Source organism: Nocardioides sp. JCM 18998 (assembly GCF_055391535.1).
Window position 1 is genome coordinate 2,602,930 of the sequence record NZ_AP043886.1, and the last position, 57,671, is coordinate 2,660,600.

Annotated in this window: 40 protein-coding genes and 3 rRNA genes (1 of these 43 running past the window's edge); 29 read left to right on the forward strand and 14 right to left on the reverse strand. The window is 69.5% G+C overall.

Translation table 11 applies throughout. The features are described 5' to 3' along the window. Positions 1 to 2,286, forward strand: the 3' portion of a protein-coding gene (locus ACZ5L9_RS12195; RefSeq protein ID WP_464528017.1) for an FG-GAP-like repeat-containing protein. Its footprint begins 429 nt before the window's first position; the window shows 2,286 of its 2,715 coding nt (coding positions 430-2,715); its start codon lies off the left edge, out of view; it ends in the stop codon at positions 2,284 to 2,286. A gap of 13 nt (positions 2,287 to 2,299) precedes the next feature. Here the strand turns inward: ACZ5L9_RS12195 and ACZ5L9_RS12200 are convergent, their stop codons facing one another. Continuing rightward, a complete protein-coding gene (locus ACZ5L9_RS12200; RefSeq protein WP_464528019.1) occupies positions 2,300 to 3,046 on the reverse strand; it encodes a TIGR03089 family protein in 747 nt (248 codons plus the stop codon). 35 nt (positions 3,047 to 3,081) lie between these two features. Here ACZ5L9_RS12200 and ACZ5L9_RS12205 point away from each other — a divergent pair, with 35 nt between their 5' ends. Both ACZ5L9_RS12205 and dinB read left to right on the forward strand, forming a co-directional pair. Next, the gene (locus tag ACZ5L9_RS12205; protein WP_464528021.1) at positions 3,082 to 4,194 is read left to right on the forward strand and encodes a mannose-1-phosphate guanylyltransferase; all 1,113 of its coding nucleotides are present in this window, start codon (positions 3,082 to 3,084) and stop codon (positions 4,192 to 4,194) included. 164 nt (positions 4,195 to 4,358) lie between these two features. Then, positions 4,359 to 5,645, forward strand: a complete 1,287-nt coding sequence (gene dinB / locus ACZ5L9_RS12210; protein WP_464528023.1) for a DNA polymerase IV — start codon at positions 4,359 to 4,361, stop codon at positions 5,643 to 5,645. Here the strand turns inward: dinB and ACZ5L9_RS12215 are convergent. Genes ACZ5L9_RS12215 through cofD form a run of 3 tightly spaced genes read right to left on the reverse strand, consistent with a single transcriptional unit; the run spans position 5,612 to position 8,417 of the window. Next, positions 5,612 to 6,370 carry a DUF3105 domain-containing protein gene (locus ACZ5L9_RS12215; RefSeq protein WP_464528026.1) on the reverse strand — a complete coding sequence of 253 codons (759 nt, stop codon included), beginning with the start codon at positions 6,368 to 6,370 and terminating at the stop codon, positions 5,612 to 5,614. The two genes, dinB and ACZ5L9_RS12215, sit on opposite strands and share 34 nt — an antisense overlap. 44 nt (positions 6,371 to 6,414) lie before the next feature. Continuing rightward, complete coding sequence (locus tag ACZ5L9_RS12220; RefSeq protein ID WP_464528030.1) at positions 6,415 to 7,410, reverse strand: coenzyme F420-0:L-glutamate ligase; 996 nt, start codon at positions 7,408 to 7,410, stop codon at positions 6,415 to 6,417. Then, complete coding sequence (gene cofD / locus ACZ5L9_RS12225; RefSeq protein ID WP_464528032.1) at positions 7,407 to 8,417, reverse strand: 2-phospho-L-lactate transferase; 1,011 nt, start codon at positions 8,415 to 8,417, stop codon at positions 7,407 to 7,409. Before cofD ends, ACZ5L9_RS12220 begins: the two co-directional genes overlap by 4 nt. A 260-nt stretch (positions 8,418 to 8,677) precedes the next feature. Between cofD and ACZ5L9_RS12230 the strand changes: the two genes are divergently transcribed. The 3 genes from ACZ5L9_RS12230 (at position 8,678) to ACZ5L9_RS12240 (ending at position 13,303) form a co-directional block, all read left to right on the forward strand. Next, entirely contained in the window at positions 8,678 to 8,932 is a 255-nt protein-coding gene (locus ACZ5L9_RS12230; RefSeq protein WP_464528034.1) for a WhiB family transcriptional regulator, read from the forward strand. Positions 8,933 to 9,050: 118 nt separating this feature from the next. Next, positions 9,051 to 11,921: a glycosyltransferase family 2 protein gene (locus tag ACZ5L9_RS12235; protein WP_464528036.1), complete on the forward strand. Its 2,871-nt coding sequence runs from the start codon at positions 9,051 to 9,053 to the stop codon at positions 11,919 to 11,921. Beyond that, on the forward strand, positions 11,918 to 13,303 hold the full coding sequence (locus tag ACZ5L9_RS12240) for a DUF5719 family protein (protein ID WP_464528039.1): 1,386 nt from the start codon (positions 11,918 to 11,920) through the stop codon (positions 13,301 to 13,303). The genes ACZ5L9_RS12235 and ACZ5L9_RS12240 overlap by 4 nt, the downstream gene beginning before the upstream one ends. A gap of 9 nt (positions 13,304 to 13,312) precedes the next feature. Here the strand turns inward: ACZ5L9_RS12240 and ACZ5L9_RS12245 are convergent, their stop codons facing one another. Next, positions 13,313 to 13,729 (reverse strand): metallopeptidase family protein, encoded by a 417-nt coding sequence (locus tag ACZ5L9_RS12245; RefSeq protein ID WP_464528041.1) that lies wholly within the window; start codon positions 13,727 to 13,729, stop codon positions 13,313 to 13,315. Positions 13,730 to 13,795: 66 nt separating this feature from the next. Here ACZ5L9_RS12245 and ACZ5L9_RS12250 point away from each other — a divergent pair, with 66 nt between their 5' ends. The 16 genes from ACZ5L9_RS12250 to ACZ5L9_RS12325 all read left to right on the forward strand — a co-directional run bounded on the left by ACZ5L9_RS12250 (position 13,796) and on the right by ACZ5L9_RS12325 (position 33,142). Further along, positions 13,796 to 14,209, forward strand: coding sequence for a DUF3499 domain-containing protein (locus ACZ5L9_RS12250; protein WP_464528043.1), 414 nt, complete (start codon positions 13,796 to 13,798; stop codon positions 14,207 to 14,209). Between the two features lie 69 nt (positions 14,210 to 14,278). Further along, complete coding sequence (locus ACZ5L9_RS12255; protein WP_464528045.1) at positions 14,279 to 15,661, forward strand: phosphomannomutase/phosphoglucomutase; 1,383 nt, start codon at positions 14,279 to 14,281, stop codon at positions 15,659 to 15,661. Continuing rightward, complete coding sequence (locus tag ACZ5L9_RS12260; protein WP_464528047.1) at positions 15,661 to 15,870, forward strand: Trm112 family protein; 210 nt, start codon at positions 15,661 to 15,663, stop codon at positions 15,868 to 15,870. Before ACZ5L9_RS12255 ends, ACZ5L9_RS12260 begins: the two co-directional genes overlap by 1 nt. A 32-nt stretch (positions 15,871 to 15,902) precedes the next feature. Beyond that, entirely contained in the window at positions 15,903 to 16,943 is a 1,041-nt protein-coding gene (locus ACZ5L9_RS12265) for an SIS domain-containing protein (RefSeq protein WP_464528049.1), read from the forward strand. A gap of 445 nt (positions 16,944 to 17,388) precedes the next feature. Further along, positions 17,389 to 18,904 (forward strand): 16S ribosomal RNA (locus ACZ5L9_RS12270). A 503-nt stretch (positions 18,905 to 19,407) separates the two neighbouring features. Then, positions 19,408 to 22,482: ribosomal RNA gene (locus ACZ5L9_RS12275) — 23S ribosomal RNA — on the forward strand. Positions 22,483 to 22,597: 115 nt separating this feature from the next. After that, positions 22,598 to 22,714: ribosomal RNA gene (gene rrf / locus ACZ5L9_RS12280) — 5S ribosomal RNA — on the forward strand. Together the 16S, 23S and 5S rRNA genes form the textbook arrangement of a ribosomal RNA operon. Positions 22,715 to 22,812: 98 nt before the next feature. Beyond that, positions 22,813 to 23,883, forward strand: a complete 1,071-nt coding sequence (locus tag ACZ5L9_RS12285; RefSeq protein ID WP_464528051.1) for an acyltransferase family protein — start codon at positions 22,813 to 22,815, stop codon at positions 23,881 to 23,883. Continuing rightward, complete coding sequence (locus ACZ5L9_RS12290; RefSeq protein ID WP_464528053.1) at positions 23,880 to 24,818, forward strand: DUF808 domain-containing protein; 939 nt, start codon at positions 23,880 to 23,882, stop codon at positions 24,816 to 24,818. Before ACZ5L9_RS12285 ends, ACZ5L9_RS12290 begins: the two co-directional genes overlap by 4 nt. A 102-nt stretch (positions 24,819 to 24,920) precedes the next feature. After that, positions 24,921 to 26,372 carry an adenosylhomocysteinase gene (ahcY, locus tag ACZ5L9_RS12295; protein WP_464536857.1) on the forward strand — a complete coding sequence of 484 codons (1,452 nt, stop codon included), beginning with the start codon at positions 24,921 to 24,923 and terminating at the stop codon, positions 26,370 to 26,372. Positions 26,373 to 26,481: 109 nt separating this feature from the next. Next, on the forward strand, positions 26,482 to 27,189 hold the full coding sequence (mtrA, locus tag ACZ5L9_RS12300) for an MtrAB system response regulator MtrA (protein ID WP_464528056.1): 708 nt from the start codon (positions 26,482 to 26,484) through the stop codon (positions 27,187 to 27,189). 4 nt (positions 27,190 to 27,193) lie between these two features. Beyond that, positions 27,194 to 28,843 (forward strand): MtrAB system histidine kinase MtrB, encoded by a 1,650-nt coding sequence (mtrB, locus tag ACZ5L9_RS12305; RefSeq protein ID WP_464528057.1) that lies wholly within the window; start codon positions 27,194 to 27,196, stop codon positions 28,841 to 28,843. Then, a complete protein-coding gene (locus ACZ5L9_RS12310) occupies positions 28,840 to 30,567 on the forward strand; it encodes an LpqB family beta-propeller domain-containing protein (RefSeq protein ID WP_464528059.1) in 1,728 nt (575 codons plus the stop codon). Before mtrB ends, ACZ5L9_RS12310 begins: the two co-directional genes overlap by 4 nt. Before the next feature lie 63 nt (positions 30,568 to 30,630). After that, positions 30,631 to 31,344, forward strand: coding sequence for a ComF family protein (locus ACZ5L9_RS12315; RefSeq protein ID WP_464528062.1), 714 nt, complete (start codon positions 30,631 to 30,633; stop codon positions 31,342 to 31,344). A gap of 385 nt (positions 31,345 to 31,729) precedes the next feature. After that, the gene (gene hpf, locus ACZ5L9_RS12320) at positions 31,730 to 32,347 is read left to right on the forward strand and encodes a ribosome hibernation-promoting factor, HPF/YfiA family (RefSeq protein ID WP_464528064.1); all 618 of its coding nucleotides are present in this window, start codon (positions 31,730 to 31,732) and stop codon (positions 32,345 to 32,347) included. Between the two features lie 114 nt (positions 32,348 to 32,461). Then, positions 32,462 to 33,142, forward strand: a complete 681-nt coding sequence (locus ACZ5L9_RS12325) for a response regulator (protein WP_464528066.1) — start codon at positions 32,462 to 32,464, stop codon at positions 33,140 to 33,142. Between the two features lie 61 nt (positions 33,143 to 33,203). Here the strand turns inward: ACZ5L9_RS12325 and ACZ5L9_RS12330 are convergent, their stop codons facing one another. Next, positions 33,204 to 37,538 (reverse strand): sulfatase-like hydrolase/transferase, encoded by a 4,335-nt coding sequence (locus tag ACZ5L9_RS12330; protein WP_464528068.1) that lies wholly within the window; start codon positions 37,536 to 37,538, stop codon positions 33,204 to 33,206. Between the two features lie 141 nt (positions 37,539 to 37,679). Continuing rightward, entirely contained in the window at positions 37,680 to 41,948 is a 4,269-nt protein-coding gene (locus ACZ5L9_RS12335) for a hypothetical protein (RefSeq protein ID WP_464528070.1), read from the reverse strand. 184 nt (positions 41,949 to 42,132) lie between these two features. Here ACZ5L9_RS12335 and ACZ5L9_RS12340 point away from each other — a divergent pair, with 184 nt between their 5' ends. Together ACZ5L9_RS12340 and secA are read left to right on the forward strand one after the other, a co-directional pair. After that, positions 42,133 to 43,353, forward strand: a complete 1,221-nt coding sequence (locus ACZ5L9_RS12340; protein ID WP_464528072.1) for a winged helix-turn-helix domain-containing protein — start codon at positions 42,133 to 42,135, stop codon at positions 43,351 to 43,353. A 63-nt stretch (positions 43,354 to 43,416) separates the two neighbouring features. Beyond that, positions 43,417 to 46,278: a preprotein translocase subunit SecA gene (gene secA / locus ACZ5L9_RS12345; protein WP_464528074.1), complete on the forward strand. Its 2,862-nt coding sequence runs from the start codon at positions 43,417 to 43,419 to the stop codon at positions 46,276 to 46,278. Between the two features lie 62 nt (positions 46,279 to 46,340). Here secA and ACZ5L9_RS12350 read toward each other — a convergent pair whose 3' ends face one another. The 3 genes from ACZ5L9_RS12350 to ACZ5L9_RS12360 form a co-directional block, all read right to left on the reverse strand. After that, complete coding sequence (locus ACZ5L9_RS12350) at positions 46,341 to 46,853, reverse strand: Rv3235 family protein (RefSeq protein ID WP_464528076.1); 513 nt, start codon at positions 46,851 to 46,853, stop codon at positions 46,341 to 46,343. A gap of 5 nt (positions 46,854 to 46,858) precedes the next feature. Next, positions 46,859 to 47,509: a LysM peptidoglycan-binding domain-containing protein gene (locus ACZ5L9_RS12355; RefSeq protein ID WP_464528077.1), complete on the reverse strand. Its 651-nt coding sequence runs from the start codon at positions 47,507 to 47,509 to the stop codon at positions 46,859 to 46,861. Between the two features lie 138 nt (positions 47,510 to 47,647). Continuing rightward, positions 47,648 to 48,187 (reverse strand): phosphatase PAP2 family protein, encoded by a 540-nt coding sequence (locus ACZ5L9_RS12360; protein ID WP_464528079.1) that lies wholly within the window; start codon positions 48,185 to 48,187, stop codon positions 47,648 to 47,650. A gap of 19 nt (positions 48,188 to 48,206) precedes the next feature. On the opposite strand from ACZ5L9_RS12360, the gene ACZ5L9_RS12365 reads away from it, so the two are divergent. Further along, positions 48,207 to 48,740 (forward strand): hypothetical protein, encoded by a 534-nt coding sequence (locus ACZ5L9_RS12365; RefSeq protein ID WP_464528081.1) that lies wholly within the window; start codon positions 48,207 to 48,209, stop codon positions 48,738 to 48,740. A 46-nt stretch (positions 48,741 to 48,786) separates the two neighbouring features. Here ACZ5L9_RS12365 and ACZ5L9_RS12370 read toward each other — a convergent pair whose 3' ends face one another. The 4 genes from ACZ5L9_RS12370 to ACZ5L9_RS12385 are packed head-to-tail and all read right to left on the reverse strand — an operon-like array spanning position 48,787 to position 52,102. After that, a complete protein-coding gene (locus ACZ5L9_RS12370; protein ID WP_464528083.1) occupies positions 48,787 to 49,116 on the reverse strand; it encodes a sec-independent translocase in 330 nt (109 codons plus the stop codon). A 7-nt stretch (positions 49,117 to 49,123) separates the two neighbouring features. Continuing rightward, positions 49,124 to 50,284: an Mrp/NBP35 family ATP-binding protein gene (locus ACZ5L9_RS12375; RefSeq protein WP_464528085.1), complete on the reverse strand. Its 1,161-nt coding sequence runs from the start codon at positions 50,282 to 50,284 to the stop codon at positions 49,124 to 49,126. A 35-nt stretch (positions 50,285 to 50,319) separates the two neighbouring features. Continuing rightward, positions 50,320 to 50,832: a DUF1003 domain-containing protein gene (locus tag ACZ5L9_RS12380; RefSeq protein ID WP_464528087.1), complete on the reverse strand. Its 513-nt coding sequence runs from the start codon at positions 50,830 to 50,832 to the stop codon at positions 50,320 to 50,322. Next, positions 50,825 to 52,102, reverse strand: coding sequence for a magnesium transporter MgtE N-terminal domain-containing protein (locus ACZ5L9_RS12385; protein ID WP_464528088.1), 1,278 nt, complete (start codon positions 52,100 to 52,102; stop codon positions 50,825 to 50,827). The genes ACZ5L9_RS12380 and ACZ5L9_RS12385 overlap by 8 nt, the downstream gene beginning before the upstream one ends. Before the next feature lie 145 nt (positions 52,103 to 52,247). On the opposite strand from ACZ5L9_RS12385, the gene ACZ5L9_RS12390 reads away from it, so the two are divergent. From ACZ5L9_RS12390 to ACZ5L9_RS12405, 4 genes are all read left to right on the forward strand, one after another. Further along, positions 52,248 to 54,338, forward strand: a complete 2,091-nt coding sequence (locus ACZ5L9_RS12390; RefSeq protein WP_464528090.1) for an RCC1 domain-containing protein — start codon at positions 52,248 to 52,250, stop codon at positions 54,336 to 54,338. A 33-nt stretch (positions 54,339 to 54,371) separates the two neighbouring features. Then, positions 54,372 to 55,400: a hypothetical protein gene (locus ACZ5L9_RS12395; protein ID WP_464528092.1), complete on the forward strand. Its 1,029-nt coding sequence runs from the start codon at positions 54,372 to 54,374 to the stop codon at positions 55,398 to 55,400. After that, positions 55,400 to 56,335: a glycosyltransferase family 2 protein gene (locus ACZ5L9_RS12400; RefSeq protein WP_464528095.1), complete on the forward strand. Its 936-nt coding sequence runs from the start codon at positions 55,400 to 55,402 to the stop codon at positions 56,333 to 56,335. Before ACZ5L9_RS12395 ends, ACZ5L9_RS12400 begins: the two co-directional genes overlap by 1 nt. 96 nt (positions 56,336 to 56,431) lie before the next feature. Continuing rightward, the gene (locus ACZ5L9_RS12405) at positions 56,432 to 57,625 is read left to right on the forward strand and encodes an acyl-CoA dehydrogenase family protein (RefSeq protein ID WP_464528097.1); all 1,194 of its coding nucleotides are present in this window, start codon (positions 56,432 to 56,434) and stop codon (positions 57,623 to 57,625) included. Positions 57,626 to 57,671 lie beyond the last annotated feature (46 nt).

Consider the following 57,671-nt stretch of genomic DNA (forward strand, 5'->3'; position numbering starts at 1 on the left):
CAGCCGAGCCAGATCCGGGTCGACCTGCGCACTCGCAAGAGCGGCGTCTGGAGCGGCTGGAAGAAGCTCGACTACGACGTCGACGGCCCGGACGCCAGCAGCCTCGAGGGCAAGCGGGCCCGGCCCGGCACGATGGAGGCGCTCGTGGGCCACGTCGCGAAGGTGCAGGTCCGGATGACCATCACCGGTGCAGCGGTCCCGGCCGACATGAAGCTCGCCGTCATCGCCCCCGGCCAGGCGCCGACCACGATGGCCCGCGCGGCGATCGACACGGCCTCACTCGACACCGCCGCCGATGACGCGGGCGCGGTCGACGCCATGGACGCCACCGCCCCGGCAAGCGAGCCGGCGAGCGACACGGCCACCATGACGGACACGACCGACGGCACCGACACCACCACCGCCGCGTCCGGCGACGACCAGATCGCGCTCAGCGCCGCTTCCATCGTCACGCCCAAGCCGCAGATCTACAGCCGTGCCCAGTGGGGGGCCGACGAGAAGGTCCGCGAGCAGACCAGCCCGAGCTACGCCGAGGTCCACGGCGGCTTCGTGCACCACACCGTCAACGCCAACGACTACACCGCCGCCGAGGTCCCCGGGATCCTGCGCAGCATCTACGCGTACCACGTGAAGAGCCGCGGCTGGCGCGACATCGGCTACAACTTCCTGATCGACAAGTTCGGTCGCATCTGGGAGGGCCGCTACGGCGGCGTCGACCGCCCCGTCGTCGGCGCGCACACCGAGAACTACAACGACTACGGCTTCGGCGTCTCGGCGATCGGCAACTTCGAGACCGCCAAGCCGACCGAGGCGATGATCCAGGCCGAGGGCGCGCTGTTCGCCTGGAAGCTGTCCCTGCACGGCGTCTCCGCCGCGGCCACCAACGTGAAGATCGGCGCGAAGACCTTCGCCTCCTCGATCATGGGCCACCGCGACACCAAGGCCACCGCCTGCCCCGGCAAGTACCTCTACGCCCGCATCCCCGACATCCGCTCGATCGCCGCCTCGCTGCAGAAGGGCTGGTCGGGTCGGACCCTGCAGTCCAGCTTCGTCGGCTCGAGCGAGCCGGACCTGGTGGTGCGCAACGCCGCCACCAAGGAGGTGTACGTCGTCCCGAGCATCTCGGCCGGTGGCACCCCGACGGCTCCGGCCGCGCCGGCCACGAACGCGGTGGTGGGTGCAGCCCAGCGCCTGGTCGCGGCCGACCTCAACGGCGACGGCCGGGCCGACCTGGTCAAGGTCACCCGCGCCGGTCAGATGACGGTGAAGGCCGGCGACGGTCTGGGCCACTACAAGAAGGTCCTGGTCCGCGACAGCACGAGCTTCGTCGGACGCAGCCTGATCACCAGCGTCGGGGACCTCAACGGCGACCACCACAACGACCTCGTCGCCCGGATCGACAGCGGCAAGAGCGCGGGCAAGCTCGCCCTCTACCTGGGCAAGGGCAACGGCACCTTCAGGCGCCTGGCCCGACCGGTGAGGCTCACCGGTGCCGTCCAGATCCTCGGGCCGGGCGACGTCAGCGGCGACGGGAAGCCGGACCTGGTGGTCCGCACGGCGTCGACCTCGACGCTCTACCGGGGCACGGGCACCGGCCGGTTCGCCGCCGGCACGCCGTACACCGCCACCACCGGCCGCGTCGGCACCCCGATCGACACCGGACTCAACCTGCCGAACGCCACCCAGCTGATGAACGCCGGTGACTGGAACCGGGACGGCAACGCCGACCTGATCAGCCGCAACACCGACGGGAACCTCTACCTCTACCTGGGCAACGGGCAGGGCCGCTTCGCGGCCGGCACCCTCCTCGCCAGTGGCTTCGGCGCGGTCACCCTGCTCAGCGCCGGAGGCGACATCACCGGCGATGGCTACCCGGACCTCCAGGGCCAGGTCAACGGCGCGATGCGGATCTACCCCGGACGCGGCGCGGCCGGTCTCGCCGCCTCGTACGTCTCGCACAGCGCGATCGCGGGCAAGACCCAGGTCGCGGTCGGGCTGTGGACCGCTGACGGCGCCCCGGACGCGATCTTCCTGAACGCCAAGAGCACCGTGCTCTACCCCGGCAACGGCCCCGGCGGCCTGACCAACCCGGTCACGATCGGCGCCGGCATGACGGGATACCGCTGGGTGGTCGGCGTCAGCAATGTCCGCGGCACCGGCAAGTCCGCCCTCATCGCCAGCGACGCGGCGGGCTCGCTCTACGAGATCGACCCGACCAGCACCGGGATGCTCGGCTCGCGCCAGCTGCTCGGCACCGGCTACAGCGGGTTCGACCTGGCCGGCTGAGGCACGGGAAGGACTAGTCCTGGGCATCCCCGCGTGGGAAGCGCTCCGTGGCCCGCTCGGCGATCGCGATCGCCTCGAGCCGGTCGGGGGCGGCGTGGGCGACCAGGACGAGTGAGCCGCCGCAGCTGAGCGGCTCGCAGAAGGAGGCGGTTCCCGGTGGGGAAGCCGGGTCCTCCTCCGAGATGAGGCGGTCGCCGTGGGAGAGGGAAGCTCCTGCGGCGGCCGCCCACATCTGTCCCTGGCTGGTCTCCCGGCGTCCGTCGCCGGCATCCCACGAGGTGGCCGGGTCGTCGGCGACCGGCGGGTCGTACGGACCCCAGCCGTCGGGCTGGCCCCACACCTCGAGGCCGACGTCGTGGACACCGGGCGGCAGCGGGTCGGCGAAGCGCACGCCGAGCGGCAGCAGCGAGCAGGCCAGCGTCGGCCGCTCGCCGGCCTCGGGGGCCCAGCGGCCGAGTGAGCCGGGTCCGCAGACCACCGCGTCGGGGGTGTCGGCGTCGGTGACCACCAGGCCGGCGTTCCAGGCCGCGCCGAGGAAGACCAGTGACAGCCAGTGCGGCGGCAGGTCGATGCGCAGCGTGTCGCCCCGCTCGAGGTCGTGCTCGTCGATCAGCAGCGAGGAGGCCTTGGCCACCCAGTTGGCGTACGTCGTCACGGAGAGCTCGACCCGCTCACCGCTCGCCTCGTCGTAGTACGTCACGAGGGGGCGGCCGGGGTTGGTACGCAGCTGGCCGGCGAGGACGGCGGAGAAGGTGGTCACGGTGGACCATCCTGCCGTGCCCTAGGCTGCCGCTCATGGTCGGACGTCTCGCCATCGACAACTTCTGGGCCGTGATCCCCGCCGGGGGCGCCGGCACCCGGCTGTGGCCACTCTCGCGGCAGGACGCGCCGAAGTTCCTGCGCGACCTGACCGGAAGCGGTCGCTCGCTGCTCCAGGAGACGTACGACCGCCTGCAGGTGCTCGCCGAGGAGCGCTTCCTCGTCGTCACCGGCTCGGTCCACCAGGACGCCGTGCTCGAGCAGCTGCCGCAGCTCGACGGCTGCGTGCTCGCCGAGCCCACGCCGCGCGACTCGATGGCCGCGATCGGCCTGGCCGCCGCGGTGCTCGAGCTGCGCGACCCGGACGCGATCATGGGCTCCTTCGCCGCCGACCACGTGATCACCCGCGCGAAGAAGTTCACCGAGGCGGTCCGGACCGCCGTCGAGGTGGCCCGTGAGGGCTGGCTCGTCACGCTGGGCATCACGCCGACCTTCCCCAGCTCCGCGTACGGCTACATCCACGAGGCCGGCGCGCTCGAGGGCCACGACGGCGTCTGCCTGGTCGACCAGTTCGTCGAGAAGCCGTCGGAGCGGGTCGCCCAGGGCTACCTCGACGAGGGCGGCTACCGCTGGAACGCGGGCATGTTCGTCGCGCGACCGTCGGTGCTCCTCGATCTGCTCGGCACCTGGGATCCGGAGTTCGCCGCGGGCCTGCGCCAGATCGCGGCCGAGTATGTGGACGCCGGGCCGGAGGGCATCGCCGAGCACTGGTCGCGGCTGCCGAAGATCGCCCTCGACCACGCGGTCGCCGAGCCGGCCGCGGCGGCCGGCAAGGTGGCCCTGGTGCCCGCCCACTTCGGCTGGGACGACGTGGGCGACTTCGACTCCCTGGCGCAGCTCCTCGACGCCGCCATGACGGTCGACTCCGAGGGGCCGACCGTGCTGGGCGACAACGCGCTGGTGCGCTCCATCGACGCCTCGGGCCTGGTCGTGCCGGCCAGCGGTCGCACGATCGCGGTGATCGGCCTGGAGGACGTGGTCGTCGTGGACACCCCGGACGCCGTCCTCGTCACCAGTCGCGCGCGGGCTCAGCAGGTCAAGCAGATGGTCGCCGGGCTCAAGGCGTCGCAGCGCGGCGACCTCACCTGATCGGCGCCGCTGACCGTCGTCTCGCAGCAAGGACGACAGCCCTTGATCGGGACATCGGTCACCGGATCGGGTTCGCTGGACAGCGCCGATCGCGCCCTCGCGGTGCGGCTCGCCGGCTCGTCGACCGACTGGATTTATTCGAACAAACGTTCGATCATGGTCGGGTGATCCTGCACGCCGACCTCGACTCGTTCTACGCATCGGTGGAGCAGCGCGACGACCCGTCCCTGCGCGGCCGCCCGGTCGCTGTGGGTGGCGGGATCGTGCTGGCGGCGAGCTATGAGGCCAAGGCGTACGGCGTCCGTACGCCGATGGCCGGCTCCGAGGCGCGCCGGCTCTGCCCGGGGCTGATCAACGTGCGGCCGCGCTTCGAGGCCTACGTCGAGGCGAGCCGGCGGGTCTTCGAGATCTTCCGCGACACCACGCCGCTGGTCGAGGGCGTCTCGATCGACGAGGCGTTCCTCGATGTCGGCGGGCTGCGGCGCCTGGTCGGCGAGCCCGAGGCGATCGCCGCGATCCTGCGCCGGCGGGTGCGCGAGGAGGTCGGGCTGCCGATCTCGGTCGGCGTGGCCCGCACCAAGTACCTCGCCAAGGTCGCGAGCGCCGTCAGCAAGCCCGACGGCCTGCTGCTCGTCGAGCCGGAGCGCGAGGAGGAGTTCCTCCATCCGCTGCCCGTCGAGCGGCTCTGGGGCGTCGGGGCGATCACCGCGGCCAAGCTGCGCGCCGACGGCATCCGTACGGTCGGCGACCTGGCCCGCCGGGAGCAGGAGGTCCTCGCCGGCCTGGTCGGCAAGGCCTCGGGAAGGCACCTGTGGGCGCTGGCCAACCTGCGCGACCCGCGGCCGGTCGTCGTCGGCAGGCGCCGAGGCTCGGTCGGCGCCCAACGCGCGCTGGGCCGCCGCCGCTCCACGCCCGCGGACCTCGACGCCCATCTGGTCGCGCTGATCGATCGCGTCGCGCGGCGACTGCGGGCGGGGGAGCGGATCGGGCGCACGGTCACGCTGCGGCTCCGCTTCGACGACTTCACCCGGGTGACCCGCTCGGCCACGCTGGGCCGCGTCGCTGGCACCTCGCTGGCCGGTGGTGGCCAGGCCACCGGCACCACCGAGGTGTGGGTCGCCACCGCCCGTACCCTGCTGCGGGGCGCGCTGCCGCTGATCGAGGAGAAGGGCTGCACCCTGATCGGCGTCTCGATCTCCGGGCTCGCCGACGCCGGCACCGAGCAGCTCGAGCTGCCGTTGGAGTGGCCGGGCCCCGAGGGTGTCCTGCGCCGTACGGCCATCCTCGACGGCGCCCTCGACGCCGTGAAGGACAAGTACGGCACGGGTGCGATCACCCGTGCCGTACTGGTTGGTCGTGACTCAGGCTTCGAGGCGCCGCAGCTGCCCGATGCCCGTCCTGGATCGGTGGAGCTCGATCACATGACGCCCGGCTCCGGGCTGTCGGTGTAGGGGTACTTCTCCATGAAGGTCTTGAGCGCGGCGCCCGAGACGTCCGAGCAGTACTCGAACGCGCCGACCTGCTTGGTGGTGTCGGTGATGCCCGTGCCGCCCTGCGACCAGTGCGTGAAGGCGATGTGCTCGCCCTTCGGGAACTCCTTGCCGATCGACTTGGCGTCGGCCGGCAGCCACGGCACCGCGATGAACTTGTAGCGGAAGTTCGTGTCGCCCGGGAACTTCGCACCCAGCGCGCGGATCTCGTTGATCTGCGAGTCGGAGACGGTGTCGTCGTACCAGAGGATGGTGTAGCCGTGCTCGAGGTTGTGCACCAGCGCCTCGAGGGCCGGGCGGTCGTCGCGGCTGTAGAACTTGCGGCTCATCGCGACCGGAGCCACGCCCGCCTCGTTCCAGTGCGGGCCGAACGCCGGCGGAGCGGTGGTGTAGGTGACCGTCTGCCCGGTCGGCACGTGCTGCTGGTTGCCGTCGGCCTTGACCGTGGTCGGCGACTGGCAGACCGAGGCCGGCTTGCCGATGTCGGAGAGGGCGACCGCGTCGTACTGGCGGTCGTCCCACCAGCCCTTGATCGGCTGGTAGGCGGCGGCGCCGACGATGATCAGAGCGATCAGCGCACAGACGCCGACGATCGCGAAGCCCCGCAGGCGCTCGGCGCCACGCTGCTGCTTGCGGATCGAGTCGACGACCGCACGACGGTCGGACTTGGACGGCTGCTTGGCCACGTGATGAACCCTCGGGAGCTCGTACGGTTAAGGTCGCGCAGAGTCTACGGAGTCACCGGTCGGAGCCGTGCTTCGGCGTCGTCGCCCGGGTCACATCGGTCGATCTCGGCGATCCAGCCGAACGCGAAGGCGAGGGCGACCAGCCTCGTCCGAGCGCCCGCGTCGGCTCCGGCGACGCGCAACGACCCGCCGTCCCGTACGGCCGCCAGACCCGTGGCGGTGGCGATCGCCTCGGCCATCTCCTCGGCTGCGGCCGGTGCGCCGAAGGGCGTCCGGTCGGCGTCTGCGCCGGCCAGGGCACGCAACACCGCCTCGCGGGCGCCGAGGCCGAAGAAGTCGCCGCCCTCGGCGCGGATCAGCGCCGAGGCGCCGGTGCCGTCCTCCCCGGCGGGGAGGACGAGGTCGGCGCGGCCGCGCACGATCGCGAACGGCCGGGCGCCGAGCTTGCCGGTGGCCAGCTCGGCCAGGCCGGCCAGCTCGTCGGCGACCGCGGGCGCGGTCACGACCAGGGGGTTGCCGTACTCGTCGAACCGGCCGGTGAAGTCCTCCGCGACGAGGACGCCGGCGGCCCCGATCGCGATGTCGGTCTGGCCCTCGCGCCAGGCCCGGCCGGCGGTGTCGGTGACGAGCACGCCGATCAGCGCACCGGTGCGTGCGATCAGGGCGGCGCGCAGCGCGCGCGCCGACGCATCGGGGTCGAGCGGGAGCAGCACGACCTTGCCGGCCTCGACGTTGGAGGCGTCGATCCCTGCCGCAGCCATGGTCAGGCCGAGCCGGTTGCGGACGATCGCGGTGGCGCCACGACGCGCGACCACCCGCACCGTCTCGCCGGCCAGCTCGGCCTCGCGGGTGGAGGTGCGCACGCGCCCCTCGGCCTTGGCGACCACCTTGCTGGTCACCACGACGATGTCGCCGTCGGCGAGGGTGGGTCCGTCGAGCACGCCGAGCAGGTGGGTCGCGAGGTCGTCGCCGTCACGGACCTCGCCGACGCCGTCGGGCGCCCAGACGCTGAGGGTCGGACGCGGAGCCGGGTGGCTCATCCGATCAGGCTGATCGCGGCCGCGGCCATCGCCGCGGTCTCGGCGGGGGAGTGCATCCACAGCGGCGCGGCGGCCGCCCTCAGCCCGGCCTGCTCGAGGCGCGACACGGCGTCGGCATCGGCGGAGTCCACCAGCCAGCCGTCTAGCACGCCACCGGCCGAGCGCGCGCCGTAGTGCAGGCCGACGCCGGCCGCGCTCACCTCGACGCCGACCGACGTCAGCATCTGCTCGGCCATGCCGCGCACGTGTGCGCCGCCGATGATGGGGGAGAGACCGACCACGGGAGCCTTGGTCGCTCGCAGTACCTCGCGCAGCCCGGTGATGCCCAGGATGGTGCCGACCGAGACGATCGGGTTGGACGGCGGCACGATCACCAGGTCGGCGCCGGTGATGGCCTCGAGCACGCCCGGGCCGGGCGTCGCCTCGGGCAGGCCGACGAAGACGAGCTGCTCGGCGGGCACGGAGGCGTGCAGCCGCACCCAGTACTCCTGGAAGTGGATCACCTGGCGGCCGGAGGCCGCCGAGTCATCGGCGATGGCGACGTGGGTCTCGACCCGGTCGTCGGTCATCGGCAGGAGACGCACCCGCTCCCCGTACGTCGGGGTCAGCCAGCGCTCGCACAGCGCGGCCGTGACCTGGGAGAGCGGGTAGCCGGCCTCGAGCATCTGGGTGCGGACCAGGTGGGTCGCGATGTCGCGGTCGCCGAGGCCGAACCACGTGTTCGGAACGCCGTACGCCTCGAGGTCCTCCTTGGCGCTCCACGTCTCCTCGGTGCGGCCCCAGCCGCGCTGGTGGTCCAGACCACCACCGAGCGTGTACATGACCGTGTCGAGGTCGGGGCACACCTTGAGACCGTGAATCCAGAGATCATCCGCGGTGTTCGCGATCACTGTCACGACGGCATCCGAAGACACCCCCGGGAGCGTGCCGGAGGCGATGCCATGAAGGAGTCCCTCGATGAACTTGGCGCCGCCATGGCCGCCGGAGAGCACGGTGATCTGCTGCATGCGACTCAGCCTCTCAGACGACGTGATGTGACTGCTGTGACGGGTGGTGCTATAGCAGAGTTCGGGCTTGACTTCGGGTTTCGACAGGCATGTAATTTCACTCGTGTCATTCCGTTGGGCGCTGACTCCTCAGACGTCCAGCCGACACGCCGAAAGGTGGGCAACGCAGCAACCAAGCTGAGCTTCTCCGGAAGCCCCGCTGATGCACAGGAACGAAACCAACCAAGGTCACTGCTTGAAGTCGGGAAGGGCTGAGATCGATGAGGGAACTTCTTCTCCTCGAGTCGACGACCGACGACGGGGGCTGGCAGGAGCGTGCACTGTGCGCTCAGACCGACCCGGAGGCGTTCTTCCCTGAGAAGGGTGGATCGACCCGGGAGGCCAAGAAGGTCTGCCAGACCTGCGACGTACGGGACGACTGCCTGGAGTCGGCGCTCATGAACGATGAGCGCTTCGGCATCTGGGGCGGACTCTCCGAACGGGAGCGCCGCAAGCTCAAGAAGCGCGCGGTCTGACCCAGCCTGAGGCTGGCGCGGGCCGTCGCGCAGGGCGACACACGTAGCAGGACCCCGGCCACCGGCCGGGGTCCGCTGCATTTCTGGCCCCTGGGGAAGCCCGTTAAGGTTGCCGATCGTGCGTCCCTCGGTAGCCCTGCTCCTCGTCAGCCATGACGGAGCCAGCTGGCTGCCCACCGTCGTCCAGGGCATCGAGGCCCAGAGCGTGGCCCCCGACCAGGTGGTCGCGATCGACACCGGCAGCAAGGACGGCTCCTCCGAGCTGCTCGAGCAGGCGTTCGGCACCGCCCTCCGCGTCCCGGGCACGACCACCTACCCCGAGGCCGTCGCCCTCGGCCTGGACCGGCTCGCCGAGACGGCACCGGAGTGGGTCTGGCTGCTGCACGACGACTCGACGCCGGCTCCCGACGCACTCGAGCGGCTGCTCGCGGCGGCCGAGCTGCACCCCGACGCCAGCATCCTCGGGCCCAAGCTGCGCGAGTGGCCCTCCCTGCGCCGTCTGCTCGAGCTGGGTGTCACGATCTCCGGCACCGGACGGCGCGAGACCGGCCTCGAGCGCGGGGAGTACGACCAGGGCCAGCACGACGCCGTCCGTACGGTCCTCGCGGTCAACACCGCCGGCATGCTGGTGCGCCGCAGCGCGCTCGTCGAGCTTGGCGGCTTCGACCCGCAGCTGCCGATCTTCGGCAACGACATCGACTTCGGCTGGCGCGCGGCGGCGGCCGGCCACAACACGCTGATCGTCCCGCAGGCCGTCGTCTTCCACGCCGAGGCCGCTCACCGCGGGGTCCGGCAGACGCCGCTGACCGGCAAGCACACCCACTACGAGGAGCGTCGCGCCGCGCTCTACACGCTGCTGGCCAACAGCCGGCCCTGGGCGCTGCCGCTCCAGATGGTCCGCCTCTTCCTCGGCACCCTGCTGCGGGTGCTCGGCTTCCTGGTCGTGCGCCAGGTCGGCTCCGCGCTCGACGAGCTCGCCGCCCTGTTCGCCGTCTACCGTCGCCCCGGCATGGTGCACGCCGCCCGCCGGGACCGACGCGAGCGCGCCACGGTCCCGCCGTCCCAGGTCCGCACGCTGCTGCCGCCGCCGTGGCTGCCCTACCGGCACGGACTCGACTTCCTCGGTGACGTCGTCAGCGCCGTGACCACCCAGGCCTCCGACGTCGCCGAGCGGCGCCGGGCGGCGGCCGCCGAGGCAGACCCGGCGTCGTTCGCCGCCCGCGAGCTGGCCGCCCGCGAGGCGGCCCGCGCCGAGGAGGAGGACGAGATCCCGGTCGAGAACGGCTGGCTGGTCCGCTTCTTCACCAACCCGGTCGCCCTGGTCCTCACCGTCGTGGTGGTCCTCGGCCTGATCGGCACCCGGACGGCCTGGCAGGCGGTCGCCGGCGGCGGCCTCTCGCCCGCGCCGTCGGGCGCGTCGACGTGGTGGCACCTGCAGTACGAGTCCTGGCACGCGCTCGGCCTCGGCACCGCCGTCCCCGCCCCGCCGTACCTCCTGCCGCTCGCCGTGCTGGGCACGCTCCTCGGGGGCAAGGCCTCCCTCACGATCAGCGTCGTCCTGATCCTCTTCTTCCCGGTCGCGCTCTGGGGCGCGTGGCGGCTGCTGCGCGTGGTCGGCCGACTCATCAGCCACCGCGGCGCGCCGCGCTGGCTGATCCTGTGGGGCGCCACCTCGTACGCGCTGATCCCCGTCACCAGCGGTGCGTGGGGCGACGGCCGCCTCGGCGCGGTCGTCGCGACCGCCCTGCTGCCGTGGCTGGTCCACGCCGCACTCGGCTTCGCCGAGCCGGAGGCGGACCGCCGCTGGCGCGCCGCCTGGCGTACGGGATTGCTCCTCACCCTGATCACCTGCTTCACGCCCGCCGCGTGGCTGGTCGCGCTGGTGCTCGGCGTCCTGGTCGTGGTCGCCGCCTTCCGGATCGTGCCGGGTGCGATGCGCCAGCGCGCCGTCTGGGGCCCGCCCGCCGCTGCTCTCGGCACCGCGCCGGTCCTGTTGCTGCCGTGGTGGCTGCCTGCGCTCATCCACGGCGCCGGTGCCGGCCTGCTCCTGGACGCCGGCCGCCTGCCCAGCCCGCAGCTCTCCGGCGGCCGGCTGCTGGTCGGGCGCCTGTCCGACCTGGGCGCGCCGTGGTGGATCGGGCTGATCGTGCCGGTTCTCGCGATCGCCGCGCTGATCCCGGTGCGCACCCGGATCCCGGTCCTGGTGTGCTGGATCGGCATGCTCGCGACGGCGTTCGTGGCGATGATCCTCAGCCTGGTGACCCTCAACCTCGCCCACGGCACCACGCCCAGCGGCCTGCTCTTCACGCTGGTCTGTCTCAAGGGCGGGGCCATCGTCGCGGTGACCCTCGGTGCCCAGGGCATGCTCGCCGACGGGCTGGGCGGCTGGCGCCGCGGCGTCGCCGGCGCGGTCGCGACCGTGGCAGCGCTCGCGCCGCTCGCCGGCCTGGCCTGGTTCGTGACCAGCGCCAACGAGTCGCTGACCGCCGACTGGCACGACGGCGTCCCCTCCTACATGGTCGAGAACGCCGAGCAGGCGCCGGAACGCGGCGTCCTGGTGATCCGCGGCAGCACGGCCGCCGGCCTGCGCTACTACGTCGCCCGGGGCGACGGCACCACCATCGGCGACGACGAGATCATGACGCTGACACCGGAGGACAAGGAGTTCACCGCGCTCGTCCAGGAGTTCGTCTCCCAGCCCACCGACGAGAGCGTCAAGGGTCTGGCCGACGCCGGCGCGCAGTACGTCGTCCTGCCACCCCGCGTCGACGCCAACGTCGCCGCCACGATCGACGCCAGCGGCGCCGTCACCCAGGCCAGCGCCGCGAACCGCGCCACCCGCGCCTGGCAGCTCGACGCCGAGCCGCGCGGCGACATGACCGGCCACCGGTCGTGGCTGCGAATCGGACTGCTGGCGATCCAGGCCGCCGGCATCGTGCTCGTCGTGGTGCTCTGCCTGCCGACGATGGAGCGGAGGCGTCGTCGATGAGCGAGCGAACACCCACCCGTACGAACCGGGCAGCCCGCGCCGCGCGCCGCCCACTGGACATCACCTTCGTGCTCGCGATCGCGGTGCCGCTGCTGGTCGGCCTCGCGCTCTTCCTGACCAACCCCGGCTTCGGCTCCGGCTACTTCCACCCGCCGACCACGCCGCAGGTCAGCCGCGCCGTCGCGGTGTGCCCCGGTGCCCTCGGCACCGGTGACCAGCTCGGGGTCGCCGCAGCCGGCGGCGGCGACGTCACCATCGGCGACGCCAGCGCGACACTGCCCCAGAACGGCGCCGCGCTCAGCACGCCCGGCAAGGACCCGGTGGTCGTCACCGCGACCGGCGACGCCGCTCCCGGTCTCGTCGCGAGCCGCTCCTCGACCAAGCCGTTCGCGATGGCCGCGTGCGTCAAGCCGCACGCCGACCAGTGGTTCACGGGGGTGGGCGCCGGCCCGACGCACGACTCGTACGTCGTGCTCGTCAACCCCAACCCCGGCCCGGCGATCGCCGACATCACCGTCCTCGGCGACACCGGCCCGATCGACGTCCCGGCACTGCGCGGCATCGCCGTCCCCGGGAACGACAGCCAGGTCATCGACCTCGGCGCGGTGATGCCGACCGAGGGCCCGCTGGCGCTGCATGCCGTGATCGAGCGCGGCCAGGTGGCCATCTCGGTACGCGACCGCGCCGCGCACCTCGTCGGCGACACCTACGACGAGGACTGGCTCCCCGGCCAGCACGCGCCCTCGCGCGATGCGCTCATGCTCGGCATCGCGCCCGGGAGCGGATCCCGGCTGCTGACGGTGGCCAACCCGACCGACCACGAGGTCACCGCCACGGTGCGGCTGGTCTCGGGCAACTCCGTCTTCACCCCCGACAACGCCCCGACGCTCGACATCGGGCCGCAGTCGGTCTCCCGCGTCGACCTCGCGCACGTGCTCCAGGGCGCGAACACCGACGGCGTCGTCGGCGTCGAGGTGGTCGCGAGCGGGACCGTGACGACGTCGCTGCGCTCGCTGGTGGACGGCGACCTGTCCCTGATCACCCGCGCCGTGACCACCGGCAAGACCCCGACCACCGCTGTGGTGCCGCGCGGCACCAAGGACCTGGTCCTCGGCGGGGCGTACGGCGTCGGTGCGGTCACGGTCGTCTCCCGCGACGCCGACGGCAAGGAGCTCGCCTCCAAGCGCCTCGCGATCAGTCCCCAGCAGGGGCTGACGGTCGAGCTGCCGTCCGGTGCCGTCCGGGTCGACGTGACGCCGGAGCGGACCCAGATCCGCGGAGCGGTCGTGGTGCACGGCGACAGCGGCGCCGCCGTGTTCCCGCTGCGGCTGCTGCACCTGACCAGCAGGGTGCCGTACGTGAAGCCGGGTCTGCCGCGCTAGCCGCGGACCTCAGTCCTCCTCGTAGCGCGGATCGACCATCTCGGGGTCGACGCCGAGCAGCTCGGCGACCTGCTCCACGATCACGGTGAGCAGCATCGCCTCGAGCTCGGCACGGCTCTCGCAGCGGTGCTCGATGGGGCGGCGGAAGACGACCAGCCGGCTGGGCGTGGTGCCGCTGCCGCGGATCAGGGAGGAGAGCGGGACGGTCTCGGTGGACCAGTCGTCCGGGATCTGCGGCGTGTCCTCGACCGCGTACTCCACCAGCCCGAGGCGCTCCTGCCACCGCTCGTCGATCTCGGTCACGATGCTCAGCACCAGGTCGTCGAAACGCTCACGACGGGTCCGCAGCTCGGGGCGTCCGGGAAGCCGCGGCATCACGGCCGGGCCTCGCATTCCGCGTCCTCGGCGGTCACGGGTCCTGCTCACGATCCGAGGCTAGTCCGTGGGCTCTAGGCGAGCCTCATCGGCTCGCGACCGACGCGCGGGTACGGTGTGCCCGTGACCCCGGCTCGTCGTTGCTCGCGTACTGCCTGCACTCGCCCTGCGACGTGCACGCTCACGTACGTGTACGCCGACCAGACCGCCGTGCTCGGGCCGCTGTCCACGTTCGCGGAGCCGCACGCCTACGACCTCTGCGAGGAGCACGCCGAGCGCCTGTCCGCGCCGCGTGGCTGGGAGGTCGTCCGGCTCATCCGCGAGCACGTCCCCGCCGGGCCCTCCGACGACGACCTGCTCGCCCTGGCCAACGCGGTGCGCGAGGCGGGTCGCCCGATCGCTTCGGTGACAGCCGGCTCGCCGCGTGCGGTCGCCGCGCAGATCGCGGAGCCGGGTGCTCGGGAGGCACGCGAGGCCGGGGCCCGCGAGACCGGGCGCCGCGGTCATCTCCGCGTCCTCACCACCGACTGACTCCTCGGCACGCTGCGTAGCCCGGAGTCGACGCTCCACCACGTCGCCCGGTCGCCTAGGGTGGGCGTCATGGCTGAGCCCCTCATCAACGCCGCGAACGTGCTCGCGACCTTCAAGGCCTACGACGTGCGCGGCACGGTGCCGGACCAGATCGACGAGGACCTGGCGCGTGCGACCGGGCGAGCCTTCGCCAAGGTCGTCGCCGCACCGAGGATCGTGGTCGCCCACGACATGCGGCCCAGCTCTCCGGGCCTGGCTGCCGCGTTCGCCGACGGGGCCTCCGAAGTCGGCGTCGACGTGGTGATCATCGGGCTCGCCTCGACCGACGAGCTCTACTTCGCCTCGGGCCACCTCGGCCTTCCGGGCGCGATGTTCACCGCGAGCCACAACCCCGCCCAGTACAACGGCATCAAGATGTGTCGCGCGTACGCCGTGCCGATCGGCCTGGAGAGCGGGCTCGCCGAGATCCGCGACCTGGTCATCGCGGGCGTGCCGCTCGACCCCACCGCCGTCCCCGGCACCATCGAGCAGAGCGACGTCCTGGAGGCGTACGCGGCGCACCTGCTCGGCCTGGCCCCGATCGTGGGCCGCCGGCTGAAGGTCGTCGCCGACGCGGGCAACGGCATGGCCGGTCACACCGCCCCCGCCGTCTTCGAGCGACTCGGCGCCGACCGGGTCGACCTCGTCCCGATGTACTTCGAGCTCGACGGCACCTTCCCCAACCACGACGCGAACCCGCTCGACGAGGAGACCCTCACCGACCTCAAGGCGCGCGTGCTGGCCGAGGGCGCCGACGCCGGGCTCGCCTTCGACGGCGACGCCGACCGCTGCTTCCTGGTCGACGAGCGCGGTCAGGCCGTCAGCCCCTCGGCCATCACCGCGCTCATCGCCGAGCGCGCGCTGGCCAAGGACCCGGGCGCACACGTCATCCACAACCTGATCACCTCGCGCGCGGTGCCGGAGATCATCCGCGAGCGTGGGGGCGTGCCGGTGCGCACGCGGGTCGGCCACTCCTACATCAAGGCCACCATGGCCGAGACCGACGCCGTCTTCGGCGGCGAGCACAGCGGCCACTTCTACTTCCGCGACTTCTGGCGCGCCGACTCCGGCATGCTGGCGGCGCTGCACGTGCTGGCCGCGCTCGCCGAGACCGACCAGCCGCTCTCCGAGCTGATGAGGGCGTACGGCCGCTACCCGAGCAGCGGGGAGATCAACTCCACCGTGGCCGACCAGGGCGCCGTGCTCGCCGAGATCAGGACCGTCTACGCCGACACCGAGGGCGTCGAGCTGGATGAGCTCGACGGCCTGACCGTCGGCCACGCCGACTGGACGTTCAACGTACGGGCGTCGAACACCGAGCCGCTGCTGCGGCTCAACGCCGAGGGCAAGGACCAGGCGACCATGGAGCAGGCCCGCGACGCGGCCCTCGCGATCATCCGGAAGGACAGCTGATGACCGACAACACTGCGCCCGAACTGGGCCTCGACCCGACGCTCCTCGAGATCATCGTGTGCCCGCAGTGCCACGGCGCGCTCGAGCCGCGTGCCGCGTCGGTCTTCCCCGACGCCGACGGCGAGCTCGCCTGTCTGGGGGAGTGCGGTCTCGTCTACCCGGTGCGCGACGCCATCCCGGTGCTGCTGATCGACGAGGCCAAGAAGTAGGCCCGACCGGTACGGAGAGGACGGATGCGGCGATGAGCTACTTCGACGAGTCACGGCTGGACGACCAGCAGGCTCTGAACGTCGCCGACCTGCGGCTGCGCGGCCTCGCCGAGTCCGGATCGCGGGTACGGCGCGAGCTCGGCGCGACTGCCGAGGCCGTCGCGGAGGCTGTCGCCCGGCGCGACGGCGCCGGTCGTCCGCGAGCGGTGGTCGCCGCCGGTCCCGACTCGCGTCTGCTCCGAGCGGTCCTCGAGCCGGCCTGCCCGGTGCCCTTCGTGGCCTGGCCGGCTCCGGGCCTGCCCGGCTGGGTCGGCTCGCTCGACCTGGTCGTCGTGCTCGCGCCGAGCGGTGGCGATCCCGGTGTGGCCGCCGCCGTCGCCGAGGCCGGGCGCCGTGGCGCCCAGGTGGTCGTCGCCACGCCGACCGCGTCGCTGGTGGGGGAGCACGCCACCGGGCGCGACGTCACGCTCCTGCCCGCCGCGACGACCGACCCGCTGGCGCTCGCCGTGGTCATGCTGACGTTCCTCGACCAGGTCAGACTCGGCCCGGAGACCGGCGCCGAGGCGGTCGCCGTCGCGCTCGACGACGTGGCGGTCGCCTGCTCCCCCTACCGCGACATCGCGACCAACCCGGCGAAGGCGCTCTCGATCGCCCTCGCCGATGTGACACCGGTGGTGTGGGGCGGCTCGGCCCTGGCGGCCCGTGCCGCCCGCCGGGTCGCGGAGGAGCTGCGCCGCGCGACCGGCCGCTCGGCCATCGCCGGCGATGTCGAGCACCTGCTCCCCGTCATCGAGGCCGCACGGGCCCGCGACGTCTTCGCCGACCCGTTCGACGGTGCCAGCGAGGCCCGTCCGGGCCTGGTCGTCCTCGACGACCTCTCCGAGGGCGCGGAGGAGACCCGCACCGTGCTGGGGGCACAGCGTCGTCATCTGGTCGAGACGGCGGATGGCAAGGGCGTCCGCGTCGAGATCGTCACCGCCGAGGGGGAGGGGGAGATGGCCCGCTACGCCTCGCTCCTGCTCCAGGGCCGGTACGCGGCCGAGTACCTCCGCATCGGCCTCGTCGCCGACTGAGCAGCGCCGTTCCACGCTCAGCGCAGGCTCCGCCGAGCGCGCGAGCGGCCCGATTTGGCGCTTCGCCGCCAGGTGCGTAATGTTCTCCGGGTCGCCTCAGCCAGGGGGACGGGCCCGGATGGGTCTGAAACCAGGCTAGCGGCGCTTATCCCAAGCGGAAAGCGAATTCGCGAGAAATTGCGAAAGCGGAAAGCCTGAGATAAAGTACGGATCGCCCCGCAGGTGAGAAACTGAAAGACTTGGTTTCGAGCCACGGTGCGCGTGTGATTCTTGAGAACTCAACAGTGTGTCAAATAGTCGACGAATTAATTTTGTTGTGCCCCGTTGAATCTTTGGGTTTGACGGATACGAACATGATTCTGACAAGTTTTTGTCGGGGTTTGTTTTGTTGCAGGCATCTCTTCTTGCTCGGCTCGCTCTTTGGGGTGGGTTGGGTGTTTGTTTTTTGATGGAGAGTTTGATCCTGGCTCAGGACGAACGCTGGCGGCGTGCTTAACACATGCAAGTCGAGCGGAAAGGCCTTTCGGGGTACTCGAGCGGCGAACGGGTGAGTAACACGTGAGTAATCTGCCCTGGACTCTGGGATAGCCACCGGAAACGGTGATTAATACCGGATATGACGCGCTCTCGCATGGGGGTGTGTGGAAACTTTTTTGGGTCCAGGATGTGCTCGCGGCCTATCAGCTTGTTGGTGGGGTAATGGCCTACCAAGGCTTCGACGGGTAGCCGGCCTGAGAGGGTGACCGGCCACACTGGGACTGAGACACGGCCCAGACTCCTACGGGAGGCAGCAGTGGGGAATATTGGACAATGGGCGGAAGCCTGATCCAGCAACGCCGCGTGAGGGATGACGGCCTTCGGGTTGTAAACCTCTTTCAGTGCAGACGAAGCGCAAGTGACGGTATGCACAGAAGAAGGACCGGCCAACTACGTGCCAGCAGCCGCGGTAATACGTAGGGTCCGAGCGTTGTCCGGAATTATTGGGCGTAAAGGGCTCGTAGGCGGTTTGTTGCGTCGGGAGTGAAAACCAGGTGCTTAACACCTGGCCTGCTTTCGATACGGGCAGACTAGAGGCATTCAGGGGAGAACGGAATTCCTGGTGTAGCGGTGAAATGCGCAGATATCAGGAGGAACACCGGTGGCGAAGGCGGTTCTCTGGGAATGTTCTGACGCTGAGGAGCGAAAGTGTGGGGAGCGAACAGGATTAGATACCCTGGTAGTCCACACCGTAAACGTTGGGCGCTAGGTGTGGGGCCTATTCCATGGGTTCCGTGCCGCAGCTAACGCATTAAGCGCCCCGCCTGGGGAGTACGGCCGCAAGGCTAAAACTCAAAGGAATTGACGGGGGCCCGCACAAGCGGCGGAGCATGCGGATTAATTCGATGCAACGCGAAGAACCTTACCTGGGTTCAACTACTACCGGAAAGCGCTAGAGATAGTGCCCCTTTTTGTCGGTAGATAGGTGGTGCATGGCTGTCGTCAGCTCGTGTCGTGAGATGTTGGGTTAAGTCCCGCAACGAGCGCAACCCTCGTCCTATGTTGCCAGCAATTCGGTTGGGGACTCATAGGAGACTGCCGGGGTCAACTCGGAGGAAGGTGGGGATGACGTCAAGTCATCATGCCCCTTATGTCCAGGGCTTCACGCATGCTACAATGGCCGGTACAAAGGGCTGCGATCCCGTGAGGGGGAGCGAATCCCAAAAAGCCGGTCTCAGTTCGGATTGGGGTCTGCAACTCGACCCCATGAAGTCGGAGTCGCTAGTAATCGCAGATCAGCAACGCTGCGGTGAATACGTTCCCGGGCCTTGTACACACCGCCCGTCACGTCACGAAAGTCGGCAACACCCGAAGCCGGTGGCCTAACCCCTTGTGGGAGGGAGCTGTCGAAGGTGGGGCTGGCGATTGGGACGAAGTCGTAACAAGGTAGCCGTACCGGAAGGTGCGGCTGGATCACCTCCTTTCTAAGGAGTCAGTCAGCCATGATGTCCAGGACAACTGTGTCTTGGCGATGGTGCTGCTCGCTAGTGGAATCGTCGATGAAGGGCCCGGTCGGGTTGGTGTTTGATGTCAGTACTGCCTCTTCGGGGGCGTGGAACCTCATCGTGCACCGGTGGACAGGGGAGTTTTGGCACACTGTTGGGCTTTGAGGAATCACACTCCTCGTGCCTGTTGGCTCGCCGTGACCGTTGGTTGCGGGGTTCGGGTTCACGGGTGGCCTCTTTCGCTCGAGCCTGGTGCGGTTGTACTGGGGGAGAGGGTTGGTGGGTGTGGTGGTTGATAGTTGGATAGTGGACGCGAGCATCTTATGAGTGCCGCCGTGCAAGCCTTTCGTACTTCACCAGGTACGGGTGGTGGCGGTGCTTTCTAGTCTTTGTAGTTTATTGCCTTTGATTTGAGTTTTGCTTGATGAGGCGATGGATGCCGGTTTGTTGTCGGTGTTTGTTGTTTTTGTTGAGTGTTTGTTTGGCAAGCTATGAGGGGCACATGGTGGATGCCTTGGCATCAAGAGCCGATGAAGGACGTGCGAGCCTGCGTTAAGCCCTGGGGAGTTGGCAACGGAGCGTTGATCCGGGGGTGTCCGAATGGGGGAACCCAGCACGAGTCATGTCGTGTTACCGCATCCTGAATGTATAGGGATGTTGGAGGGAACGCCGGGAAGTGAAACATCTCAGTACCGGTAGGAAGAGAAAACAATAGTGATTCCGTGAGTAGTGGCGAGCGAAAGCGGATCAGGCTAAACCAGTTACGTGTGATACCCGGCAGGGGTTGCGTGGTTGGGGTTGTGGGAGCCTTCTCCTGGGTCTGCCGGCCTGGGGCACAGTAAGAAATCCGTGTTGAATGCGAAGTCGTTGGGAAGCGGCGCCGTAGAGGGTGAGAGTCCCGTAGTGGTAAGACACGGACTGTGGAGGTGCATCCCAAGTAACACGCTACTCCTGGAATGGCGTGTGAATCTGGCAGGACCACCTGTTAAGCCTAAATACTTCTTGATGACCGATAGCGGACAAGTACCGTGAGGGAAAGGTGAAAAGTACCCCTGGCGGGGAGTGAAATAGTACCTGAAACCGTGTGCCTACAATCCGTCAGAGCCTTTCGGGGTGATGGCGTGCCTTTTGAAGAATGAGCCTGCGAGTTAGTGGTGTGTGGCGAGGTTAACCCGTGTGGGGTAGTCGTAGCGAAAGCGAGTCCGAATAGGGCGTTTTAGTCGCATGCTCTAGACCCGAAGCGAAGTGATCTATCCATGGGCAGGTTGAAGCGCCGGTAAGACGGCGTGGAGGACCGAACCCACTTCAGTTGAAAATGGAGGGGATGACCTGTGGATAGGGGTGAAAGGCCAATCAAACTTCGTGATAGCTGGTTCTCCCCGAAATGCATTTAGGTGCAGCGTTGCGTGTTTCTTGCATCAGGTAGAGCACTGGATAGCCGATGGGCCCGACCAGGTTACTGACGTTAGCCAAACTCCGAATGGGTGTAAGTGAGAGCGCAGCAGTGAGACAGTGGGGGATAAGCTCCATTGTCGAGAGGGAAACAGCCCAGACCATCAGCTAAGGCCCCTAAGCGGCGGCTAAGTGGAAAAGGATGTGGAGTCGCAGTGACAACCAGGAGGTTGGCTTGGAAGCAGCCACCCTTGAAAGAGTGCGTAATAGCTCACTGGTCAAGTGATTCCGCGCCGACAATGTAGCGGGGCTCAAGCCGCCCGCCGAAGCTATGGCACTCCAGACTTGGTCTGGGGTGGGTAGGGGAGCGTCGTGTATGCGGTGAAGCGGCAGAGTGATCTGGCCGTGGAGTTTACACGAGTGAGAATGCAGGCATGAGTAGCGAATGATGAGTGAGAAACTCATCCGCCGGATGATCAAGGGTTCCAGGGTCAAGCTAATCTGCCCTGGGTAAGTCGGGACCTAAGGCGAGGCCGACAGGCGTAGTCGATGGACAACCAGTTGATATTCTGGTACCGGCGAAGAAGCGCCCATGCTGAGGCGCGTGATGCTAAGTGCCCGAAACACCGCGACCAACCCTTCGGGGGCGGCGTGTGTGCGTAGCGCATGACCCGAGCGTGTAGTAGGTAAGCGATGGGGTGACGCAGGAAGGTAGTCGATCCGGCGCGATGGTTGTCGCCGGCTAAGGATGTAGGACGTGACGTAGGCAAATCCGCGTTGCATTAAGTCTGAGATCTGATGGGGACCCTTTGGGGGAAGTCGATGATCCTATGCTGTCGAGAAAAACCTCTAGCGAGCTTCGAGCCGCCCGTACCCCAAACCGACTCAGGTGATCAGGTAGAGAATACCAAGGCGATCGAGTGAACCATGGTTAAGGAACTCGGCAAAATGCCCCCGTAACTTCGGGAGAAGGGGGGCCGGATCCGTGAACCACCTTGCGTGGGGAAGCGGTGATGGCCGCAGAGACCAGGCCCAAGCGACTGTTTACTAAAAACACAGGTCCGTGCGAAGTTGTAAGACGATGTATACGGACTGACTCCTGCCCGGTGCTGGAAGGTTAAGGGGACCGGTTAGACAGCAATGTCGAAGCTGAGAACTTAAGCCCCAGTAAACGGCGGTGGTAACTATAACCATCCTAAGGTAGCGAAATTCCTTGTCGGGTAAGTTCCGACCTGCACGAATGGAGTAACGACTTGGGCGCTGTCTCAACCGTGGACTCGGCGAAATTGCACTACGAGTAAAGATGCTCGTTACGCGCAGAAGGACGGAAAGACCCCGGGACCTTTACTATAGTTTGGTATTGGTGTTTGGTTCGGCTTGTGTAGGATAGGTGGGAGACTGTGAAGTCCATACGCCAGTATGGGTGGAGTCATCGTTGAAATACCACTCTGGTCGTACTAGATGTCTAACCTAGGACCGTGATCCGGTTCAGGGACAGTGCCTGATGGGTAGTTTAACTGGGGCGGTTGCCTCCTAAAATGTAACGGAGGCGCTCAAAGGTTCCCTCAGCCTGGTTGGTAATCAGGTGTTGAGTGTAAGTGCACAAGGGAGCTTGACTGTGAGACAGACATGTCGAGCAGGGACGAAAGTCGGAACTAGTGATCCGGTGTCGGCATGTGGAAGCGGCATCGCTCAACGGATAAAAGGTACCCCGGGGATAACAGGCTGATCTTCCCCAAGAGTCCATATCGACGGGATGGTTTGGCACCTCGATGTCGGCTCGTCGCATCCTGGGGCTGGAGTAGGTCCCAAGGGTTGGGCTGTTCGCCCATTAAAGCGGCACGCGAGCTGGGTTTAGAACGTCGTGAGACAGTTCGGTCCCTATCCTCTGCGCGCGTAGGAAACTTGAGAAAGGCTGTCCCTAGTACGAGAGGACCGGGATGGACGAACCTCTGGTGTGCCAGTTGTACCGCCAGGTGCATGGCTGGTTGGCTACGTTCGGAAGTGATAACCGCTGAACGCATCTAAGCGGGAAGCATGTTTCAAGATGAGGTTTCCCACCCATATTGGGTTAAGGCTCCCTATAGACGATGGGGTTGATAGGCCAGAAGTGTACAACCGTGAGGTAGAGCTGACTGGTACTAATAGGCCGAGGGCTTGCCTTACAAATGCTCAACAAAACCAACAAACGCAATCTAAACTGCGCAAAGAAGTGTTCGCGTCCACGAACCAACGATTCACCAACGTGACTTCCATCGAATGTATTCGGTGGGCAAGGGTTACGGCGGTCATAGCGTAGGGGAAACACCCGGTCCCATCCCGAACCCGGAAGTTAAGCCCTACAGCGCCGATGGTACTGCAACCGGGAGGTTGTGGGAGAGTAGGACGCCGCCGGACAATCATTGTGGTCGAGGCCCCCATCAGAACACTGTTCTGATGGGGGCCTCCCGCATTTACCGGCGCATATCCGATGCCTCATCGGGTACTGGCCCTCAATGTCACGCGATCCCTGGCTCGACAACGCCAAGATGCTGCTGGTCACCCTGGTGGTGGTCGGCCACAGCTGGGCGCTCCTGGCCTGGACGGGTCTGCACGACGACCTCTACAACTTCCTCTACCTGTGGCATATGCCGGCGTTCGTCATGCTCACCGGTTATCTGTCGCGCGGGTTCTCGTACTCGCCGCAGCGCATCTGGGGGCTGGTACGCGGGCTGCTCGTCCCGTATGTGATCGTCGAGGCGGCACTCGCCGGCTTCCGGCAGGTGATCGGTCAGGAGAACCCCTTCCACCATCTGTGGATCTCGCCGCACTGGCCGCTGTGGTATCTCCCCGCCACGTTCTGCTGGCGGCTCGCGACCCCGGCGCTGAAGCGTCTCGGTCTCGCGGCGCTGCCGGTCGCGCTCGCGATCAGCCTGGTCGGGGGATACCTGGACTGGGACTACCTGGCGATGCGCCGGATCCTCGGCTTCCTGCCGTTCTTCACCATCGGCCTGCTCGCCACTCCGGAGACGGTGGCACGCCTGCGGGCCGTTCCACGCGCCCTGCCCGTCGCTGTGCTGGTCGCGGCGGCCGCGGTGATGACGACGCTCGGCGGTTGGGCCCAGACGCGCTGGCTCTACTACTCGTGGACCTACGCGCACCTGCACAGCGCCCTGCCGACGATGCTCACCCGGGGCGTCCTGCTCCTTGCGGGGACGATCGCGGCCCTCGCCGTGCTCGCGTTGGTGCCGGCGCGGCAGGGCTGGTTCACCAGGATGGGTAGCGTCAGCCTGGTCGTCTACCTCTGCCACGGCTTCGTGGTGAAGGGGGTCGGCTACACCGGCATCCCCGGCTGGGTGGACGCTCAGGGCGGTATCGGGCTGGCCATCGCAGCGGTCGGGGCGGCGGCTGTGGCGCTCGTGCTCGCGTCGCCCCCGGTCTCGGGGGTGCTGCAGCGTGCGGTCGACCCGCTCACCTACGCGGAACGCCGCTTCGATGCTGCACGTGACCTGAACATCGGGGCGACCCAGGTCGTCCGTACGCACCGTGACGCCCGGTTGGGAGGCTATGAGAGAGTCCCAGCGTGAGCGCTGGGTTCTTCGGTCTTCTGGATGACATCGCCGTCCTCGCCAAGATGGCGGCGGCGAGCGTCGACGACATCGGCGCGGCCGCAGGTCGGGCGACCGCGAAGGCGGCCGGCGTGGTCATCGACGACACCGCCGTCACCCCGCAGTACGTCCACGGCGTCACCGCCGAGCGCGAGATCCCGATCGTCAAGAAGATCGCCTGGGGCTCGATCCGGAACAAGCTCCTCATCATCCTGCCGATCGCTCTGATCCTCAGCCAGTGGGCGGACTGGGCGCTCGCCCCGATCCTGCTGGTCGGCGGCTGCTACCTCGCGTACGAAGGCGTCGAGAAGGTCTGGGAGCGCCTCGGCGGGGGCCACGGGCACGGCGAGGTGGGCGCTGCGGCCCAGCCGTCGGAGAAGGAGCTCATCGCCGGCGCCATCCGTACGGACCTCATCCTCTCCACCGAGATCATGCTGATCGCGCTCGACTCGGTCTCCGACGAGTCCTTCTGGGCCCGGCTCTCGATCCTGATCGTGGTCGCGATCGCGCTCACCATCGGCGTCTACGGTGTGGTCGGTCTGATCGTCAAGATGGACGACGCCGGCCTCGCGCTCGCCGAGCGCAAGGGAGCGGCGACGCAGAAGATCGGACGTGGGCTCGTGCAGGCGATGCCCAAGCTCCTCGAGATCATCTCCGTGGTCGGCATCGCCGCCATGATCTGGGTCGGCGGCCACATCCTGGTCAACAGCCTGCACGAGATGGGCTGGCACTGGCCGCACGACGTCATCCACGATGCGCGACACGGCGTCCACGGAGGGGTCCAGGGCTGGCTGGTCGAGACGGTGCTCTCGGCGGTCGTCGGCCTCGTCGTCGGTGCGATCGTGCTGGCCGCGATGCGCCTGGTGCCGAAGCGCCACCATGCGCCCGAGGCGCCCGCGGGCTCCGAAGATTGAGTCGCCGCTGAGGCTGGCCTCTACCCTTGGGTGGTCCGCGTGGGAGATCCCGCAGGCGCGCAGATGCGCGACGCAGACGCCGTCCTCGTCCAAGGAGACATCATGGACTTCCAGGTCGCCGACCTGACTCTGGCCGACTTCGGCCGCAAGGAGCTCACCCTCGCCGAGCACGAGATGCCCGGCCTCATGGCCCTGCGCGAGCGCTACGCCGACAGCCAGCCCCTCAAGGGCGCCCGCATCGCCGGATCGTTGCACATGACGATCCAGACCGGCGTGCTGATCGAGACGCTGACCGCTCTCGGTGCCGACGTGCGCTGGGCCTCCTGCAACATCTTCTCCACCCAGGACCACGCCGCCGCCGCGATCGTCGTCGGCCGCCCCGAGTCCGGTGGCACCGCCGAGGCGCCCCAGGGCACCCCGGTCTTCGCCTGGAAGGGCGAGACCCTGGCGGAGTACTGGGATCTCGCCGAGAAGGTCTTCGACTTCACCGACGAGTCGGGCAACCCGGTCGGCCCCAACATCCTGCTCGACGACGGTGGCGACATCACCATGCTCGTCCACCTCGGCGTGGAGTACGAGAAGGCCGGCGCCGTCCCGGGCCAGGACACCACCGACAACGAGGAGTTCAAGGAGGTCCTCCGGGTCCTCGCGCGCTCCCTGGAGTCGAGCAACAGCCGCTGGACCAGCATCGCCAACGACATCACGGGCGTCTCGGAGGAGACCACCACCGGTGTTCACCGCCTCTACGAGCGGTTCAAGGACGGCTCGCTGCTCTTCCCGGCGATCAACGTCAACGACTCGGTCACCAAGTCGAAGTTCGACAACAAGTACGGCTGCCGCCACTCGCTCATCGACGGCATCAACCGCGCTACCGACGTGATGATCGGCGGCAAGGTCGCCGTCGTCTGCGGCTACGGCGACGTCGGCAAGGGCTGCGCGGAGTCGCTGCGCGGCCAGGGCGCCCGCGTCATCGTCACCGAGATCGACCCGATCTGCGCGCTGCAGGCGGCGATGGACGGCTACGAGGTCAAGCAGCTGGAGTCGGTCGTCGAGACCGCCGACATCTTCGTGACCACGACCGGCAACTTCAACATCATCCGTACCGAGCACTTCGAGCGGATGAAGCACCAGGCGATCGTCGGCAACATCGGTCACTTCGACAACGAGATCGACATGGCCGGCCTGGCCAAGATCCCGGGCATCGTCAAGGACGAGATCAAGCCGCAGGTCCACCAGTGGATCTTCGCCGACGGCAAGAAGATCATCGTGCTGTCCGAGGGGCGTCTGCTCAACCTCGGCAACGCGACCGGTCACCCGAGCTTCGTCATGTCGAACTCCTTCACCAACCAGGTGCTGGCGCAGATCGAGCTCTTCACCAAGACCGACTCCTACCCGGTCGGCGTCTACGTGCTGCCCAAGCACCTGGACGAGGAGGTCGCCCGTCTCCACCTCGCCGCCCTCGGCGTCGAGCTGACCCAGCTCAGCCAGGAGCAGGCCGACTACATCGGCGTCCCGGTCGAGGGTCCGTTCAAGCCGGAGCACTACCGGTACTGAGCATCACCACGAAGGGCCCCGACCGTGCGACGGTCGGGGCCCTTCGCGTCCGGTGCCGGCCACGCGCGGGAGCGCCGGGTGTGGCGATGGCGGCACCGCCGCGCCGGTGATGCAGAATCGGACCGTGCCGAACGAGAACAGCCGAGGACGGATCCTCGTCGTCGACGACGACGCCTCCCTCGCGGAGATGCTCTCGATCGTGCTGGGCCAGGAGGGCTTCGACTCCACGGTGGTCCATCGCGGCGACCAGGCCCTCGAGGTGTTCCGCCGCTACAAGCCGGACCTGGTGCTGCTCGACCTGATGCTCCCCGGCGTCGACGGCATCGAGGTGTGCCGTCAGATCCGACGCGAGTCCGGCGTGCCCATCGTGATGCTCACGGCCAAGGGCGACACCGGCGACGTGGTGGTCGGCCTGGAGTCCGGCGCCGACGACTACGTCGTCAAGCCGTTCAAGCCCAAGGAGCTGATCGCCCGGATCAAGGCCCGGGTGCGCCGCTTCGACGCGCAGGACACCGAGCCGCTGGTGATCCGCGACCTGACCATCGACGTCACCGGCCACACGGTGTCGCGTGACGGGGTCCCGATCAACCTCACCCCGCTCGAGTTCGACCTGCTGGTCTGCCTGGCGCGCAAGCCGCACCAGGTCTTCTCCCGCGACGTGCTCCTGGAGCAGGTCTGGGGCTACCGGCACGCCGCCGACACCCGGCTGGTCAACGTCCACGTCCAGCGGCTGCGCTCCAAGGTCGAGCACGACCCCGAGGCGCCCGAGATCGTGGTGACGGTCCGTGGCGTCGGCTACAAGGCCGGCAGCGTCTAGCACGATGCTCCGCTCGCGCGGGAGAGGCGCCCTGCGTCACGGCTGGACCTTCTGGCGCCGCTCCATCCAGGCCCGTGTCGTCGTCGCGACGGTGCTGCTCTCCGTCGTCGCGGTCGGTGCCGTCGGCTGGTTCCTCATGCAGCAGACCCGCTCCGGCCTGCTCGAGCACCGGGTCTCTCTGGTCACGGCGGAGGCCGCCAGCGAGGTACGGGACGCGCGCAGCCGGCTCAGTGCGGCCTCCGGCATCGACGTCGACGCCTCGGGGGAGCGGCGCGACCTGGTCGGCCCGATCATCCAGCGGGGCCTGACCCGCGGCTTCGACGTCGTCCTGGCCGGGCCGGTCGACAACGGTGGCGACGGCCGGATCGTCGACGGCGGCGCCGAGTTCACCCCCTCGCTCGACATCAGCAGCATCCCGGTGAGCCTGGAGCGCCACTTCGCCGACCTGGGCGCCAGCACCGCGTGGACGTACGCGGAGATCCGCAGCCAGTCCTTCGGAGAGGTCACCTCGCGGGTGCCCGGCGTCGTGGTCGGCTCGCAGGTGGTGCTGCCCGCCGACGGGCACACGTACACCCTCTACTTCCTCTTCCCGCTCCAGGACGAGCAGGACACCCTGCACCTGGTGCTGCGGGCGATGGCCGCGGCCGCCGTGCTGCTGGTCCTCCTCGTCGCCGGCGTCGCCTGGCTGGTCGCCCGTCAGGTCGTCACTCCGATCCGACTGGCCCGCCAGGTCGCCGAGCGGCTCGCCGCCGGCCAGCTCACCGAGCGGCTGCGGGTCACCGGCGAGGACGACCTCGCCCGCCTGGCGCTCTCGTTCAACCAGATGGCGACGGCGCTGCAGACCCAGATCCGCCAGCTCGAGGAGCTCTCCGGCGTGCAGCGTCGCTTCACCTCCGACGTCTCCCACGAGCTCCGCACCCCACTGACCACCGTCCGGATGGCCAGCGAGGTCCTGTACGACGCCCGGGACACCTTCGACCCGGCCACCGCGCGCGCCGCCGAGCTGCTGCAGAGCGAGCTCGACCGCTTCGAGCGGCTCCTCGTCGACCTGCTCGAGATCAGCCGCTTCGACGCCGGTGCGGCCAGGCTCGAGACCGACAGCGTCGACCTGGTCGACGTCGCCCGCCGGGTGGTGGACGACTCCTACCCGCTCGCCGCGCAGCGCGGCGTCAGGCTGCGCATCCGCGAGCCCGGCCATCCGTGCCTGGCCGAGGCGGACGTACGCCGCGTCGAGCGGATCGTCCGCAACCTGGTCGGCAACGCGATCGATCACGCCGGCACCTCCGATCACATCGACGTCTACGTCGACGGCGACGAGCACAGCGCCGCGGTCGCGGTGCGTGACCACGGCGTCGGCCTGGCGCCCGGTGAGTCGGCGATGGTCTTCAACCGGTTCTGGCGCGCCGACCCGGCCCGCGCACGGACGACTGGTGGCACCGGCCTCGGCCTCTCCATCTCTCTCGAGGACAGCCAGCTGCACGGCGGCTGGCTGCAGGCCTGGGGTCGCCCGGGTGAGGGCGCCCAGTTCCGGCTCACCCTGCCGCGCCGTACGGGTGCGCCCCTGCGGCGCAGCCCGATCCCGCTGGTCCCGCGCGACGCCGGCCCGGACGCGGTGCGCGAGGCCACCTCCGCGGCCGCCGAGGGGGAGCGATGAGACGACTGCTCGCCGCCGCACTCACCGCCGCCGCGCTGCTGCTCACCGGCTGCGGCCCGTCGATGCCGACCGCCGGTCCGGTGGTCGAGATCGGCAACATCACCGGACCGAGCGCCGACGCCGGCTTCGCCATCGCGCCACGCCCCCCGCAGGTGGGTGCCTCACCCGCCGAGATCGTCCAGGGCTTCCTGGACGCGATGCAGGCCACGCCGATCCAGACCACCACGGCGCGCCGGTTCCTCTCGGCCGATCTCGCCGAGTCGTGGGACCCCCAGCGCCAGACCATCACCTACGGCGACGAGAGCCCGCCGCACGGCTCCAGCGTCGTCACCGTCGACCTGCAGGACGCCAACAAGCTCGACGCCCAGGGCAGCTGGCAGGGCGCCGTCGGCGTCCCCGACTCCCAGCTCCACTTCGCGATGGTGCGGGAGAAGGGCGAGTGGCGGATCGCCTCGGCCCCCAACGCGCTGATCGTGCCGCAGACGTGGTTCGACGACCGCTTCACCCAGGTCTCGCTCTACTACTTCGACCCCAGCGCCCGGATCCTCGTGCCCGAGCCGGTCTTCGTGCCGATCGGCACGCAACTCCCGACCACCCTCGTGCGGGCGCTGGTCGCCGGACCCAGCGACCAGCTGACCGGGGTGGTGCGCACCTTCCTGCCGTCGGGCATCAGCTCGGGGCTCTCGGTGCCGGTGGACGACGCCGGCGTCGCCTCGGTCGACCTCGAGGGCGACCTCGGTCAGCTGAGCGAGCAGGCCCTGCGCCTGCTGACCGCGCAGCTGGTGTGGACCCTGCGCCAGGACGACGGCATCAACGCGATGCGCCTGGTCATCGACGGCCGCACGATCGAGGAGTCGGCGACCGGCACGATCCCGATCACGACCGGGTCGCAGTACGACCCGGCGGGCTACATCACCAGCGATCACCTCTTCGGTGTGGCCGAGGGCGCGGGCGTCGAGACGATCGTCGGGACCCAGGCCCACGTCGACCCGATCCCGAGCGAGCTCGGTAGGGCGACCCCGGCGATCCGCAGCCTCGCGGTCGACCTCGACGGGTCCCACGGCGCGGCGGTGAGCGTCGACGGACACGAGCTGCGCCAGGCGATCCTGCAACCGGGCGAGCCGAGCCACGTCCTGCTGACCGGCACCGACCTGCTGCAGCCGGCCTGGGACTTCGCGGGCAACCTGTGGGACATCGACCGTACGGCCCACGGTGCCGTCGTCCACGTCAGCAACGGCGAGCGGATGCGGACCCTCGTGGTCCCCGGCGTCACCGGGCAGGACGTGCGCCGCTTCCTGGTGTCGCGCGACGGCTCCCGGCTGGTGGCGCTGGTGCATCGCACGGAGGGCGACCAGCTCGTCGCCAGCCGGATCCTCAGCAGTGATCAGGGCCGTGTCCAGGGCGCGGTCGGCTCCCAGGTCATCTCCGACCTCGGGGACGGCGCGCGGATCCGGGACATCGGCTGGCACTCCCCGACCTCGATCGTGACCCTGCAGCAGCTCTCCGGCACGGCCCTGATCCGGACGGTGTCGGTCGACGGCGCCATCGCGGGGTTCCCCGCGGTGACCCTCACGGTCGGCGACCGCCTGCGCGGGCTCGCCGCCTCGCCGGTCGCCCAGCAGACGCTCTACGGCGTCACCCCGAGCATGCTCGTCGACCTCTCCGGCAACAACGGAGACACCGTGTTGTCGCGCCCGGTGGAGCGGCTCGGCTACGTCGGCTGACGGTTCTCCACAGGGTGCCCACCGTCGGTTGCCGCGTGCGTCCTGGGCTGCTCTGATCGAGACGTGAGCCTGCGCGACGCCTACGCCGACCTGGTGCTCGGTGCGTTCTGCCTCGGCTGCGGCACCGCCGGCCGGATGCTCTGCGTCCGGTGCGCGGCGACCCTTCCCGCCGAGGCGCGGGACGTGCGGCCACAGCCGTGCCCGCCCGGGCTGGCCCGCACGGTCGCCACGGCGCCGTACGACGGGCTGGTGAAGGAGATGGTGGTCGGACTCAAGGAGCACCAGCTGCTCACCCTCGTCGGCCCGCTCGGGGATCTGCTCGCGCTGTCGATCGCCCGTCTCCTCGCCACGAGCGCCGACCGGACGCCCGTCGTCCTGGTCCCGGTCCCGTCGCGACCCAGCAGCGTGCGTGCTCGCGGCTTCGACAGCACCCGCGCCCTGGCGGCCCGTGCCGCAGCCCGGCTGCGGCGTACGGGCGTCCACGCCGAGGTCTCCGTGGCACCGCTGCTGCGCACCCGGTCCGGGCTGCGAGACCAGGCCGGCCTCGACGCCGGCGGGCGGGCCGCCAACCTGGCCGGCGCCCTGACCTGCCCGACGCCCGCCCTGCGCCGACTCGCTGGGCAGCACCGGCGGGTGGTCGTGGTTCTCTGCGACGACGTCATCACCACGGGCGCCACCGCTCGAGAGGCGCAACGGGCGCTGGCCGCGGTCGGGCTGCCCGTCATCGGCCTCGCCGCGATCGCCGCGACGCAGCGGCATCACCGAAAACTCGGCTGAGGGCCGACGTCGGGCCGCGTTTGTCTTTCGTTCACCGGAGTTGGGCACTAACGTCTGTGTATGGAGTCCGTCCGGGTCCGTGGTTGCGTCGCTCAGGCGCCCGGCTTCCGGGCGCGCGAGCGGCAAGCCGAAGCCAGTCGCAGGCGAAACGGTCCACGTAACCCCAGCGATGGGGGAGCACGGTGCGGCTTAGTCGTAAGTCCTGCCCCGGCCTCGCCGTCAGATACGGCGAGACCTCGGGAGACGGTGGCGTGGCACCAAGCCGCCAAACCGCCGCAGGCGAGTGTGGGGTCGAAGACCAGGTCGGCCGGACGGACTCCTCTCCTTCGGGGCCTGCGGGGCCTCGATCCCAATCCGACCTGAGGTCGGGCTACAGGAGGTTCACATGGAAGTTGTCATCACGGCTCGCAACTGCGACGTCTCCGACCGTTACCGGGAGCACGTCGCCGAGAAGCTGACTCGGCTGGAGAAGCACGACCATCGCATCATCAGGGTGCACGTCGAGGTCGATTGCGAACCCAATCCGCGCCAGAACAAGGGCGCGGTGCACGTCGAGCTGACTGCTTTCTCCAAGGGCCCGGTGATCCGTGCCGAGGCCTGCGCAGAGGACAAGATGGGTGCGCTCGACCTGGCGCTCGACAAGATGGCGTCACAGATGCGCAAGGCGGCCGATCGCCGCCGCGTCCACCACGGCCGGCATGCCCCGGTCTCGGTGGGGCAGGCGCTCGCCGACGTCCCGATCGACGTCGAGGACACCGCGGACGACACCGAGCCGACCGAGCGGATGGTCGGTCCGATCTCCGTCCTCGGCGACGGACCGCTGGTGGTGCGCGAGAAGTCCCACGCGGCCGATCCGATGACCCTCGACCAGGCCCTCTACGAGATGGAGCTGGTCGGCCACGACTTCTTCCTGTTCGTCGACAAGGAGACCGAACGACCCTCGGTCGTCTACCGCCGCCGCGGCTACGACTACGGCGTCATCACGCTGGACGTGGGCAGGTAGCCCGAACAGGTAGGCCCGGACGGAGCGGGGTGGCCCAGGCGGGCCACCCCGTTCTGCTGTCCGTACGGCACGTGTGGAGGGGTCCATCCCACCAAGACGTGTCATGATGCGGGGGTGCCTCCCACCAACCCCTCCAGCGGCGAGCCCGTCCGCGTCCTGGTCGTCGACGACCAGGAGCTCTTCCGCCGTGGTCTGACGATGCTGCTCGGCGTGGAGCCCGGCATCCAGGTCGTCGGCGAGGCCGGCGACGGCGACGAGGGCGCCACCCTGGCCGCAGCGGTCGCCCCGGACGTGGTCCTGCTCGACATCCGGATGCCGAAGCGCACCGGCCTGGAGGCCTGCACCGCGATCAAGGAGGCCGTCCCCTCGGCCAAGATCATCATGCTCACCGTCTCCGACGAGGAGGCCGACCTCTACGAGGCGGTCAAGTCCGGAGCCTCGGGCTACCTCCTGAAGGACTCCTCAATCGAGGAGGTCGCCCAGGCCGTCCGCGTGGTCGCCGACGGCCAGTCGCTGATCAGCCCGTCGATGGCGGTCAAGCTGATCGACGAGTTCAAGCAGATGTCACGTCCCGAGCGCGAGGCGCCCGGTGGCCTGCGCCTGACCGAGCGCGAGCTCGAGGTGCTGCGCCTGGTCGCCCGGGGGCTCAACAACCGCGAGGTCGCCAAGCAGCTCTTCATCTCCGAGAACACGGTGAAGAACCACGTCCGCAACATCCTGGAGAAGCTGCAGCTGCACTCGCGGATGGAGGCGGTCATGTACGCCGTCCGCGAGAAGCTGCTCGACATCCCCTGAGGTCCACCGAACACGAGGAAGGGCCCCCGCCGTGGCGGGGCCCTTCTCGTTTCGCGAGGTGTTACCTGCGGCGCTTGAGGTGAACCACCTGCTTCGTGGTCACCCGGGTGCCGTCGGCGGCGGTGAAGGTGATGGTCACGCGGACCGTCACCCAGCGGTGCTTGGCCAGCTTCGCCTTGAGCTTGCCCTTCACCTTGATCGGGACGGTCGTGGTGCCTGTCGCGGAGACGGTCTGGGCGACCACGTGGGCGCCGCGGACCGTCACCGTGCCCGGACCGTTGACCGCCACGGTGATGCTTGCCGTGCCCCTCTTGGTGTGGTGGGTGACACCGCCGACGTGCACGGTCGGGGCGGTCGGGGTGGTGGTGCCGGTCGTCGGGGTTCCCGTCGGGCTGCCGGTGGGCGTGCCCGTCGGGGTGGCGCTCGGGGTGGCGCTCGGGGTGGCGCTCGGGCTGCCGGTCGGGGTGGCGCTCGGGCTCCCGGTCGGGGGCTCCGTGTGCCCGGCCTGCACCGAGACGTCGAACGGCCGGGTAGTGAGGCTGTTCGGCGTCGGTGTCGCGTGGTCCGTCACCGTGACCGTGACGGCGTACGTGCCGGTCTCGGCGTCGGGGACGCCGCTGATCTGACCGGTCGCGGGGTCGATCTGCAGGCCGTGCGGCAGGCCGGCGGCCGAGAACGTGACGCCCCCCGATCCGCCGGTGGCTGTGGTTGGCGTGAACGCGACGATCGGGGTGCCGTCGAGCACGGCCGTGGGTCCGGCGGGCGCCGGGGTGCCCAGTGCGAGGTTGAACGACGAGTTGGTCGGGGTGGCCTGCGAGGTGAGGGCGAAGTCGGCGGCGTTGTCGTCGGTGTCCTGGATCCAGCCATCGACGAACTTGCGCGAGATCGTCTGGGTCGCAAGGGAGTCCGGCGTCACGGGCGAGCCCTCGTACTTCCCCGCGTTGGCGCTCAGGCCCAGCACGTCGATGAGCTGCGGTGAGCCGGGCGCGAGTGCCTTCAGACCGTCCACCGTGACGTCCTGGCCGAGCAGTGAGACGCTCGCCAGATTGCCGACCGGGGCGTTCCCGTTCTGCCCGAAGTACGCGGACTGGTCCTCCCGGGGGAGGTCGCCGGTGGCCGTCGGATCGACGCTCTGCCCGCTGGCGGTGAGCACCAGCCAGTAGCCGTGCGCCGGGACCGTGCCGCTCAGGGGCAGGTTGAGATTGCCATCCAGCCCGTTGGTGTCGGCCACCCCGTACGCGGCGCCGTTGTTCCGGCGGACGGCGAGCCAGTAGGCGCCGTCCAGCGTGATGGGGATGTCTGTCGGGTTGTACAGCTCGACGAACTCCCTCTTCGCGATCGCGCCGGCGTCACCGCCGAGCGGGGCGAACTCGCTGATGACCAGGTGGTCGACGGGTGCCAGCCACTGGGCGTACAGCGTCACATCCGAGCCGAAGCCGTACGCGGATCCGGGGGCGTAGACACGCCCGCTCCCGTCCGCGGCCGTGTTCCAGCCCCCGAAGCGGTAGCCCTCGCGGGTGAAGGTGTTCTCCGGGAGCAGCGCCGAGGTGGCCGACGTCTGCGAGGCGAGGGCTCCGGTACCGCCGTTGGGGTCGAAGGTCACGGTGTGCTGGATCGGGTCGGCCAGCGCGACCGTGAAGGCGTCGGTCGTGCGGGTGTTCGGCACGGCCGCCTCGTCGGTCACGGTCACGGTCACCGGGTAAGCGCCCGATGTGTCGTTCGGCGTGCCGGTGACCTGGCCGGTGAGGTGGTTGATGTGCAGCCCGACCGGCAGGCCGGTGGCGGAGAACTCCAGGCTCCCGGCCCCGCCGCTCGCGGTGGTCGGCGTGAACGGCGTGATCTCCGTGCCGCTGTGGAAGGTGTCCGTGTCGGCCGGGTGCGGCGTGCCCAAGGCGAGGTTGTACGACGCGTTGGTCGGCGTAGCAGGTGCCGTCAGCGCGAAGTCGGCAGCGTTGTTGTCCGTGTCGACGACCACCGATCCGACGAACCGGCGCGACACGGTGTGCGCGGCGTCGCCTCCGACGACCGGTGAGCCCTCGGCGGACTGCGACGTCCCCATCCCGACGAGGTCGACCACGTCGGACTGGAAGGTCGCGAGGGCAGCGCCGCTGATGGCGTCGTCGTGGCTGAGCAGGACGGCGCTGGCGTTCTGACCGAAGGCCGCGTTGCCGTTCTGCCCGAAGTAGCCGGCCTGGTCGACCGTGGGCACGTCCCCGGTCGCGGTCGGGTCCACAATCTGGCCGGACGCGGTGGCGACCAGCCAGTACCCGTGCGCGGGCACGGTGCCCGACAGGGCAAGGTTCTTGTTGGCGTTCAAGCCATTGGCGCCGGCGATGCCCAGACCGTTGCCGTTGGCCAGGCGGAGCGTGAGCCAGTAGCTCCCGTCCAGGGTGATCGGAGCAGTGGTGGGGTTGTAGAGCTCGACGAACTCCCTCTTCGAGATCGCGCCGGCGTCACCGCCGAGCGGGGCGACCTCGCTGATCACGAGGTGGCCGACCGTGGGCGACCACTGGGCGTACAGGGTCTGGTCGGCACCGAAGCTGAACGGAGCCTTCTCCGCATACCAGGTGCCGGAGCCGTCGCTCGCGGTGTTCCAGCCGGCGAAGTCGTACCCGGGCCGCGTGAAGGTGTTCGCCGGCAGGGCCGTCGCCGACGATGCCGTCAGTGGGTCCAGCGAGCCCACCCCGCCGTTCGGGTCGAAGGTGACCGTGTGGTCGGCCGCGAGGCTGTAGTCCGCCGAGGCCAGGTGCTCGCACAGCGCGGGCTCGCAGCCGTCCCATGCGGTGAGGCGCTGGAGCAGGTCGGCCACCCAGGGTTCGCCGTGGCCCTCGGCGAACACGTTGGTCTTCTCGAAGTCCGCGCCCTGGTAGTCGTACAGCTCGTAGGCGTAGTCCGTGCCGGTGTAGGTCGGGTCCAGGTCGAAGCGGGCCAACAGCCCGCGTGAGCTCCGGACGGCGACCCAGGACGGAATGATGCCCATGTCGCCCTCGCCGGCGGCCTCGCCGTCCGGATCGTCGGCGGTCGGCTGCACGCCACCGAGGTGCTCGTAGAACGAGTAGTCCTGCCCGTCCGCGGTGGCATCGAAGAGGCTGTCGGTGAAGGAGCTGCCCGACCACCACGGCGATCGGGTCGCGATGCCGGCGAGGCTCTCGAAGGTCGGCGCGAGGTCGGTGTTGTCGACGAACTGCTCGCGCGAGCCCGGTGCGATGCCCGGACCCACCACGACCAGCGGGACGTTGGCATCGGAATCGTACGGGGAGCCCTTGCCGGTGTTCAGCTGGTGCTGGCCCAGGTGGAACCCGTTGTCGGATGTCAGCACGAAGTACGTGTCCGGTGGGGCCATCGCCCGCAGACGCGTGATCATCCGGTCGATCGACTGCGCCATCCGGGCACGGTCACGGTACTTGCGCAGCGCCGCCTGGTCGGTGAGCGTGATCGCATTCGTCCGCCAGGCCGGTGCGGGCGAGACGGTGCCGTCGGCGTTCAGGTAGGTCGGAGCGTTGTCCGCCCGCGGATCCTCGTAGCCCTTGAGGTCGGCCAGGGTGAGGTCGGTGCACTGCTCGAGGCCACAGTTGCCGCCGTCGAGCTGGCCCGGTGGCGCCTGGTCGGCGAAGGCGGGAGGGAACGTGGAGTACGTGTTCGGGTAGGCGACCTTGATCTGGCCGTGCGTGCCGTACGTGGCGACCTCGAGGAAGAACGGCTTGTCGCTGTCCTCATGCTTGGTGATGAAGCTCGCGGCGAGATCGGAGGCGACGTTCGTCGAGTACTGGGCGTCACGCTGCGCGGGCGTGGTGGTGGCCAGAGCCGGCTTGGGATGGGACTGGATCGTCACGTTGCCGTCGGCGTCGAGGGAGGCCGAGTCGAAGCCCCAGCCGTTGTAGCCGGTGCCGAAGATGGCGTTCCAGTCGTCCCAGCCGTCGATCTTGTCGGCGGTGCCGTTGGCGTCCTGATAGCCGTTCAGGAACTTGCCGACGAAGCCCGTCGTGTAGCCCGCGCCCTGCAGGGCGATGCTGAACTGCTTCGACTCGTTGCCGTGCGCGATGAAGGCGTCGTAGCCGCCGGTCGGATTGTTGGGATCGCCGTCGGAGTTCGTGCGGACCCCTGTCAGGTGGGGCGCCTGACCTGTCAGCGTGGCGGAGCGGGAGGGGCAGCAGAGCGAGTCCACGACGTACGAGTGGTCGTAGTACGCGCCCTCGGCCTTCATCCGCTGGGCCTCGGGCATCGTGGCCAGGAGCTCGAGAGAGAAGTCATCCATCAGGATGAACACGATGTTCGGCTTCGCGGGGGAGTCGTCGGCGGCTGCGGCGATGGTGGGGCGGCCGGCGATCAGCAGCGCCGCGAGGGCGAGGATCGTGAGGAGCGTCAGCCGAGGTCGACTGCCGTTCGTGCGTGACATCCGGGGGTCCTTAAGAGAGGCATCCGATCTGAATAAAAAGTGATCGTATGGCCTAAGTTAAGAAAATTACTTGAATTTGTAGTTTGTGAGACGAGGAAGGGCCCCCGCTGTGGCGGGGGCCCTTCTCGTTTTCGCGAGGTGTTATCTGCGGCGCTTGAGGTGAACCACCTGCTTCGTGGTCACCCGGGTGCCGTCGGCGGCGGTGAAGGTGATGGTCACGCGGACCGTCACCCAGCGGTGCTTGGCCAGCTTCGCCTTGAGCTTGCCCTTCACCTTGATCGGGACGGTCGTGGTGCCCGTCGCGGAGACGGTCTGGGCGACCACGTGGGCGCCGCGGACCGTCACCGTGCCCGGACCGTTGACCGCCACGGTGATGCTTGCCGTGCCCCTCTTGGTGTGGTGGGTGACACCGCCGACGTGCACGGTCGGGGTGGTGGTGGTGGTGCCGGTGCTCGGGGTTCCCGTCGGGCTGCCGGTGGGCGTGCCCGTCGGCGTTTCGGTGGGCGTGCCCGTCGGGGTTCCGCTCGGGGTTCCGCTCGGGTCGCTCGGGGCCGGCTCGCCGACCCGCACCCTGACCGGGAGCGACGTGGTGGTCTGACCCGAGGAGTCCGTCACCACGGTCGCGAGCCGAACGGTTCGACCGTCGTAGGACGCGTCGGGCGTCCAGTCGAACTCGTACGGCGCCACCGTCTCGGTCGCGACCGTCCGCCCGTTGACGAGCAGGGCCGCCGAGGAGACCGCGAAGTCGTCGGACGCGAGGGCCAGCGGCGCGAGCCCCTCGTCGACCGCGACCTGCGAGCCGTCGGTGACATCGGCGAGGACCGCCGTCGGCGCCCGGTCACCGATCGGGCCGTACGTCGTCGGGACCGCGGCGAGCGGCTGCGACGAGCGGCTGACCAGCGTGACCGAGGCGTTGCCGTCCGTACCGGGGCCGGAGATCGCCTCGGTGCCCGCCGTCGGATCGGCCGGGCCGCCCGAGACCGGGGCCGCGGTGCCGACGTAGGAGCCGGTGAGGACGAACGGCGCCCCCGTCCGTACGGCGCTCCGGTCGGCAGCGGCGTTGTAGACCGCGAACCCGTTGCCGGTGATCGAGTCGCCCGAGCCGGTCAGCGCGCCGGTGACGTCGGTGCCGGCGTCGGTCAGCAGCAGGCCGACCGACGTCGACGGATCGGACTGGTCGTCGTTCCCGCTGATCCGGGAGCCGTTGACGTAGCCGGTGACGCCGGAGGTGTACTGCACCCCGGTCTGCGGGAACAGCGTGCTCGAGCTGCCCTCGACCACGGTGTCGCTGACGTAGCCGTGGTTGCGGATGCCGGTCCGGACGAGGTTGTCCGGGCTGCCGTCCGTGCCGCGTGCGCCGTCGAAGAGGATGCCGCCGGACTGGTAGCCCTTGACGACGCTGTTGGCGACGGTGAGCTCGCTCTCCACCGTGCCCGGACCGGCGCCCTGCACCCAGCCGGTCTTGACGATGCCCCAGCCGTGCGGGTGCGCGGCCAGCTCGCCGGCGGTGGTGGCGGACCTCATCGGGCCGACGACCGAGTTCGCGACCCGTCCGGCGGCGCCGAAGTAGGCGATGCCGGCCTCGGCCCAGGTGTCACCCGAGGTGACGGTCACCCCCGAGATGTCGACGAACAGCTCGTTGGTGTCGGTGGAGCCGAGCGACTGGCGCGAGACGGTGATGACGTTGCCGCCGCCGTCGCGCAGGTAGGGCGTCTGGCCGGCCAGCGAGCTGACCGACTGGTCGGGCTCGATGGTGACCTTGTCCGCGCCGGCGCCCTTGATCTTCAGCGGCTTGTTGATGGTCAGGCCGTTGGTCGAGCCGGAGGCCGACGGGCTCGCGCTGCTGGAGCTGGGCGTCGAGGACTCCTGGTAGGTGCCCGCGCAGACCACGATCGTGTCCCAGGGCTGGGCGTAGTTCACCGCGTCCTGGATGTGGGTGAACTGCGCGTTGGGGCACTGCGCCTTGTCGTCGTCGACGGTCCAGACGCTGCCACCCTTCGGGTTGCCGACCACGTCGAGCAGCTTCTCGTGACCCGGAGCAGCGTCGTACGCGTTGAGGTACGTCGCCGGGTCGGTCGAGGCATCGGGGCCGTACCCGGCGCCGTCCGCCTTGTTCGCGCCGTCGGAGAGGATCTGTGAGCCCGCAGCGGTCTCCTGGAAGCGCACGTCAGCCAGCTGGATGGAGCCGGACGACGGGGTGCCGTCGACGCCGAACTGCAGCTGGAGGCCCGCCACCTTGCTGAGGTCGACGCCCTGGGCGGCGAACTCGGTCAGCGGGACCCGGATCTGGTCCAGCACGATGTGCGTGTTCGGCGTGTTGGTGCCCGTGGACATGTGCAGGGCGTTGCCCCAGCGCGGGTCGCTGGCGTCCACCGAGGCGGTGTGACCGGCGGTGTCGGACAGGACGATGGTGAAATCCTGCGTGGTCGCGTCGGGGTCGTACGAGGTGGGCTTCTCGTTCGGCCAGCACGGCAGTGCCGTGGAGCAGCCGGAGGCGGTGGTGTTCTTGGTGTTGTCACCACGGTTGTCTGCGCCCGGGTTGCTCTGGTCGAAGAAGTTGACCGAGGCGTCCATGGCGAGGGCCTTGTAGCCGCTCATGTCCTGCGAGGTGGACGGGATCCGGGCGTCCAGCTTCGCGGGCGTGCCCGTCTGCCAGGCCAGCGACAGCTGGCGGCCGTAGGACTCGTTGACCGGGGAGTTCTCCCGCATGCCGTTGCTCTGGCCGCCCAGGGCGGTCGCGGCGGGCAGGGGACACGGCTTGGCCGCGGTGGGCAGACCGGAGATGCCGAGCGTCGACGGGGTGAACTGCGTCGGCTCGGGGTTGCACCAGTCGTAGGTGCTGAAGCCCTGGCCGCTGAGCGTGCCGCCCAGCGCGTTCTCGGTGAGCGGGTTCTGCACGTCCGGACGGATCACGTCGACGCGTTCACCGGGTGCGCCGAAGTAGGTGGTGTTGACGCGCTCGTCGCACGGGATCGCGGTGCCGCTCGCGCTGGTCGGGCAGGCGCTGGACGGCACCTGCAGGCCGGTGGAGCTGTCGGACAGCTGACCGGTCATGTAGGGCTGGAACGCGCCCTCGCCGCCGACGTAGCGGCGGAAGAACGCGGCCATCGTGGCCAGACCGAGCCGCTCCTGGTCGCCCATCAGGCTCGGGTCACCGGAGATCTTGGTGTCCTTGGTGGGGTCGAGCAGGTTGTTGTCGTCGATCAGGTAGTTCTTGGTGGGGTCGGTGAGCGACGGGTCCGGGGTCGCGGTGCCGATCGCGTTCCTCATGTCCGAGGTGGAGTACGCGGAGCCGCTCAGCCGCAGGTTGTGCGGGTGGACGTTGTTCGCCGCGAACGGGTAGGAGTTGCCGCAGGCCGCGTCGTTGTTCGTCTCGCCGTCGGCCGAGCCGTCGGCGTACCAGACCGAGTTGTACCAGTTGTGGATCGCGCCGAGCTGCTCCACCTGGATCCGCGGGAACGGGTCGTTCGGGTTGATGTACTGGCTGCGCTCGAAGAGCCGCGCGCCCTGCAGGTTGGAGACGTCGCCGTCACACATCGGCAGGATCGTCATGAACGGCATGCCGTACGGCGCCTTGCGCTCGTAGTCCACCGGGGCCAGCGAGATGACGCCTCGGATGGGGTAGCGCGGGCCGTCGGTGCGGATGCGGTTGTAGTCGAGGAAATTGGCCACCGCATCGCCGCCGCGGGAGTGACCCATCATGCCGATCCGGGACATGTCGAGGTGACCGGAGAGCAGGGTGCCGACGGTGGTGTGCGCGTCGTCCGGCAGGCCGGCGGGCTTGTTCGCCTTGCTGAGGGCGTCCAGCGCGGCGGCGATCAGCATCCGCCGGGCGTGCATGCCCTTGCCCATGCTGCCGTCCTGTCGCAGCATCAGCTGGTCCTGCGACAGTGAGAACACGGTGTAGCCCCAGGTGGCCAGGTTCTGCGCGAGGTAGGCGTAGCCCGACTCGTTGTGCTTGTAGACGGTGCAGGTCGGCGTGGTCGTGCCGTTCGGCGCCGCCACGTCGCAGGAGCCGTGATTGCCGTGCACCAGGAAGATCAGCGGCGACGGCGTGGTCCGCTTGCTGTAGTCCGGCGTGTAGAGCTGGCCGCGGATCTCGAGCTGCTCCGGTGCGGCTGCCGCCTGGGTAGACTTCGGCGGAATGTATGTGGTGGCCTCGCCGCTGGAGTTCGGCTCCTCGATGTCGGCGAGACCCAGCTTGACCTCCTGGAACGCCTCGTGGCCGTACGGGCCGACGGCCGTGGGATCCGGCAGGGTGTCGGAGGTGACCGTGGGGGAGACGGCCTGGCTGGTCGGCGACGGGCTGGGGCTCACGGCGTGGGCCTCCGCCGGCAGCAGCGGAGCCACCAGCAGTGCCGCCAGCGGAGCCAGCGCGAGTCTGCGCCAGCGATGCGGTGTGGGGTTCACCTGTTCTCCTGTTCTGTTGGGCCTGGCCGCGGGGGTTCGGCCATGCCCGCTGGACGCTAGGAGTCAGGTGTTTCTCATGTGTCTCTCAACTGTTTCTTCGGAGGGCCGTTTCCGAACGTGGCGTTACGAGTGATCGCGCCGCCCACCGTCCGGCTTGTCTGACCCCTGCTCTAGCGTCGGCCGCGTGGAGTCGCTCTCACTCGCGCAGGCGCGCCGGATCGCCCTGGCGGCGCAGGGGTTCACCGACGGTCTCGACAAGAGCTCGACCTCCGGCCGCCCGCCGACGATGCGGACCCTGCAGCGCACCCTCGAGCGCACCGGCGTCCTCCAGGTCGACAGCGTCAACGTGCTGCAGCGCGCCCACTTCATGCCGCTCTACGCGCGGATGGGTCCCTACGACGTCGATCTGCTGCGCCGCGCCTCCACCGGCCAGCGTCAGCGCCGGCTGGTGGAGTACTGGGCACACGTGCAGGCCTTCATGCCGGTCGAGCTGTGGCCGGTGATGCGCCACCGGATGGAGTTCTACCGGCAACGGCAGGGCAAGTGGTCGATCGTCGATGCCGAGCCCGGCCTGGTCGACAGCCTGCTCGCCGAGATCCGGGACGGCGGCGCCGCCACCGCGCGCGAGCTGGACGAGGGGCTGCCGCGCGCCAAGGAGCACTGGGGCTGGAACTGGTCGACCGCCCGCCGTGTGCTCGACTGGCTCTACACCACCGGCGACCTGGCGATCGCGGGCCGGACCAGCCAGTTCGAGGTCCGCTACGACCTGCCCGAGCGGGTGATCCCGCACGCGATCCTCGACCAGCCCACACCGACCCTGGCCGAGGCACAGCGCGAGCTCGTCCGGCGCGCCGCCCGCTCGCACGGGGTCGGCACGATCAAGGACCTGGCCGACTACTACCGGATGGGCGCCACCGAGACCGCCGCCGCCGTCGCGACGCTGGTGGAGGACGGCGAGCTCCGGCCGGTGCGGGTCGAGGGCTGGGCCAAGCCGGCGTACCTCCACCGCGACGCCCGCCTCCCGCGCAGGGTCGGCGCGCGAGCGCTGCTCAGCCCGTTCGACCCGGTCGTGTGGGAGCGCGCCCGCACCGAGGCGCTGTTCGACTTCCACTACCGGATCGAGATCTACACGCCCGAGCACAAGCGGGTGCATGGCTACTACGTGCTGCCGTTCCTGCTCGGCGACCGGGTGGTGGGCCGCGTCGACCTCAAGGCCGACCGTGCGACCGCACGACTGATCGTCAAGGCCGCGTACGCCGAGCCGGGTGCCCCGGCGGACACCGCGGAGCACCTCGCGGCCGAGCTGGGACGGCTCGCGGGCTGGCTCGGACTGGGCGAGATCCGCGTCGAGCCGCGCGGAGACCTGGCTCCCGCACTCAGCGCCCTTGTCGCACCGGTAGAGTAAGTGCGCTGCAGCACGTCCGGACGCAGCTGCTGGTCGTACCGTGAACTCAAGGAGCTAGCCCTCGTGGCCATTCTCGACAAGATCCTCCGTATCGGTGAGGGCAAGATCCTTCGCCAGCTCGAAGTGATCGCCAAGCAGGTCAACGCGCTCGAGCCCGAGTTCGAGAAGATGACCGACGAGGAGCTCCAGGCCATGACGGCCGAGTTCAAGGAGCGGTACGCGAACGGCGAGGCGCTCGACGACCTCATGCCCGAGGCGTTCGCCACCGTCCGTGAGGCGGCCCGCCGCGTCCTCGGTCAGCGCCACTACGACGTCCAGATCATGGGCGGCGCCGCGCTCCACCTCGGCAACATCGCCGAGATGAAGACCGGTGAGGGCAAGACGCAGACGGCCGTCCTGCCGGCCTACCTCAACGCCATCGCCGGCGAGGGCGTCCACGTCGTCACCGTCAACGACTACCTCGCGACCTACCAGTCCGAGATGATGGGCCGCGTTTACAACTGGCTCGGCATGACGGTCGGCGTCATCACCCCCGACCTTACGCCGCCCCAGCGCCGCGAGATGTACCTGCGCGACATCACCTACGCCACCAACAACGAGCTCGGCTTCGACTACCTGCGCGACAACATGGCGGGGTCGATCGACGACCTGGTCCAGCGTGGCCACTTCTACGCCTGCGTCGACGAGGTCGACTCGATCCTGATCGACGAGGCCCGTACGCCGCTCATCATCAGTGGTCCCACCGAGGACGACGTGAAGTGGTACGACGAGTTCGCGCGGATCGCCTCGAACATGCAGATCGACGTCCACTACGAGGTGGACGAGAAGAAGCGCACGATCTCGGTGCTCGAGGACGGCATCACGGTCGTCGAGGACCACCTCGGCATCGAGAACCTCTACGACAGCGTGAACACCCCGCTGATCTCCTTCATGAACAACTCCATCAAGGCCAAGGAGCTGTTCCGCCGCGACAAGGAGTACGTCGTCGCCGACGGCGAGGTGCTCATCGTCGACGAGCACACCGGCCGCATCCTCTCGGGTCGGCGCTACAACGACGGCCTGCACCAGGCGATCGAGGCCAAGGAGGGCGTGGAGGTCAAGGAGGAGTACCAGACCCTCGCGACCATCACCCTGCAGAACTACTTCCGCCTCTACGAGAAGCTCTCCGGCATGACCGGTACGGCCATGACCGAGGCGAGTGAGTTCGACAAGATCTACGGCCTCGGCGTCGTGCCGATCCCGACGAACAAGCCGATGATCCGCGCCGATCAGGCCGACCTGGTCTACCGCACGGAGGAGGCCAAGTACGACGCCGTCATCGAGGACATCGTCGAGCGCAACGCGCAGGGCCAGCCGGTCCTGATCGGCACCGTCTCGGTGGAGAAGTCCGAGTACCTCAGCCAGAAGCTCAAGCAGCGCGGGGTGGCGCACTCCGTCCTCAACGCCAAGTTCCACGCCGACGAGGCCAAGATCGTCGCCCTCGCCGGCCACCGCGGCGCCGTCACGGTCGCGACCAACATGGCCGGTCGAGGCACCGACATCATGCTCGGCGGCTCGGTCGAGTTCCTCGCCGACCAGGCGCTGCGCAAGCGCGGTCTGGAGCCGGTCGGCGAGACCGCCGAGGAGTACCAGGCGGCCTGGCAGGACACCGTCGACACCTTCAAGGCGCAGGTCGCCGCCGAGCACGACGAGGTCAAGGAGCTCGGCGGCCTCTACGTCATCGGCACCGAGCGGCACGAGTCGCGCCGCATCGACAACCAGCTGCGCGGTCGCTCCGGGCGTCAGGGCGACCCGGGCGAGTCCCGCTTCTACCTGTCGCTGCAGGACGAGCTCATGCGGCTCTTCAAGTCCGACTGGGTCGACCGCATCCTGGTGATGCTGAAGATCCCGGACGACATGCCGATCGAGAACAAGCGCGTCACCAACGCGATCGCGTCCGCGCAGGGTCAGGTCGAGGGGCAGAACTTCGAGTCCCGCAAGAACGTCCTCAAGTACGACGACGTCATGGACCGCCAGCGCAAGGTGGTCTACGGCGAGCGCCGCGAGGTCCTCGAGGGGCGCGACATCGAGCAGCAGGTCCGCTCGTTCCTCGACGACACCGTGACCAGCATCGTCACCGGCGGCACCCAGGACTTCTCGGAGGAGTGGGACCTCGACCAGCTGTGGACCGACCTTCGCCAGCTGTGGCCCGTCTCCTTCGGCCCCGAGCGCTTCATCGACGAGGTCGGCGACAAGGCGAACCTGGACCGCGACGAGATCATCGCCGCGCTCAAGGAGGACGCCCAGGCCGCGTACGACCGTCGCGAGGAGCAGGTCGGAGAGGAGGTCATGCGCGAGCTCGAGCGGCAGGTGCTGCTCTCGGTGCTCGACCGCAAGTGGCGCGAGCACCTCTACGAGATGGACTACCTCCGCGAGGGCATCGGCCTTCGTGCGTACAGCCAGCGTGACCCGCTGGTCGAGTACCAGAAGGAGGGCTTCGAGATGTTCGCCACGATGATGGACGGCATCAAGGAGGACGCCGTCGGCTTCCTGTTCAACCTCGAGGTCGAGGTCGAGGACCACGGCGACCACCAGCACCTCTCGATCTCCGGCCTGCCCGACGAAGGCTCCGTCGAGGACGACGAGGACGAGCTCGACGGTCACGAGGACCACGATCACGACGACCACGATCACGACGGTCACGACCACGACGGTCACGATCACGACACCACGCCGGTCACCCCGGCGTTCCGGGCCAAGGGCCTGGAGCGGGTCGCGCAGCCGCAGCAGCTGACCTACACCGCCCCGGGCGAGAACGGTCAGGCGGCTGTCGTCACCGAGGCCGCCGAGGACCCGTACGCGGGTGTCGGCCGCAACGAGCCGTGCCCCTGCGGCTCGGGCAAGAAGTTCAAGCAGTGCCACGGCGCGCCGGGCGCGAAGCGCTGATCGACTGATCCGACGCGCGGGCCTCGTCCTCCGGGACGAGGCCCGCGCGGCATTTCCGTGGCTCAGGCGAACTGCAGGGCGGTGCAGATCCAGCGACCCCGCTCAGCCTCGAAGCGGGCGGCGAGGGCGCGGGAGCGCAGGCCGTAGCGGACGTGGATGCTGGTCTCGACGATCAGGGGCGAGACGAAGAAGGAGTGCACGCTGACCACCTTGGGGCGCACGGGCTGGACCCGGCTCTGTCCCGGCTTGTGGTGGCCGGCCCGTCCGACCACGTCGGCGCGGCGCTCGAGCTCGGCGTAGACCGCGGCGCTGCTCCAGCGCAGCAGCTGGGTGACCGGCCGGTCGCCGCCGATGATCTCGACCGCCGCTTGGCCGAAACGGCCGACCCAGGCGTCCAGCTGACGGCGCTGGCTGCGCTCGATCGGGACGACATCGGCCGCCGCAGCAGGCCGGTCGTGCTGCTCGGGGACGGCGGTGATGGGCGGCTCGCGACGGGGCTGCAGATCGAGTGCGAGGGTGCCCTGGACCTCGGCGACCGGGACGGCACGGCGGCGGTTGATCGGCGTGACGCTCATCGTGCTCACCACGCCCGCGGACGGGCCAGCCGCTGCCCAGGCTCGAGGTGGTCGGGATCGGCGCCGATGACGTCGCTGTTGGCGGCGTAGAGGCGGTGCCAGGTGTGCGAGATCGTCGCGTTGTCGGCGTCCTCGGGCAGCCGCTCCGCGGCGAGGTGCCACAGCGAGTCGCCCGATCGCACCACGATCTCGCCGGCCTGTGGCCTGGTCCGCGGCTCGTCGATCACGGGATCCACCGGATGCACGGTGGCGACCGGTGGGGGCACCAGGTGCACCGGGCCGGGCGTCGCGAGCGCGGGGGAGACGACGCCGGCCGCGAGCGCGAGCCCACATGCGCTCAGCACCAGGCGACGGTACGCGGCTGGAGCACCGAACCGGCGCGCCGAGAGCGGACCGGCGGCCGCCGGGTCGCCGGCCGCGGTCCGTACAGCCTCGAGGAGCACCGCGACGGTGACGAGCCACGCCCAGACGGCGCAGCCGAGCAGCACCACCGTGCACCACTGGCCGAGGAGCTCGGCGAACGGCTGGGCCGGGTCGAGGTCGGTGGTCGGGACGAGGGCGGTGGCCAGGGTGGCGAGCGTCCCGGTGGCGGCGATGGCGAGGGCAGCGGCTCGCAGGCGGATCTGACGGCGGAGGTGACGCGGCGAGGTGTTCATCCCAGAATCCTTGCGTTTGCGTTGGTTTGTTTAGTTCACGCTTGTTTGCGTGTGCTGTCAACGCTCCCGCTGTCGGGCCTGTGGATAACTCGCACCAGCGCGGCGCAGTCGCGGGGGGGTGGTCGCGGGGGTGGGCGATCAGAGCGCGATGCGGGTGCCGCTGAGGCGCGCGAAGACCACCACGGCGACGGCCGCGACCACGCCGCCGATCAGCCAGCCGGCCAGGACGTCGGTGAGCCAGTGCGCCCCGAGGTAGAGCATCGCGGCGCAGATGAGGAGCACAAGGGTGCCCGCGAGCGCCGCGACAAGACGTCGCAGCACGGCGCTCGGCCACCGCACGGTGAGCACCAGCGTGATCGCGCCCGCGGAGACGAGGGCGGCGACGGTGGAGGGCATGGAGCTGCCGTGGACGGTGACCAGCGCGAGTTCGGCCGGTGGGCGGGCGCGGTCGATGACGTCCTTGAGTGCGGTCGCCACCGCGCTCGCCGTTGCGGCGGCGGCCACGGTCGTCCAGAGCGCGGCGACCTGCCCGAGGGCGATGCCGATCGCGAACACGATCGCCATCGCGATGCCGAGGACACGGCCGTCGCTGCCGGCCATCAACGCCTGTGCGACGTCGGTGGCGTGCGGCCCGCGGTGCGCGGCGATCCACTCCATCAACCGCGCATCCACCGTCACGACCCATAGGCTCTCAGCCATGTCCTGGGAGGAGGAGCTCTTCACGCTCTTCGACGACCTCGAGTCGCAGGCGTCGGCCGCCTTCGCCGCCGACCGCGCGGCCGAGCTCGCCGACCGCAGCCGCGCGGAGTACCAGCAGGTCACGCTCGCCGGGCGGCTGATGGCGAGCGTCGGGCGTGAGATCGATCTGGACGTGCGCGGCGTCGGGCTGCTCCACGGCACCCTCGAGCGGGTCGCCACCGGCTGGTTGCTGCTCAGCTCGGCGGCCGGTCAGGACTGGATCGTGCGCGAGGCGGCGATCGGGAGCGTCGCGGGGGCGTCCGAGCGCGCGGTCCCGGCCGTCGCGTGGGAGGCGGTCGCCCGGCTCGGCATCGGCTCGGCCCTGCGTCGTCTCGCCGACAGCGGGGAGCGCTGCCTGCTTCACCTGACGGCCGGTGGTCGCTACGACGGCGTGCTGCGACGCGTCGGGGCCGATTTCGCCGAGGTGGACGACGCCGGTCGGCTCCGGCTGGTCGCCTTCGAGGCGCTGGCCGCGGTGCAGAGCCGCGAGTGAGTCGTGCCGGAGGGCCGAGTCGGCGGTGCGGGAGGGCCGAGTCGGCCTAGGTGGCGTCGACGTCGAACGGTGGGAGCTCGCCGGTGCTGAGCCGGGTCGTGGTCATGAGGTCCGCCTCCTCCGCGTCGGCCGCGTCCATCGCCTCGCGGACCTGACGCGCCACGAAGCGGCGCGGGTCGAGGTCGGTGAGCTCGAGATCGGCGTACTCCGGGCCGAGCTCGGCGCGCAGCTCGTCGCGGACGTTGTTCGCGACCGCCCGACCACGGCGTACGAGCAGGGCGGCCTGACGAGCCACCTCCGGCAGCTTGTCCGGACCGAAGACCAGGATCGCCACGAAGGCGATCACCAGCAGTTCGGGGAAGCCGATCCCGAACATGGCAGGCTCAGAACTTGTTGGACGGCGTGAGGCCGAGCTGCATGCCGGCGAGGCCGCGGCCCCGACCGGCGAGCTTCTCGGCGATGCCCGCGAGGACGGTCGCGGCCGGAGCAGTCGGGTCGGAGTCGACGATCGGCTTGCCGACGTCGCCGCCCTCGCGCAGCGAGGTGTCCAGCGGCACCTGGCCGAGCAGCGGCACAGCGGTGCCGAAGCGCTGCGAGAGCGTCTCGGAGACCCGCGCGCCTCCACCGGCACCGAAGATCTCGATGCGGTGCTCCTTGCCCTCCTCCGCACAGTGGGGGCAGGCGAGGTAGGACATGTTCTCCACGACGCCGACCACGCGCTGGTGCATCATCTCGGCCATCGTCCCGGCCCGCTCGGCGACCTCCGCCGCGGCCTCCTGCGGCGTGGTCACCACGACGATCTCGGCGTTGGGCAGGTGCTGGCCGAGCGAGATGGCGATGTCACCGGTGCCCGGGGGCAGGTCGAGGAGGAGGACGTCGAGATCGCCCCAGTAGACGTCGGCGAGCATCTGGCGCAGGGCGCGGTCGAGCATCGGGCCGCGCCAGGCGACCACCTGGTCGCGACGCGGCTTGAGCATGCCGATGGAGATCACCGAGACGCCCGAGGCGGTCGGGACCGGCATGATCAGGTCGTCGACCTGGGTCGGACGCGAGTCGGCGACTCCCAGCATCGCGGGGATCGAGTGGCCGTAGATGTCGGCGTCGACGAGGCCGACCTTGAGACCCAGGTTCGCCATCGCGACGGCGAGGTTGACCGTGGTCGAGGACTTGCCGACACCGCCCTTGCCGGAGGCGATCGCGAAGACCTTGGTCAGCGAGCCGGGCTGGGCGAACGGGATCTCGCGCTGGGCGGCGCCGCCGGTGAGGCTGTTGCGCATCGCGGTGCGCTGCTCGTCGCTCATCACGCCGAGCTCGAGCTGCACCTCGGTGACCCCGGGCACCTTCGAGACCGCGGCGGTGACATCGCGGTTGATGGTGTCCTTGAGCGGGCAGCCCGCGACGGTGAGCAGCACCTTGGTGGAGACGACGCCGGTGTCGGAGACCGCGACGGACTCGACCATGCCGAGCTCGGTGATCGGGCGCTTGATCTCCGGGTCGTTGACAGTCGCCAGTGCGGCGTTGACCTGGTCGAGGAGGGTGCTCACGCCGCCAAGGGTACGGCGTGGGCGGAGAGCGTCCGCTATCCGGCCTCGTCCTCGGACGACGCCTGCGTGCCGCCGCGCTCGCCGCGCTCGTCGAGGTCGGCGAGCAGCGAGCGGAGCTCGGAGCGGAGGTAGTCACGAGTGGCGACCTCACCGAGCGCCATCCGCAGGGAGGCGATCTCGCGGGCGAGGAACTCCATGTCCGCCTGGGCCTGCGAGGCGACGCGCCGGTCCTGCTCGGCGAGGACCCGGTCGCGGGCCTCCTGCCGGTTCTGCGCCAACAGGATCAGAGGGGCGGCGTAGGAGGCCTGCAGCGACAGGATCAGGGTCAGGAAGATGAACGGGTACTCGTCGAACTTCCACGGCGTGAGGTTCGTGACGATCCAGACCACGACGAAGATCGTCATGAAGAGCAGGAAGCTCGCGGTGCCCATGTAGCGGGCGAACTCCTCGGCGAACTTCCCGAACGCGTCGGGCGAGAAGCGCGGGCGGCGGATCAGGGGGGTGCGCTTCTCCTGCGGCACGTCCAGCCGGGCGCGGGGCTCACTCATCGCTCTCCTCCCGCTCCCGGTCGCGCCAGTTCTCCGGCAGCATGTGGTCGAGCAGGTCGTCGACGGTGACGGCGCCCACGAGGTGGCCGTGCTCGTCGACCACCGGGAGGGCCACGAAGTTGTACGTCGCCATCATCGCGGCGACGTGATCGCGGCTCGAGGTCGGCTTGAGCGGGTCGAGGCTCTCGTCGAGGGCGCCGGCGACCAGGGACGAGGGCGGCTCGCGCAGCAGACGCTGGATGTGCGCGATGCCGAGGAACTTCCCGGTCGGCGTCTCCAGCGGGGGACGGCAGACGTAGACCACCGCGGCCTGGGCCGGGGTGAGGTCGGCGTTGCGGACGTGCGCGAGGGCGTCGGCCACCGTCGCGTCAGGCCCGAGGATGACCGGCTCGGGCGTCATCATGGCGCCGGCGGTGTTCTCCGCGTACGACATGAGGCGCCGGACGTCCTCGGCCTCCTCGGGCTCCATCAGCTCGAGGAGCTGGGCGGCCGTCTCCGGCGGCAGGTCGTTGATGAGGTCGGCGGCGTCCTCCGGTGACATCTCCTCGAGGACGTCGGCGGCGCGCTCGGAGTCGAGCAGCGCCATGATCTCGACCTGGTCGTCCTCGGGGAGCTCCTCGAGGAGCTCGGCGAGCCGCTCGTCGTCGAGGGCGGCGATGACCTGGCCGCGCCGCTCGGGCGGCAGGTCCTGGATCATGGTGGCCGCGTCGGCGGCCTTCATCTCGGCGATCGCCTGGAGCAGGTGGGTGGCGCCCTGGGTGGCGGATCGCTCGGAGAGCCCGTCGACGTCGCGCCACTCGACGACGTGGGTCTGGCCGCGGCGACGCAGCGCGGCGGGGCCGCGCTTGCTGCTCTCCTGGACGGCGAGCCGCGACAGCACCCAGTCGCGGGTGCGGCCCTGCTCCATGGCGACGTCGTACACGGTGCCGGTGATGCCGTTGAGCGGGCCGCCCGCGGTGATGGTGACCTGCCGGTCGATCATCTGGCCGATGACGAGGGTCTCGGTGGTGCGCTGCTCGAAGCGGCGCAGGTTGAGCAGCCCGGTCGTGTAGACCTGCCCGCTGTCGATGTTCGTCACCCGCGTCATCGGCACGAAGATCCGACGCCGGCCGAAGACCTCCGCGACCAGGCCGAGGACGCGCGGCTGCGAGCGGTCCCCGCGCATGGTGACGACGACGTCGCGGACCTTGCCCACCTGGTCGCCCTGCGGGTCGAAGATCGGCAGACCCGCCAGACGGGCGACGAAGACGCGGACGGGGGCGGTGCTCACGGCGACACGCTACCGGGCGCGTCCAGTGCGTTCGCACGCGCGCTGTGAATCCCCTGCGAAAGCTGCTCGAACGCTTGACGCTGTGGCAGGAGTGACGGCTGTTATGGTGACTGTCTCCTTTTCGTCCCCCAGGTGAGGTTCTCTGGTGAACAAGCGCGCAGCCGCCATCCTGACGAGTCTTCTCGTCGCTCTCGGGCTCCTGGTGGCTGTCGAGGGCGCCTCCTCCGGAGCCCGCGTCCCGGCCCGGATCACCGTCGCCGCCCAGCACCGGGTCAACACCGCGGCGCCTGTCCGCCAGCTCTCGGTCGGCGGTCAGCACGGCTGTGCGATCTCCACCTCGAACACGCTGTCCTGCTGGGGCGACAACGCCTACGGCCAGCTCACCGGCGCGCGCGGCTCCGACGCCGCGAGCCCGGTGGCGGTCGGCGCGGCGCGCAACTGGGCCCAGGTCTCGGCCGGTGGCCCGCAGACCTGCGCGGTGACGACCAACCACCGGCTGCAGTGCTGGGGTCTCAACCGCTTCGGTGCTCTGGGCAACGGGAACACCAAGGCGACCAGCAAGCGGGTCAAGGTCTTCAAGGCCAAGCGGTACGCCTCGGTCGCGACCGGTTGGTACAACAGCTGCGCGATCCACACCAACCACAAGATGACCTGCTGGGGCCACAACCGCGAGGGCGAGCTCGGCACCGGCAACCACAAGAACGCGGTGAAGCCGCAGCCGGTGAAGGGTCGCCAGGGCTGGGCCCAGGTCGCCATCGGCGGCTGGAACACCTGTGGCGTCAAGCTCGACGGCTCGCTGTGGTGCTGGGGCGGCAACCAGTGGGGTCAGCTCGGCAACGGCACCTACACCAGCGCCTCGCGGCCGGTGCGCGTCGGCACCCGCACCGACTGGTCGCGGGTAGCGGCGACGTGGAGCCACACCTGCGCCGTGACCCGTACGGGTCAGGTCTGGTGCTGGGGCAACAACAACGAGTACCAGCTGGGCAACGGCACCCGCACCTCCAGCGCCGTCCCGGTCCAGGTCGCCACCTCCGTGGTCGCCCGCCAGGTCGCGGTCAGCGAGGGAACCTCCTGCGTCCTCGACAGCAGCGGCCGGGTGTCCTGCTGGGGCTACAACGGCTACGGCCAGATCGGTGACGCCTCCACCCTGATCCACACCACACCGGTCGTGCGCAGCACCGGCGTCACCGCCATCTCGGCCGGCTGGCTCTCCACCTGCGACCTCAAGGCCGGCGGCTCGGTGACCTGCTACGGCGACAACGAGAACGGGCAGCTCGGCAACGGCACCGTGACCGACACCGCCTACCCGCTCGCGCCGGGAGTCGTCATCGGAGCCCGTACGGCCGCCCGCGCCGACGTGACCAGCCCGGCCAGCCCGTCCGTCACGGCCAGTGCCACGGCCGGCGTCACGACGACCCCGAGCGCCGCGCCCACGACCACCGCCCCGGTCACGCCGAACCCGACGTCGTACACCATGGCCCCGGGCAGTCCGACCGACTTCCGGCTCTCGACCTTCAACCTGCTGGGCGACCAGCACACCCAGCCGGGCACCGACGAGGACTACCGCGCACCGTCGCGGATCCGCGCCGAGTGGACCGCCCAGGCGATCGACCTGCTCGGCCTCGACGTCATCGGGACCCAGGAGGCCCAGGCCCAGCAGCTGGCCTGGATCCTCAAGGCGAGCCACGGCGAGCTGTCGTCCTACGCCACCCCCGAGCAGGGCAGCCGCTGGACCGAGGCGGCGCTGCTGTGGCGCACGTCCGCCTTCACCGCGCTGCGCACCCAGCACTTCCTGACGCCGTACATCCAGAACACGATGCCGCGCCCGCTCGTCCTGTTGCAGAGCAAGCTCACCGGACGACAGATGTGGGTGCTGGACGTCCACAACCCGCCGTGGAAGTCGAAGGCGCAGCAGCGCAAGCGCGACCAGGCGATGAAGATCGAGGTCGCGAAGGTGCAGCGCTACACGAAGAACGGCCTGCCGTTCTTCTTCGTCGGCGACTTCAACGAGAAGGCCAAGGCGTTCTGCACGGTGCTTCAGAACACCTCGCTGCGCAGCCCCCAGCACGGCCGGATCATGCGTGGCGGCGTGTGCAAGCCGCCGGTCAACCAGCGTATCGACTGGCTCTTCGGATCCAACGGCGTGCAGTGGTCCGGCTACAGCCAGACCCGCACCCCGCTGGTGGGCAACGCGACCGATCACTACGTCCAGTACGCCTCGGTCCATCTGTCATAATCGGAGCCGTTTCTCCTAGCGAAAAGGATCCGCGTGGCTCGACGGGTCATCCTGCACATCGGTTCGATGAAGTCCGGGACCAGCTTCCTCCAGAACGTCCTGGGCGCGAACCGCGAGGCCCTCGCCGAGCAGGGTGTGCTGTTCGCAGGGACGCGGTGGCGCGACCAGGTCGATGCCGTCCGCGACCTCGCCGACAACACGCCCGACGGGCTCGCCGAGGACGGTCCGTGGCACCGGCTCGCGGCGAGCATCCGGGAGTGGCCGCAGACCGCTGTCATCTCGATGGAGTTCCTCGCGCCGCGCAACAGCGACCAGATCCGGCTGATCTGCGACTCCTTCGGCGACGCCGAGATCGACGTGGTGATGACGGTCCGTGACCTGGGCCGCACCATCCCCGCCATGTGGCTGGAGTCCACCCAGAACGGCGCCACCGACACGTGGGAGGAGTTCCTCCGCGGCGTCCGCAGCGGCGAGGGTCCGGCGGGCAAGGACTTCCACCGCCACCAGAGCCTGCCCGCGATCGCGGAGCGCTGGAGCTCGGTCGTCGGGCGTGACCGCTTCACCCTCGTCACCGTGCCGCTGCCCGGTGCCCCGTCGCGGGAGCTGTGGGACCGCTTCACCGAGATCCTCGGGGTGACGGTCGCCGACGTCCAGCTCGACGTCCGCGCCAACCCCGGGCTCGGCCTGGCCAGCGCGATGGTCCTGCGACGGTTCAACGAGCGCTACCGCGCCCAGCGCGGCGGCGACCTCGGCCCGGAGTACCTCCGCCTGGTCAAGCACCGCCTCGCCAAGGGCGGGCTGGTGCACCGCGACGACGAGCCCAAGCTGGGCTTCGACGCGCGCTGGGCCCGCAAGATGGGGGAGCAGCAGCGCGACGCGCTGCGCGCCGCCGGCTACCGCGTCATCGGGGACCTCGCCGAGCTCACCCCGCAGCGGGTCCGTGGCGTGCAGCCCAAGCAGGTCAGCGCCGACGACGAGCTCGACGCCGCCATCGACGGGCTGATCCACCTGACCGCCGAGCTCAAGAAGCACCGCCCCGGCAAGCCGCAGGTGAAGCAGTGATGCGGTTCGGCCGTCGCGAGCGCGCCCGTACGGCGACCGAGCCGACCTTCGGGGAGCGCCCCACCGTCGCGGTCGTCACCGTCACCCGCAACGAGGGCGACATGCTGCGGCTGTGGTGCGAGCACTACACCCGCCACGTCGGCGCCGACGCGCTGATGATCTTCGACGACAACTCCACCGACGGCTCCACCGAGGCCGCCCGCGCGGCCGGCCACGCCGTCCACCGGATCCCGGGATTCCCGGGCGGGGCCGGCTTCGAGCGGGCCCGGATCGCGCTGGTCAGCGACGTGGCTGCCGGCCTGCTCGCCGTCTACGACTACGTGGTCTTCGTCGACGTCGACGAGTTCCTCGTTCCCGACCCGACGCGGTACGCGGACCTGCCGGCGTTCCTGGCCGCGCACCGTGACGAGGAGATCGTGGGCGCCGTCGGGCTCAACCTGGTGCACGACCTCGAGGGGGAGGCGCCGCTCGACCTGAGCCGGCCGATCCTCGCGCAGCGCTCGTACGCCTCGCTCTCGCCGCTGATGTGCAAGCCGTCGATCAAGCGCGTGCCCGCACCGTGGGCCGACTCCTCCCACGGCATCCACGGCCGCTACCGGGTGGCGCCGGATCTCTACCTGCTGCACCTCAAGTTCGCCGACCGCGACCGGCTCAAGGCGATCGGAGGCGAGCGGCACAGCGCCAACCAGGCCGACGGCCGCGCCGGGAAGTCGAGCTGGAGCCAGCCGGGCAACAAGCTGGTCGGAGCGCTGCGCGCCGCCGCCACGCCCGAGGCGATCGCGGCTGCGACCGAGATCGACACCACCGCCCTCGACCTCGACGCGCTGGTCCTGCACGAGCGGACGCTCTACCGCGCTCCCCGGATCGGACAGCTCATCGCACTGCGCGACCAGCCCGTCGTCCGCATCCCGGCCCGACTCCGCGGAGCGCTCTAGCCGGACTCCGCGACCGGGTGTGAGGCTTGTCTCAGGCGGCCGAATGCTACTGGCCGGTAGGATCGCCGGAACCACCAGCCGAGGAGGAGCAAGAGCATGACGCGCTTGGCGCAGACCGAAGGTCTCACCGACATCCAGCAGGACATCCTGGCCGCGGTCCACCAGTTCGTCGAGGACAAGATCATCCCGGTCGCCCAGGACCTCGAGCACTCCGACACCTACCCCCAGGAGATCGTCGACGGGCTCAAGGAGCTCGGCGTCTTCGGCCTCACGATCCCCGAGGAGTTCGGCGGCCTGGGGGAGTCGCTCCTGACGTACGCACTGGTCGTCGAGGAGATCGCCCGCGGCTGGATGAGCGTCAGCGGCGTCATCAACACCCACTTCATCGTGGCCTACCTGCTCATGCAGCACGGCACCGAGGAGCAGAAGCAGAAGTACCTGCCCCGGATGGCCACCGGCGAGGTCCGTGGGGCGTTCTCGATGTCGGAGCCGGGTCTCGGGTCCGACGTGTCGGCCGTCTCCACGAAGGCGACCAAGCAGGACGACGGCTCGTACAGCATCACCGGTCAGAAGATGTGGCTCACCAACGGCGCCTCCTCGACGCTCGTGGCCCTCCTGACCAAGACCGACCAGGGCTCGGACTCGGTCTACAAGAACATGACCACCTTCCTCGTCGAGAAGGAGGCCGGCTTCGGGGAGACCGCTCAGGGCGTCACCGTGCCGGGGAAGATCGACAAGATGGGCTACAAGGGCGTCGAGACCACCGAGCTCATCCTCGAGGGTCACCGGATCGGCGCGGAGCAGATCCTCGGCGGTGAGCCGGGCAAGGGCTTCTTCCAGATGATGGATGGCGTCGAGGTCGGTCGCGTGAACGTCGCCGCCCGCGCCTGCGGCCTGGCGATCCGCGGCTTCGAGCTCGGGATCGGCTACGCCCAGCAGCGCAAGACGTTCGGCAAGGTCATCGCCGAGCACCAGGCCGTGCTGTTCCGCCTCGCGGAGATGGCCACCAAGGTCGAGACCATCCACGCCATGATGGTCCGCGCCGCGCGACTCAAGGACACCGGCAAGCGGATGGACGTCGAGGCCGGCATGGCCAAGATGCTCGCCTCCGAGTACGCCAACGAGGTCGTCGAGGACTCCTTCCGGATCCACGGCGGCTACGGCTACTCCAAGGAGTACGAGATCGAGCGCCTCATGCGCGAGGTCAAGTTCATGCTGATCGGCGAGGGCACCTCCGACATCCAGAAGATGATCATCGGGCGCCAGCTCCTCAAGGAGTACAAGGCCTGACGCACTCCTGATGCACACCGGGATGCACACCGGGATGCACTCCGGG

Coding starts and splice junctions, on each gene's coding strand:
- ACZ5L9_RS12405 (WP_464528097.1), top strand. CDS start 56,432: ATGACGCGCTTGGCGCAGACCGAAGGTCTCACCGACATCCAGCAGGAC.
- ACZ5L9_RS12400 (WP_464528095.1), top strand. CDS start 55,400: ATGCGGTTCGGCCGTCGCGAGCGCGCCCGTACGGCGACCGAGCCGACC.
- ACZ5L9_RS12310 (WP_464528059.1), top strand. CDS start 28,840: ATGAGACGACTGCTCGCCGCCGCACTCACCGCCGCCGCGCTGCTGCTC.
- ACZ5L9_RS12265 (WP_464528049.1), top strand. CDS start 15,903: ATGAGCTACTTCGACGAGTCACGGCTGGACGACCAGCAGGCTCTGAAC.
- cofD (WP_464528032.1), bottom strand. CDS start 8,417: ATGCAGCAGATCACCGTGCTCTCCGGCGGCCATGGCGGCGCCAAGTTC.
- ACZ5L9_RS12355 (WP_464528077.1), bottom strand. CDS start 47,509: ATGAACACCTCGCCGCGTCACCTCCGCCGTCAGATCCGCCTGCGAGCC.
- hpf (WP_464528064.1), top strand. CDS start 31,730: ATGGAAGTTGTCATCACGGCTCGCAACTGCGACGTCTCCGACCGTTAC.
- ACZ5L9_RS12220 (WP_464528030.1), bottom strand. CDS start 7,410: ATGAGCCACCCGGCTCCGCGTCCGACCCTCAGCGTCTGGGCGCCCGAC.
- ACZ5L9_RS12380 (WP_464528087.1), bottom strand. CDS start 50,832: ATGAGTGAGCCCCGCGCCCGGCTGGACGTGCCGCAGGAGAAGCGCACC.
- ACZ5L9_RS12255 (WP_464528045.1), top strand. CDS start 14,279: ATGGCTGAGCCCCTCATCAACGCCGCGAACGTGCTCGCGACCTTCAAG.
- ACZ5L9_RS12205 (WP_464528021.1), top strand. CDS start 3,082: ATGGTCGGACGTCTCGCCATCGACAACTTCTGGGCCGTGATCCCCGCC.
- mtrA (WP_464528056.1), top strand. CDS start 26,482: ATGCAGAATCGGACCGTGCCGAACGAGAACAGCCGAGGACGGATCCTC.
- ahcY (WP_464536857.1), top strand. CDS start 24,921: ATGGACTTCCAGGTCGCCGACCTGACTCTGGCCGACTTCGGCCGCAAG.
- ACZ5L9_RS12260 (WP_464528047.1), top strand. CDS start 15,661: ATGACCGACAACACTGCGCCCGAACTGGGCCTCGACCCGACGCTCCTC.
- ACZ5L9_RS12330 (WP_464528068.1), bottom strand. CDS start 37,538: ATGTCACGCACGAACGGCAGTCGACCTCGGCTGACGCTCCTCACGATC.
- ACZ5L9_RS12365 (WP_464528081.1), top strand. CDS start 48,207: ATGTCCTGGGAGGAGGAGCTCTTCACGCTCTTCGACGACCTCGAGTCG.
- ACZ5L9_RS12230 (WP_464528034.1), top strand. CDS start 8,678: ATGAGGGAACTTCTTCTCCTCGAGTCGACGACCGACGACGGGGGCTGG.
- mtrB (WP_464528057.1), top strand. CDS start 27,194: ATGCTCCGCTCGCGCGGGAGAGGCGCCCTGCGTCACGGCTGGACCTTC.
- ACZ5L9_RS12240 (WP_464528039.1), top strand. CDS start 11,918: ATGAGCGAGCGAACACCCACCCGTACGAACCGGGCAGCCCGCGCCGCG.
- ACZ5L9_RS12285 (WP_464528051.1), top strand. CDS start 22,813: ATGTCACGCGATCCCTGGCTCGACAACGCCAAGATGCTGCTGGTCACC.
- ACZ5L9_RS12350 (WP_464528076.1), bottom strand. CDS start 46,853: ATGAGCGTCACGCCGATCAACCGCCGCCGTGCCGTCCCGGTCGCCGAG.
- ACZ5L9_RS12370 (WP_464528083.1), bottom strand. CDS start 49,116: ATGTTCGGGATCGGCTTCCCCGAACTGCTGGTGATCGCCTTCGTGGCG.